The sequence below is a fragment of the Cohnella sp. genome (genome assembly GCF_041640265.1).
In the GTDB taxonomy this organism is placed as follows: Bacteria; Bacillota; Bacilli; order Paenibacillales; family Paenibacillaceae; genus Cohnella.
The window spans coordinates 1-57,671 of the sequence record NZ_JBEQAP010000032.1; the positions used below are offsets into that span (position 1 = coordinate 1).

Sequence of the window (57,671 nt, forward strand, 5' to 3'; positions counted from 1 at the left end):
CACATCGACTCCAATCCCCCTCTCGTCAACTCATACTGGACGATTCGCTCTCCCGCTCCTCTCGCAACGGGGGCCATCCATCCTTTCTCGCAAAGAGATCTCAATAACCTAACTGCTGTACGATGATTGATCTCAAAGTGATCCCCCACATCTTTAGGACGGGTTGGCCGAGCTAGGCTGGCAGCCAGACGGATCACTTCGTTCTCCTCAAAAACGGCCCGCTTTACTGGAGTTTGGCTCGTTTCATACTGGCTTAAAAGCATGCGCATAAGAGCGACGATAAGCCCAGGGTTGCCCTCCACATCGTCATATGCGATGGAAATGACACGAAAGCCAAATGCCTCGAGATAGAGCTCTCGCCTGCACTCCCCGCAAAACTTATTTCGATCCATTTCCTTAACGTGGCTGTTAAAGCCTTTAATTTCCCATAAAAGCGTGACTTTCCATCCAGGGATTTTATAGGCAAAATCCGCAAAGTAGGACTTCCCACGCCAATCCGTTACCTCGTATTCCGGATGAAGCCCTTCAAAATTCCCCTTTAACTCCCACCAAATATTTTGACAAAAGAGCTTTTCTCCATGACCGTGCCCCCTTTCCAAACGACCCTTGCGCTCTCCTGCCCGAAGATTTAGATGGCACCGAATAAATGCGGCATGCGCTTCTTCAAATCTCATTCCTATTCCTCCTCCGGATAAAAATGAAAAACGCCCCAACCCCCGTGTTTGTACGGTGGATCAGGACGTACTTCGTCTCTCTCGTATTCTACCATAAATGATTGTAACGCCAAAATCATCGGTTATGACTTATGGGACAGCCCTTCTGTGATTATTAAATGCACCCTTATAATTGATAAATCCCTTGTTCTATTCGCTGGATGCAATATTCTGCAAACTTGTAATAATCAAAGTCATGGTAACTTTCCCCCTTAGTAAGCCCGCTGTAAAACATTCCCCACGCAACCTCACGAACCATCGCCACGAATTTCATGTCCTGAAAAATGTGGAATGTCTCCTCCTCGAAATATCCGAAGTATAACTTCAACCACTCACGCTCATCTGTTTCACTGAACTGGTTTGTAAACGGAATGAGCGTCAATTCGAAAAACACATCTCCGACTCCCGACAACTCCCAATCAATGATTTGCAAGTGTTGACCTGTATAAATCATATTGCATAAAAAGGAATCATTGTGACAGAATTTGTTGTTATATTCTTTGTCATTACTCCGACTATGCGCGATTTTCTCTACTCGATGCAAAATTCGGTTTAATCCATCAGGATGCTTGACTTGAAACTGATCTGCGCCTTTCAAATATCCATAAATTAAATCGTAAGGAGTACATGTTCTACCTTGACCTTCCATACGATGTATTCGTTTGAGGCGATCCATAATCATTCCTTTGATATTACCGTCTTTCAGATCATCTTTCTCAAGCATTCGACCTTCAATAAATTCCGTGACTACGAATTGTTCCGGATGATTACTGGAAATCACTTTAGGAGCAAATCCTTCGCGGTTTGCCTTCCTCATCACTTCTACTTCAGAGCGGCGTGTCAGGTTCAAATACTCATTTTGCCTGCTATTGATGCGTAGAACGTATGTACCCTGTTTCGTTTGTACCTTATAGGTTTGGTTGCACAGCCCTCCTCTAAGATTTTCAAAACTTAAAAATTCATGGTTTAGTTCTGGTACTTCGCGAATTATTTCTTCAACTTTCATGCTCAATAGGATCCACCCCCACTTCGAATTTTCAGTTGGCAAAACTAGAATCACATGAGAGACAATTACAACTTTGGAGATGAAATAGAACCCAATAATGACGCTTTAATTTAAACGCTTACGTAAACGTTTACTTGCACAGTTTGATTATAAATATCTCCCGACATTAGAGTCAAGCTAAACAAAAATTATAACGAAATGCTATAGACGGATTTTGAAAATGTCTACAAATTATATTTTCGAGATATCTACTTGTTTGTTCTTTCGTTAAGTCGGAATGTAATCCATTGCTGAAGAAATAACACAAAAAACCTTTTTTAAAGCTTTGAAGAGCATCAACACTTTCAAGGGTCATTGTAAGATTAATGTTTGGTTATGCCAAATCGCACCGCTTTCTGGAGCCGTTCAAAAATAAGAGCATTTATTAAAGGCCTCATTATAGCTTCGTTATTGTTTATCGTACTCTTATTCGGATATATAGGCTTATTTCATGATCACTTATCATGTCACACTAACAGAAGGAAGATAACATCTTGATTTGGGAAAAAGGAATGGATTTACCTGCATGAAAACTGATAAATAAAGATTATTCGTCTCGTTCTTAACGCCTATCATAATTTTACAATTTATTTGCACTATATTGACACTAGGCATACATTTCATCTGTACAATAAAAATTAATAATATAGTTACATGACAGGCTGAGACCTTTGAGAGAACCTTGTTCATGTCAAAAAAAGTGGTGATCTATTTAGCTATTTCACTACTTATTTTTGATAGGATAAGGTTCTTTTGTTTTATTTATAAAGGCAAATAAGACCGATGGAGGTAACCTAATGAGTCAGAATCTCTTTAATCATCCAATAATAGCGGCAGTAAGAGAGATTGAGCATTTATCCTATGCCCTTCATTCATCAGTAGATACAGTGTTTATGATGTGTGGAGAATTATCTAACATTACCGACATTGTAGAAGACATTCATCGTTATAAAAAAAATGTTTTTCTCCATGTAGATTTAATTAAAGGGTTAGCTAATGACAAAGAATCCATTTCTTTTTTAGCAAATAAAGTTAACCCTGATGGAATTATTAGTACAAAAAATCACATTATTAAGGCGGCAAAACAATCTGGCTTATTAACTATTCAACACGTTTTTATGCTTGATACACAAGCTTTATCTGTAGGTATTCGTAACTCGCTAGCCAATCAGCCAGATGCTGTTGAGATGATGCCTGGGCTTATGCCAAAAGTAATTTCACAATTTAAAAAAGAAGTCGCTTTACCCTTAGTCGTTGGAGGACTTTTACAAGAAAAGCAAGAGATCTTTGTGGCATTAAACGCAGGCGCTGATGCTGTTGTTTCAGGAGCCCCGGCTCTTTGGAACTTAGACTTAAATGAAAAATGATGGAGAAAGGTAGAGAATTTCGCTTATGAAAATATCAAGGCAGCTAGATGGTTTTTTATTCGATTTGGATGGTTCCTTATATCTTGGTAACGAATTGTTGCCGGGGGCCTCTGAATTATTAGATTTTCTCGATCGAGAAGAGAAGAAAATTGCTTTTATTACTAATAATTCATCTATGAGTGAAGTGCAAATTGCTGACAAACTTTTAAATTTAGGTATTCATGCAGAGAGTAAACAAATTATCACACCTGCTAAATTTGCTGGCGAATATATCAAAGAAAAATATGGTTTATGCAGGATATTTGTCATTGGTTCAGATTTTTTAAAAGAAAAAATAAAGGGTTCCGGGCATGAGTTATGTTTTAACGTTGATTCTCCGTGTGATGTTGTTTTAATCGGCAGAGACCTTTCATTTGATTACCGTAAGCTTGAGGATGGAGCTCTTCTCATTCAGAAGGGAGCAAGGTTTATTACTTCTAATTTAGATGGGCACCATCCTATTGAAAATGGAATGAACGTACCTGAAACAGGGGCTCTTACTGCTTCCTTACAAAAAGTAGTGGGTATTCACCCGGAAGTGATCGGAAAACCATCTCCTTACCTATTTAATAAAGCCTTAGAAATCATAGATTGTCGAGCAGATGCTACAGCAATTATAGGAGATAATCCCGAAACAGATATCTTAGGCGGAAAAAGCCTTGGGTTATATACAATTTGGCTTAGATACAGTTCATTTTGGCTGCATCATGAAATAGAAGCAGATTTCATTTGTAAAAGTCTAACGGAATTACTCATACAGCTTAATCAGCTCTCTCAAATTGAAAGGAGTGATGAATATTTACAAAATGCATGTCAAGGGATGATCGAGGGGAATTAGTAAAAATAGGTAAACCATGTATGAGGCCTGAAAAATGACAATACCAATCCGACGAGGTGGAAATGAAATGATGGCACAAAAAACATTAACATTTAACAAGATTGTCTGGTTTAGTTTTGCATTAATTGCGTTATTAGTACTTCCAATAGTTAGTGGCTGTTCCAGTCAAAAAGAAGTGCAAGCTTCTACTCCAACAGCTTCAACCAGCGGGCAGAGTACAACGGAAAACACAACGGAAAGTGAAGATAAATGGCCTGACAAGCTGGTATTTACCCCTATCCCCTTAGAAGATCAAAGTGTATTAACGAAAAGATATGAGCCATTTGCAGAATATCTTAAAAGTGAATTAGGAATTCCTGTTGAAATTTTTCCAGCGACAAGTTATGCAGCTGCTGTAGAAGCTATGCGTAACGGCCATTCCGATCTTGGATACTTTGGACCTTTTGCGTATATCCATGCAGCTTCAAGAGCAGGTGCAGAAGCATTTGCCGGTGGAATTAAAGCTGGAGGAGAACCGGTTTATTACTCCTATTTCATTACGTTAAAGGATTCGGGTATTAATACGCTGGAGGACCTCAAAGGAAAATCATTTTTATGGGCCGATCCTACCTCTGCTTCCGGACATTTATTTCCGAAAGCGCATCTGGTAAACGAACTCGGTATACCTGTCGATAAAGTCGATGGCATGTTTGGCGAAGTCGCTTTCTCCGGCAATCATGAGGCATCCGTATTAGCGGTCCTAAACGGGGATGCAGATGCAGCGGCTGTATATGACATCACTTATAACATGGTGATCAACGAAAACAAAGATCATCCGAATATGGACAAACTTGTGATTTTCGAAAAGACTAATCCTATTCCATTGCCTCCGTTTACTGTACGAAAAGACTTGCCGGAAAGCTTAAAAGTGGCCATTAAAGACGCTTTTTACAATGTAGCTAATGTGCCTGAGTTAAAAGCGTATTTAGAAGACACGGGGCATGCAGGCGGTTATGTTGAAATTGCTGATGATGCTTATGAAGTGGTTCGCATGACAGCAGCAGGGCTTGAGATGGCGCCTGAAGATTTAGTGAAATAACAAAAATATATGTGAGTTTTCGCTGATCCCGGAAACTCACATATAACCCTGTCTTCCATTATGGATTAGGAGGAAAAGTTACAACATGGATGAACATCCGCATTTAGTTGTTAAACAACTCTATAAAACGTACAAAGACGGAACGAAAGCTTTACAAGATATTAATTTATCTTTTGCTAAAGGAGAGGTTGTATCGATCATCGGACCTAGCGGAGCTGGAAAAAGCACGTTGATTCGTTGTATCAACCGTTTGGTGGAGCCGACATCCGGAGCAATCGAGTTTGAAAATACAGACATTGTCAGGCTTCGAGGGAAAAAATTAAGAAATATTCGCAGAAAAATAGGCATGGTGTTTCAGAGCCACAATTTAATTAAGAGAATGCAAACCATCCAGAATGTCTTGCATGGTCGCTTGGGTTATATGGGAGATTTGCGCGGGTGTCTGGGTATGTTTGGAAAAAATGACGTGGAAATGGCTCTGAATATTTTGGATCGAGTCGGTTTGAAAGATCAGGCTTATAAAAGGGCTGACGAGCTGAGTGGCGGACAGCAGCAACGGGTGGGACTCGCCCGCGCAATCTGTCAAAAACCATCCATTATTATGGCCGATGAACCGATCGCCAGTCTGGATCCGGCAGCTTCTCGCTCTGTGATGGATTACTTGCGGAAGATATGCAAAGAAGATGGAATTACTGCCATAGTCAATCTGCATCAAGTCGATTTTGCCATAGAGTACTCGGATCGAATTGTTGGCGTGAAAGCCGGCCAAATCGTCTTTAATGGTCACCCAGGCGATCTGACAGAATCAGACACAAAAGTAATCTATCATTAACTGCAGAAGAGGGTGCTTTATGATGAATTCTTATCAGGAATCTTTAAGTACGCAGAAGAAAGATGCCATCAGCACTAAGAATTCAGCAGCGTCTTCTTACGAGGAATACCAACAGGGAAAGCGAACCAGGATAGCTAAAAAAATGACAATAGCTGCTTTTATTGGATTGATTGCAGTTTGGTCATGGATTGACACAGGTTTCTCCATCCTATCTATTTGGGGAGGCCTTAGCAATATTTTCTCTTTTGTATTCTTTGATATGTTCCCCCCAGACCTGACCGTCTTCAAAAAATTTCTAGGTCCCGCTCTAGATTCATTATATATGAGTATTGTCGGGGTGGTTATTGCGATGGTTTTCTCCATTGCTTTTGGCTTTATGGCAGCTACTACCACATCGATTCATCCGATTGCAGCACATGTATTTACAGCGATTATTAGCTTCCTTCGCTCGGTTCCGGCTCTCGTTTTAGGGATGTTTTTCGTAGTTACCTTCGGTATGGGGACGTTTGCCGGCGCACTTGCGCTCGGGATTTCCGGAATCGGGATATTAGGAAAAGCCTATAAGGAAAATCTGGAGGAAATTAATAGGGGACAAGTAGAGGCCCTGAAAGCCACAGGTGCTAGTTGGTTACAAATTGCCGGTCAGGCCATTTGGCCGCAATTTAAACCCGGCTTTGTGTCCTGGACCCTTTATAAAATGGATATTAACATTCGCGAAGCATCTATTCTAGGTATGATCGGTGCTGGCGGGATCGGATATGCTTTACAGTTTAGTGTGGACCTGTTTCGTTATCAACAAGCAGCCACGGCAATCCTATTGATCTTTATTCTGATTATTATCGTGGAATTTATTACATTAAAACTAAGGGAATATATTTTATGATAAAAAACTCGAAAAATGGGTTCGATCATTTTAAACGTCCGAATCCATTTTTTATAATCATAGTTCTTTTTATTTTCAGTTTCTCTCAGTTGAATATGAGTTGGGGAAAGCTGCTGGATTCTTTTGAGCGCGGGAAATATATGCTGAATCGAATGCTGCCGCCGCGTTTCGATGAACCTCTCAATTTGCTGGAAGCAGCCGTCGAGTCCCTTCAGGTCGCCGTGGTTGGGACGATCCTGGGAATTATTATGTCCACTGTTCTAGCTGTATTAGCGGCTAAAAATTTAACTCCACATCCTTTGATCAGCTACTCTATCAAAATGTTTGCAGCTTTTGTTCGGGCGGTACCGGCTTTGATTTGGGCCATCCTGTTTATCATTGCTGTGGGGTTCGGCCCTACACCAGGAATTCTGGCTCTAGCTGTTAACAGTATTGGAATGTTGGTGAAGGTATACGCGGAATCCATCGAAGAGATGGATATGGCTACAATTGAAGCGGTACGTTCAACCGGCGCTAGTCCGCTTCAAGTCATCTTTCAGGGAGTCTTTCCATCCATAATGAGTATTTTCATTACCTGGTCCATATTCCGCTTTGACATTAATGTTCGCTATGCTGCAGTACTTGGGGTTGTCGGAGCCGGCGGCATTGGTTGGGTATTGCTAAGCGCTGTAAAATCTTCTCGATTGGATGCAGCCTTAGGTGCTACATTTGTTATTTTTGCTTTGATTATTTCCATTGAATATATAACTAGATTTATTAAACGACAGTTAGAGAACATTTAATCATCAGCCAAGGCTGAAGCGAGGTACAGGCCGGATGTTAGTGGGGAAAGGATGTGACGGAGATTTTTTCGGTTTTGGCTGAGATGGAAGGACCACACGGCGCTGTCTTTCGGACTTCGATCCTTAAAAAATAAAAGGAGGAAGAATAAGATGAAAGCAATAAGGCTCGTTTTTGTGATGATGATTATGATGATGTTTTTCTATTTCCAGTACTCCAACCAGACACAGGCCAGCTCGTCAACGTTTAAAATTGCCATCCTGCCGGATACCCAAAACTATTCGGCAAGCTATCCTGATATCTATCGTGCACAAACTCAATGGATTGCCGACAACTGGCAGGCACAGAACATCAAGTTTGTAATTCACGAGGGAGACATTGTAAACAATAACAACACCACCCAGTGGGATGTTGCTCGGGATGCCATGCGAACTTTGGATGGCGTCGTTCCATACTCGGTTACACCCGGAAACCATGATATGGGTACCAACGGTTCAGCAGATACGCGGGATACCAATTTATTCAACACCTATTTTCCAAAAAGCAAATATTCCGGGACCGCGACTTTCGGAGGAGTTTATCCTGCGGAACCGAACAAGTATGACAATAACTATCATACTTTCAGCGCCGGGGGAACCAACTGGCTGGTGCTCTCTCTGGAATTTGGACCAAGAGATCCCGTACTGGATTGGGCTAACGAAGTCGTTGCATCTCATCCCAACCACCGGGTAATTGTGGTAACGCATGCCTATATGTTTTCCGATGAGACCCGCTATAATGCCGGTCATAGCTGGAATCCGCATAGTTACGGTGTAGCTTCGGAACCGGGAGGAGTCAATGACGGGGAAGAAATGTGGCAGAAGTTTGTCAAGCTGCATCCTAATATATCGATTGTAGTTAATGGACACGTTCTGAACGACGGTCAAGGTCGTCGTGTCACGGTTGGGGACCACGGAAACAAGGTCTACCAGATGCTGGCCAACTACCAGAACCAAACCAATGGAGGAAACGGTTATTTACGTCTGCTGGAAATCGATCCGGTTAACGGGACTATGAAAGGGACCAGCTATTCTCCTTATCTGAATCAATACAAAACCGACTGGCAAAACGACTTCCTGCATACAGATGTCGAACTTGGTACGCCGGCAGCTCCAACAAAACCGGTGCTGCTTGACAACTTCAATGACGGGAATCTGAACGGATGGACGATTGTGGATGAAGGAACGATTTCTGCCCCTTCCAGCTGGTCGGTAAGCAGCGGAAGGGCCGTACAGACCTCCAACATTTTCGGTCCGGATGTTCCCGCAGTTGATAACCGGAAAGGAACCTTCTCCTATTATAACAAAACATCTGCTATGAACTGGAATAATTACAGTGTCGAAGCCATTCTAAAATCCACGGATGACGACGGAGTCGGCCTCATGTTTTACTACAAGGACCCCAGTAACTATTACAAAGTGGATCTGGACAGCCAAAGGAATTTCCGCAAGCTGTTCAAAATGAAAAATGGAGTTGAAACCACCCTGGCTACTTCTACCGGAGCTTACACTGTCGGTTCGGATATGACACTGAAAGCCACGGTCAGGAATGGAAAGATTACCGTCACTCTCAACGGTGCAAGTCTGTTTGGCACGGTGACGGATAACGATCTTACCGGTGGAACTGTAGCCATGTACTGCTGGGGGAACCAAAATTGTTATTATGAAGATGTTCGTGTTCAACCTGCCGATGCTCTTATGTCGGACGACTTCAATGACGGCAATATTACCGGCTGGACGGTTGTAGACGAGGGAACGATTTCCGCACCTTCCAATTGGTCGGTGGTGAGAGGGGAAGTACAGCAGTCTTCCAATATCTACGGTCCGGACGTTTCCTCCACTAGCAATCGCAAAGGAACTTTTGCCTATTACAACAATAGCGGAGCTTTTTCCTGGACGAACTATTCGTTTGCCTCCGTACTTCGCTCCACCGACGACGACGGAATCGGCCTCCTGTTCCGCTACCAGAACCAGAACAACTACTATAAACTCGACCTGGACAAGCAGCGTAATTTCGTTAAGCTGTTCAAAGTCGTCAATGGCGTCGAAACCACTCTGAAAACAGCAACAGTACCGGGGTACACTCAGGGCGCCAATACCAACCTCGAAGTGAAAGTCATTGGCAACCAGATTCAGGTGTTCCAGGACAGCATCGATATCTTTGGCGGACCCATTACGGACAATTCCCTCGTGACTGGAACAGTAGCTTTGTATTGTTGGGGGAACCAGAATAGCTACTTCGACGATGTGTCGGTGGACCCTCTGTAAACAAACCCATACCGTCCCAAATCGAAAAGATGAGCAGCTCCTTGGATCGGCGCCAGCGCTTTGTTGCTGGCACCGATCCTCTATTTTGGCTGCGCAGCAGGGATTCCGCTTTTTCAATAACTTAAAGAAGAAATGGTGGTGTTTGTCATGCATGTACAGGGGTTCAGAAATCTATCCTTATCCTTATTGATCCTGATCGCTTTATCACTTTTAATAGCTCCCACTGCCTTCTCTCACGACATAAATATGGGTGGGTCAAAATGGTACCTTGGCAAGAACCACATTCAGTCCGCCATTGAGCTCGATTCCTCCCTGTTTACGCAAATCAGAGGGATCAAGGACGGGGGCTATGATCTTGATAGCCTTACCAATGTACAGCTTCGGGAATTGACAACCGGCATCATTCAACCCTACATCAACGAGAAGCTATCGGTTTTTGTCAATGACCAATCCTACCCAGTAAAGGTAGACAGATTAGAGAGAGACGGAGCATTATGGACAATATGGCTAGGGGTAAGCGACATTAGTTTTGATCAGCCATACAAGGTGGAGATAGATTACAGGCTTTTATTTGAAGAAACAAGCAATAACCATGTGAATATCGCCTTTTTCTATTTTTCCGATGCTAATGACGATTGGGTCTTTGATCATAATCAACCGGATTTACAGAACACATTCGAACCGGGCAATACCGTAAGGGAATTCTCCGTTGAATCCAAAACTTTATGGTCGAGCATATATACCTTCTTAGTACTTGGAATCAAACACATCCTGATCGGTTTTGACCACATCGCATTTCTGGTTGCTTTAATTGTCATTGGGTTGCCCTTCAAGGAAGTTATAAAGATCATCACTTCCTTCACCGTGGCGCACAGCATTACTTTGCTGCTTGCGGCAATGCAGGTTATCAGTCTAAACTCCAGGTTTATCGAAAGCGTGATTGCCCTTTCCATCTGCTATATCGCTCTTGAAAACATGTTGGCAAAACAGGTCAATTATCGGTGGCTGGCAGCATTCGTCTTCGGATTGATTCACGGATTCGGATTTGCCGGCGTTCTCCAGGAGTTCATCGCAGGAAAATCGAATCTTGTCCTCTCGGTTGTCTCGTTTAATGTCGGCGTGGAACTCGGACAGCTGATCATCTTTTTCATCCTGTTGCCCGTTCTGCACCTGCTCAGGAATAAATTCGAAACAAGAAGAATAACCGCTTACGCATCCATAGTCATCTTTATCCTTGGTTTGATCTGGCTTGTCGAGCGAGTATTCAACCTGCAAATGGTATCGTTCTGATCATGTCAGTGATAACAATTGAGATACCGGAGCAGAATACCTTAAGTCCTCTCATCATATGATTGTTTCCTATATTCACCTGGCGTCACCCCAACGACTCTCTTGAATACCCGATTAAATGAAAAATAATGAAGATACCCTACTTGTATCGAGATATCTTGAATGAGATCATCCGTAGTCTTCAATAGATGCTTGGCATGCACAATCCGTATGCGAGTCAAGTAATCAACGAAATTCTCGCTGAATTCATCCTTAAACAGCCGACTTAAATAGCTTTGATTGGTATTAAATTGATCACTAAGCAGCTGCAAGGATAAATCCGGATCATTAAAGTGTTGCTCGATATATACTTTCGTTTCATGTATTAACTCTTGACTGTTACGGCCGATCCGGAGCCTCTCCATCTGCTCGGTTGCCGAACCTAACAAAGCAATAAACAAAGATAGCTTAAAGAAAGCTAGTTCACCTCACTTGTGATACGGTTCATCGTATCACAAGTAACGCGAAATTTAAGGGCACCTAAACCAGCTTGTAGTTGCTCCGACTGATTGATTGCAAAGTTTTCTCTAAGGCAGATTCCAAAGGCGTTGCAGTCACACCAAACCGTTTAGTAAATTTGTTGCTTTCTACAATAAAATTTTCTTCAAATTGGTACAGCATTTTCTAACAGGAACTTGCAGCTCGACGATAAACTCCTCCGGCTTCATCATTTGTGCCATATCGACGATGTAATGCTCGATAGATGCACCGTTTTCGACGTATCCGTTTTCCTCGATCCACTGCAGAAGCTTACTGTAAATCCGCTTGCAAGAAACATCATTTGGAATCCCGCAATAGAGGGCGGTAATATAATCACCTTCAGGAATGATGCGCGTATTAACGGATTCCGGGCCTGCATGATCAAGGATGATACAGTATTCCATGTCGGATTCTATTTGATATTTTTCCCATCAAAGTGGTTTCCCCTCTATAAAGGCTTCAATTCCGCATACCCGAAATCAACACTGAACGCTTTGCAGTAAATGACAACAGTGCTGTATTCGGATAAGTCGATGTCTTCCGGCAGCTCGTAATTTTGATCCCCGATATTTCCTTTCAGCTTCGCAAGCTGTACACCGTCTGCAGCACTGCTTCCGGGTTTGGTCAGGTATACATATAAATCCGGTCCGTTGGTCACATCAAATTGTTCCAATCTCAAATAAGATAGATCGCCCGACTGAACCGTCTTCACCATCCCTGCCGCATGATGGGACTGATCCGCATCCCTGAATTCACCGGAATATGGCATCGCAACCGGTCGAGTCGTTTCTGTCTTTGACGAAGTACTTGCTTCCAGAAGCGTCTCACGTGCAGTACCGATCCCTGTCTCCGCTTGAATGGGCAGCTCTTCATTTACTATATGATCGAGAAAGAGCGGTGAAGCCAGCCGCCAAACAACGAATATAGAGACAATTGCTAATCCGGTGAACGCGTATCTCTTCCAGTGTTTCATGTTCAGAACACTCCCTTATTGTCATATCTATTTCTACGATAACCGTTCGACATTAGAAGTTTATAACATAAACATTAATTAAGTCTTACAGAATATTCAAAATCTAATTTAACCATAAAATGAATTTTCCCTCTTTCGTGGCTGCAGCAACAATGGATTGAGCTTCCTTTTCATTAGAAGTCGTAAGCACGGCGATATTGGTGTTTAATCTGCCGTTCAGATCGAAACTAGCGACAGTCCGGCTTCCTTCAGAAGTGCGTTTGACTATCATAAGTTCATTTTTACTCTGATTTGGAAGAATCAGTTCAGGCCTTTCGTCCTGATCCCAATCTGTAACAGCAAACATCTCCAGATTTCGGTTTCCGATATCATGGGTAGAGAAACTCTTGTCAGACGCTACAGATGTCAACCTTTTATTTTCTTTGTCCCAGCGAACATACTGCAATGTCCCCCCAATGTGCGGGGTCATCACTTCTGCCAGTTCTATATGACCATCAGGGCCGAAGGGAGCAATGGCCAGTGCATGGCGCCATCTGTGCCCTGCACCGATCGGCGATCCTTCAGCCAATAACTCGCCTGATTCACGAAACAAAGCCAGTCTTGCGCCTGTGTTGTCGTTGCTAAGGGTAAGAACAATCTCTCTTTCTCCGTCCAGATCCCAATCTGTCCAAAGAGGGCTTAGACTTTCAATGACATCAGGCGAACGGACCATCATCGATTGAATAACCTTCCTTTCATTCGCATCAATGATGACGAAACCTCCTGCTTCTGTAGCATCTCCCAATATGCCATGTTGGTACTGCTCCGTTGGGTTAGTCAGTACGAGCAATCTTTCTTTATCGTCCACCAATATACGTGTATCCGGCAGGGCATTCACGGACAATCTGGTTATTTCTCCTTCATTCCAGAAAACAACATCCCCGCTGCGTTCCACAAAAACCTGCAGATCATCCCGAATGGACAGAGGGGTTGTCCACCGCAAAGCTTCGCCTGGTGGGAACTCTCCTAATTTTATCTGTATCTTCGCAGGTTTGATAGAATGTGGAATGGATAGAGTGACCGGGGGAGTGTTTACTGTCTTTTCTTCCACTCGCCCGCTGCGCGAATGGACATGAAAACGCTGAATTTGTCCATCGTCTAGAACGACGACCCATTCCGAAAGGGTTTCTTCTTGTTCTTCCGGGCTGATTGCTTTTGTACCATATACATATATAGGAGTTCCTTTTAATTTAATTTCTATTGTCTTGCCAAGCACATTTGATAGCTATCTTGTGCTGATAGGGCAATAAAACAGTTGCTAAAACTAATTGCATTAGTTAATATAATACATAGGTTAGTTTATATTTATGTTGAAGGGAGCATCAACATGGAAAAGCACATAAGTACGGAAAAGAATATCAACATAGCAAATAAGGACAATCATGTCGTATCAAGATCCGCCGCGAATACGAATCGTATTCAATTTTCGGTCATGGCTTTAACTGTCGCTGGGATCCTGTTTGTCTTATATCCTACACTTCGCCCCTTCTCTGATGAGACATCTTTGTTGGGTGCTGCGGCGTTCGCTTCCACGAATTGGATCGTAGCACACGTTATGGCAATTCTAGCCTTCGTCTTATTGACGGCAGGACTGTTTGGGCTTTACATCTCACTCCAAGACACTTTTGTAGAACACCTAGCACTCCGCAGTCTTGTCTTTACTTGGCTGGGTGCAGGTCTGACACTACCGTTTTATGGAGCTGAAGTTTTCGGCCTGAATGCAATTGGCCTGGAAGCAATCAAGCAGCAAAGTGCCGACTTGATTAGCCTCGCTAATGATGTCCGTTTTGGGCCCGGTTTCTTCATGATCCTCTCAGGGCTTGTATTAATGGCCGTCGGTTCAATCCTGGCAGCCGTTGCAATTTGGAAATCTCGTATCATGCCAAAATGGAGCGGTATTCCTCTCGCTTTAGGGTTCCTGATGTACCTTCCGCAGTTTATGGGAACTCAACCAATCCGAGTCGCTCACGGGCTAGTGGTTGCTACTGGGTGTCTTTGGATAGCAGCTGGAGTATGGAGGCAAAGCAACAAAAAAAAACCACAACAACGAAAGGGTCCACTAACTCCGTTCTGATCCCAATCTGTCCAAAGAGTAGCTGAAGTTGTCCATTGTCTAGAGCTCTTTTACGATTTAGTCTATGTCGTTGCCGTTTCTATCGCGACGCATGTTCTCGCTGAAGCATGACGGTCGAATCTCTTGGGATGCCATTCTAAATTTCCATTAATTTCTGTTCTCCCATATTATTCATAAAGATTTCTGTTCCGTCCCCACTTCAAATTGCCGACCCCACTGCTCCAGAAAATCCATAAGCGGCTTCATCCCTTTCCCCAGATCGGTCAATTCGTATTCGACCTTCGGGGGAATCGCAGGATACTCCTGTCGCAACAAAATCCCAGCTTCCTCAAGCTCTCTAAGCTGTTCCGCAAGCACTTTATGTTGAATGCCACTAATCTCTTTCTTGATCTCTCCGTATCTCTTTTTCCCTTCCAAAAGACGACAGATAATGGTCATTTTCCACTTGCCAGAGATCGTATGGATAGACAATTCAATGGGACATTGAAACTGTCTTTGATTGATTCTGTACATACTCTGCATGATCTGCACGATCCCCTTCCTAACCATCCGGTTAGTAGTATACAAATAAGTGCGTACTTCTCTAACGAAACTATAACGATTATGATAGGGCATGTAAACCCAACCTGACCGGTCGAATGGGGAGCTGAACAAAGGAGAGAAAGATAATGCCAAATAAAACAATGAAAGCCGTTGGTTTTTATAAATATTTGCCGATTGACCATCCCGAGAGCCTATTAGACATCACACTGAATAAGCCGGTTGCTGTCGGTAGCGATCTTCTTGTCCGGGTAAAGGCCATATCGGTTAATCCGGTAGATGTCATCGTCCGAGCTCCGAAAGATACCGTCGAACATAAACCTAAGGTAATTGGATGGGACGTGGCCGGCGTTGTCGAGCAGACAGGTCCAGATTGCAAGATCTTCAAACCTGGCGACGAAGTATATTATGCGGGAAGTTATATAAGGGCTGGAGGTAATAGCGAATTTCATCTGGTGGATGAACGAATTGTTGGCAGGAAACCGGCTTCGCTTGATTATGCTGAAGCTGCAGCGCTTCCGTTAACGACAATCACCGCGTGGGAGGCTTTATTCGATCGTTTGGGCATCCCAACGGACACGGAGCGAAATCGCGGTAAATCGCTGCTCATCATCGGAGCGGCGGGAGGGGTTGGTTCCATTGCCATTCAGCTTGGTAAATGGGCAGGACTGACTGTAATCGGAACTGCGTCTCGTCCGGAGTCGTCCGAGTGGGTACTCAGGATGGGGGCCGATCATACGATCAATCATCGACAGCCATTAGTGCCGCAGCTGCAATCGATAGGTCATGAACATGTTCATTATATTTTCAACTTAAGCAGCACGGATGTTTATTGGAACCAGATGGTAGAGACCATTGCTCCACAAGGCAAAATATGCGGAATTGTGGATGCCACAGGCCCGGTAGATTTAACCCAGCTGAAGTTCAAGAGCGCGACGTTCGTCTGGGAGATGATGTTCACCCGGCCGATCTTCCAGACAGAGGACCAGATCGAACAGCACAAATTGCTGAATCGAGTGGCTGAGATGGTTGACGCCGGTATCTTACAGACGACACTTACCAAACGCTTGGAGCCAATCAATGCCATTACGATGCGAGGCGCTCATGCTATTGTTGAATCGGGTTCATCTATGGGCAAAGTCGTGGTAGAACATTTCTGAGTCATGAATACTTTCTTATATCTTAAAAGGGTTGAGCATATCCCGGCTCAACCCTTTTTTTACAACTGTCTAGGGAAGACGCCCATTTGCATCGATAAGCTCGGGTTCCCGCACCGGAATGAGTCGCTCATTCTCGCCTTTCACGACCTGCAGGCTTGTGACCGCGGGCAACGTTTCTGCGATAATGGCACCGCTTCGGAATACGAACCGCGGCGCCAGCCGCTGGCGGATCAGATCGCCGGCGTCCTCCGCGTCGAACAAGAGAAACGAGGCGGGGGCTCTATCCTTGAAGACGCCGCCATGGAAACCGTAAGCCTCGAGATTCATCGCCGCAGCCCCTCCCTCCGTGATCATCCCGAGCAGGCTTAGCATTTCGGCACGTCCACTCATATGGGCTAGATGGGCAGCCATGTGGGCGGCGTCTAGCGGATTGCCCGTACCGAGGGGATAGAACGGTGAACGAATATCGTCATGAGATAGCGCAACGTTGACCCCCGCGCGCTGAAATTCCTTGATACGCGTAATTCCTCTTCCCTTAGGGTAGCCGTCATAGCGACCTTGCATAACACTATTAATTAGCGGACATGCGACGATCGAGAGGCCGGATCGTTTGACCAGCCCAATGACTTTCTGGAAATAGGATTCGTTATAATAAGCAGCGGCGTTTGCATGCGCCGCCGTCGCCCGAGAGCCTATCCCCGTAGACAGCGCCATAGAGGCGCACACCTCCAGGTACTTGGAATTCTCGTCATCCGTTTCGTCGCAGAAAACATGAACATACACACCGAAGCGATCAGCAAGGTCGAACGCCTTGCGCAAGGACATCACCCCTTCCTCGCGGGTGTTCTCCAGATGCGGAACCGCGGACACTCCGTCCGCACCCATTCGCAGCGCTTCCTTCATCCGCTCCTCATTAGCTGGACAGCACATGATTCCGTCCTGGGGAAATGCCGTGACCTGAATTTCGATCTGCCCGCGATAGCGCTCTTTGATCTCCATGATGGCTTCCAGTGCCGTCAGCTTTGGATCCCCAATGTCGACCATCGAACGCAGATGAAGGACACCGTATCCGAGATAAAGGCGAATCGTGCGCTCCGCTCTAGCGATGACATCCTCCTTCGTGAGCGTCATTTTGCGTGATGACCAGATTTCGATCCCTTCCGCCAGCGTACCGCTCTCGTTCCAGACGGGATTACCTGCGGTCAGCGCCGTATCCAGATGGACGTGCGGCTCGACGAACGGAGGCACGAGCAGCCTGCCTTCCGCGTCGAGCGTCTCCGCGGCAGCCGCTCCGGTTAACTGACCCATTCCCGCAATACACCCATCCCGTATCCCAATATCGACACTTGCGCCGTCTCCTGTTAGGAGGACAACATTTCTCACAATCAAATCATAAAAGTTCATCATCTCATCCCCGCCATTCATTTGATGCCTTTTGTCGCTTCGGCGAATCGCGCCACGCGGGTACCCAGCCTGCCTGCCATTATCAGCTCGCGCTCGTCAGGAGTTCTCGAACTGTCCGGCCCCGCCAAGGTAGAGGGCCCGTAAGGAGAACCGCCGATAGCGTCCGCCGTCAAATATTCGGGATTCTGCGAGTAAGGAAGACCGACATAAATGAGACCGAAATGAAGCAGAGGTACAATCGAGGTCAATATCGTCGCCTCGTGTCCGGTATGGATCGAACCGGCGCTCGTCATGACTCCGGTCGGCTTGCCCTCCAATTCTCCGCTTGCGCACAGACTGCCTGACATGTCGAGGAACGACTTGACCTGCGCCGGCATCGAACCGTAATAGGTCGGGAAGCCCCAGACAATGCCGTCCGCCCAGCGCAGATCGTCATGGGATGCTTCCCTCACCTCCTTCTGCTCCATTTGGGACTTCTCATACTTCTCCCATCTTGCACCGACACGAAATTTGCCGGACAGTGAGTCTTCCCCGCTGTCTTGTCTGCGGCTCGGATGGTCGAGCATTGCCGTTACGTTGTCGGGGGAACGAAACTCCGGTATGCGCACAAGTCTCACCTCGTGCCCTTCGTCTTGGGCTCCCTTTGCAGCCGCTTCAGCCATCCGGTGGATATGTCCGTATGCGCTGAAATAGACGATTAAGACCTTCGCCATTCTCGCCCCTCCTATCTTTTGACATTACGACAGGAGCCGCGGCGCGAACGCGTACGGCCCCCTGTTCGATACCTATTTTCTTGCCGCGCTCCCTGCGCGGACAACTCTTTATTTTCCGGGAAGAAACTCGTTCGTGAACACATCGTCAAGCGGCTCGGTTTTCTTCAGAATGCCAATATCGACCAACTGCTTCTGCAGTCCTTCCCAGATGTCCTTGCTCATGTAACCGACTCCGTTTGTCTCCGCATCCCCGCCATAGATAAGCGGCTCCTGGGCTTTTGTGCCGAACGCCATCGCTTCCAGCTTCAGATCCGGGTTTTTTTCCTGCATTCCCTTATTGATTTCTTCGGAATTGTCCTTGTAGTAATCCCAACCTTGGATGGATGCTTCTACATAAGCTTTAACGATATCCGGATGGTTCTTGATGTAGTCTTCCGTGGTGAAAAGAATGTTTCCGTACTGCTTATAGCCAAGATCGTAATTGAGGAAATAATCGACTTCCACTCCCTCCTCCTGCATCGAGAACGGCTCGGAGGTTACATAGATTTGCGTAGCGGAGTCCGGATCGGCAACGAAATTGGCCAGAGACCCGGTATACTTCATCTCCTCCACCTTGTCCAGCTTAAAAGCCTTCTTGAGATATTCCCAGAATGCTACACCACTGCCTACGTATACCTTATGACCGTTCAACTCGGAGATGTCCTTGTATTTACCTTTATGATACATAATGCCTTGGGGGTTCTTCTGGAATGTCGCCGCGATTGCCACGAGCGGAATTCCGTTTTCCCGCGCGATCAAGATCTCGTCCGCCTGCCCCATTCCGAATTCGGCCTTACCGGAAGCTACGATCTGCGATGCGGAAACCCCCGGGCCGCCGGACTGGATTGTCATTTCAAGCCCCGCGTCCTTGTAGAAGCCCTTAGCGAGCGCTGCATACTGCCCGCCATGCTCCGGCTCCGCAAACCAGTTCGTCACCTGCGTGACTTTAGTCATCTTGACTTCCGCGGGCTCGCTGCTCGGCGATTCGCTGCTCGGCGATTCACTGCTCGGCGATACACTGCTCGGCGATACACTGCTCGGAGAAGAGGCTCCTCCATTCTTGTCTGTCCCGCAGGCCGACAGCGCCATGACAGCTAACACGAGTAGAGATAGTACTCCTAATCTGATCTTCTTGCCTCTAGAACCTTTTGCCAGCATGTTTCTTCCTCCCTTATCCTCTGAATATCTATTTATGCATCCGCTTGTTGCGCGGATAAGCATCAAGGAATTCAACCTCTCCGGGTTCGAAGCTCTAAAGCAGCGCTGATGATCCGAGACTTGCAGCCGCAGTGTTCGATAACGGGTCCATCCACTGCCGCTTCAACTCGGACGCATAAATCCAGCGCGTCTTGTTGTACACCCAGCGCGTGGCGGGAAGCTCCTGAAAGAGCTCCTCTCCCGATTCGGCGTCTAAGACGACGAATCCCGCCGGATTGCCGGCAGCAACACCGTATTCAGGAATACCGGCGATGGTCGCCGGGAGATGTGTCAGCATCCGCAGCACCGTAACGATATCCTCTTCACGAGCCAGATGTGCGGCATAAGCAGTCATAAGACCCATTTGAAGCATGTCTCCCCGACCGAACGGATGGAATGGATCCTGGATGTTGTCGGAGGCCGCCGCTACGGGGACCCCGGCTTTCATCAGCTCCTTGACCCGCGTCAGACCGCGTCTCACATTGCCCTGATCGCCGCGGCCCTGCAGGTACAGGTTGACGGCGGGGAGCGTGACGACTCCAATACCCGCCTCCGCCATCTTGGCAATCAGTCGATCCGCCTCCTGTTGAGCCATCGCGGATAGCGAGCACAGATGGCCCGCAGTCGCCCTTCCCGCATAGTTATGATTTAGGATTTGGTCGCAATAGAGATCGATCGTTTTAACATCGGGATCGTCGGATTCGTCGCTGTGAAGATCGATCGGCAGGTCAAACGACGTCGCGAGCTGTAACGCCCAGCGAATTCCCGCTTCCGGGTCGGGCGCCAGATGCGGCGCTCCGCCGATGCCATCGATGCCCATCCGCAGCGTCTCCTCGGCGAACTCAGTGAGCCCCAGCTGTTGGGCGGGATCGTAAAAATACATCGGAAAGTACTGGATGTCCACGAAATCCTTCACGATCTCCCTCGCCTCCAAAGCTGCCTCCACCGTTCGCAGTGCAACCTCGCGGTCAAGATGGAGGGGGACATCAAGATGACTGCGCAGCGTAAGGCTGCCGAAGGAAGCTGCCCGAAGCGCAGCCTTAACGATCCGTTCCCTGATCGATTCCTTGCTGAAGGTCGGGGAGATGGAACGGTAATTTTCGATCGCTTCCAGGAGAGTTCCCGAGCGATTGCGCACATGAGCGAGAGAATATGCTTTGTCCAGATGCATATGGACGTCTACGAATCCAGGCAGCAGAACCCGCCCCTGCAGATCGATCTCCCGGGCTGTCCGAAGCTCCTCGAAGTTTAGTTTGGAGATCGGCACATGCCGATCCGAGACAACGATCTCTTCCTGAGCCTCAACGGAAGACCACTTTCCGTCCTTGATTGTTAGCTTGAACAAACCACCGCCCTGCGCTAGGGGCAACCTTGCGTTGACGGCTTCCAGATCAGCCAGCATGGCCGACACCATCCTTTCGAGTTGTCGTCCTCTACCCTTCCGGCGAATTCATCTCGGATTCGTGCCAGGAGCTGAGCATCCACTTGGAGAATGCATTGACCAGCAGGAAAAAACAGATTCCGAGCAAAGACGCCGAAAAGCCGCAAGCGAACAAATAAGCGGTTCGTAGACGGGAGGCGGCTACGGTGATCGCATAGCCTAAGCCCCCCTGCCCGCCTCCGATGCCTGCGATGTATTCGCCCACGATGGCTCCGATAACGGCAAGCGTACAGGAAATTTTAAGTCCGGCGACGATGTAAGGCAGCGCAGACGGCAAGCGCAGACGGAACATGGATTGCAAAGGCGAGGCGTTGTAAAGATAGAACAGGTTCTTCATGTTGTGGTCGGTTGAGTTGAGCCCGATCAGTGTATTGGACAGCATAGGGAAGAAGCCGATCAGGAATGCGATGATGACGATCGCGTTGGTTCCGGCACCGAACCAGATGACGATGATCGGCGCGACGGCCACTATCGGTATGGTTTGCAATATAATGGCATAGGGGTAGACGCTTCTCTCGACAAGCTTGGAGCTCGCCAATAGGATCGCAAATCCGACTCCCAGTACGACGCTGAGCAGAAATCCAAGCACCGCTTCGGTAATCGTCGTATACACCGATACCCATAGATTACCGGCGTTCTCCGATGCAGCTCGAACGATATCGGTGGGCTTGGGCAGCAAATAAGGCTTCATGTCGGCCAGTCGGCAGAAAAGCTCCCATCCTCCAATGAATATCACGAACGCGGCGATTGGAGGCAGAACCGTTTTCAACCATGCCAGCATTGATTTGGACAATTTCCTCTCCGATGCCGCTTCCGTGTTTGCCTCCGATAGAGAATAAAGACCGGGGTCAGCGGTATTATTAACGATCTCTTCCCTCATCTCACATCACTCCTTTTCGTTTCCTGTTCAGCGGGAATTTGCAGCTTGCCCGGGTTTAACAAGGAACGCGGGTCGTTCGCTCGCTTGGCGGCAAGCATCACCTCCAATTGTCCGCGTCCGCCCATCTCGAGCATCCATGTGTGGGGATCGTTGATTCCGACGCCAATCGAACGGAAGAACGCAATGATCTCGTATAAGCGTTCGTGAGTCGTATAGCGGACGATAGGCAGCGCGGCGGGGATGATGATGCCCGCCGAACGCATGAATTCGAGGTGCAGCAGTACTTCGTCGCCAAACTCAGCCTTGATCTGACCGATTTGCCGGGGGAAATCGACCGGATGGAAGCCCGCCTGGAGATAAGTGAGCGTAGGATCTGTCTTTAGCGCCCATAAAGTGGTGTGGTTCCATGTGAAGTCGGATAAGCCTAAGGTTTTGCGGTATTGATCGGAGGGGATGACATAACCGATACGTCCGCCAACCGAGGAAGCATGAGCCGCAAGCGTATTCTCGGTGCCGTCCTCGGTCTCCAGAAAGCACGCGTTTGCCCCTGTCTCGAGCTGCTTCGCAAGCGGTTTGAAGAACGATGGAATCGGCCATTCGATGGGAGTGACCAGCCGCTTGCGGACGGAGTCGTCCGATGCCACCGCATGAGCGAAACGGTATGCCGCTTCAAAATCGTCGAATTGCACGACCGTCTGTCTCCAGGACACCTTCGTTGAGATCGGGATCTTCAGCTCCGTTACGATACCGTTGGTTCCGTAATTATGAATGTAAGCTTCCAGCTCCGGCCCGTTGACGACAAGCCTCCGGGGCGTCTCCTCTATCGTGTACACCACGGCTTCCAGCACGTTGCCGTCCCAGAGGTTTCCCCAGGTGATTGAACCGATGCCGCCGGATCCGCCGCAGACGAAACCGCCTACCGTTGCCTTCATGAACGTGCTCGGATAAATCCGGAGCTCTTTGCCTTGCTCACGCAGATGCTTCTCCAGCGCTCCCAAGCGAACGCCCGCCTGAACCCGGGCGTATTCGTCCGTCACCTCATGCACGGCATTCAGTCGGCTCAGGTCCAGCACAATGCCGCCTTCCAACGGTACGGCCTGACCGTAATTTCCAGTTCCCGATCCACGCGTCGTAATCGGAATTGCGTGGTGGTAAGCGAAGGCGAGAACCGAGGCGACCTGCTCCTCTGTCTCCGGAACAACGATTGCGTCGGCTCTCTTGTCCCGGAGCAGCGGCTCCAGCACGGGGGAATACCAGTAATAATCCTTCGACAGCTTATCAACTTGGTCGAAACCGAGGTGCAGCCTTTCTTCCCCGATTAAATCCGCCAATTCCTTAGTCCATACAACCGTCATCAGGCAACCCTCCTTTCCATTCCTGTTCTATGAGTCAGTGCTTCAGAGCATCCGATACGGAACGAACAATCTGCCCGAATTCCGGGGTAGTACGGAAAGATTCGTTGCGTGGAAAAGGAACCGGTACGTCAATTACAGCAGCTATCTTACCGGGTCTGGGGGTCATGACAGCAACACGGGTGGACAAGAAAACAGCTTCGAAAACATTATGCGTGACGAAAAGTATAGTCATTTCCTGGTCTTGGCTCCAGAGGTCGAGCAGTTCGAACTGAAGCGTCTGCCTCGTAATCTCGTCCAGCGCGCCGAACGGTTCGTCCATCAGGAGCAGCTTGGGCTTGGACACGAGCGCCCTGGCAATCGAGGCCCTCATCTTCATCCCCCCGGACAATTGTCTGGGCATGGACTTCATATAATCTTTAAGCCCCACCAACTCAAGCACGCGCTCTGCCTCCGACTGACGCTCCTTGCGGGATACGCCTCGAAGCGCCAACGGGAGGGCCACGTTGTCAATAACGGTACTCCAGGGCAGCAGCGTGTGGTCCTGGAAGACAAATGCCGTATCGCTCTGCTTGCGGGCTTGCTTGGGAGTGGTTCCCATGACCTCAAGCGTTCCTCCCGTTGGTCCGGACAGGCCGGTGATCATCTTAAAGATGGTTGACTTTCCGCAGCCGGACGGACCGACAAAGCAGAGAAATTCGCCTTCGTTAATAGAGAGATTCACGTCCTGAACGGCGACGGTTCCGTTCGGATACACTTTGGACAGCCGCCCCATTCGCACCCTTTCATTTCTACCTGCAGTTGCCTCCATAGGTTGTTACAACCCCTCTCCTTATTCCTTTAGAGATCCCATGTCGAATGCCGCAATTTCCAGCAGCGCTTCCGCCAGAAGCGGTCCCGCCTTCTTTAGCATCGCCTCTCCTCGTTCAGGATTCGCTTTCGTCGCGTCGCCGGCGATTCCGCTGCGGGAGATGTCTTTCATAACCCAAGCAAACGATTTGGAGCGGAAGGAGAATGAGGCCGACTGGGGAAACTTCGGCATCTCCCTTAGAGCCAGCTCGGGATGGACCCAATCCGGACAGACTGCCATTACGAGAGAGGTTTCCACGTCTCCTGCGTGAATGCCGCTCGCCTTCTCCTCGTCGTCGATGAATGAATCGCTGTAATGGACTGCACCCGGATCAAGGCGGTACACGACAAGTCCGGTTGAGAGACGGATCTCCCTCGACATCATGCCAAGCAGGTCGGCGTTGCCTCCGTGGGTGTTGAATAGCAGCAGTTTCTTAAACCCGCTTCTGGCGACAGATGCAGCGATGTCCTGCAGCACCATCATCAAAGTCTGGGCCGACAATGTGAACGTTCCAGGGAATTCCGCGTGCTCGGTACTTTTGCCGTAACTGATAGAGGGCATCAGCCAGATGGGGGCGTCCTCGGGAAGGTGCTCGAATGCTTCCGCCATCAACGCCTCTCCAAGCAGGGTATCCGTGTAGACAGGCATGTGAGGCCCATGCTGTTCGATTGCGCCCACCGGAAGAACAATCAACACTTCATCCTTCGCCATCGCTTCAATCTCCCGGGTCGTTAGCCGGGGCAGGAAGCGGCGATCAAAGGCGTTTCCATTATATCTGAACACCAAATCACTCACCTCACATTCAATTATTCAAATTTTGTTTATGTAACATAACATAACATTAAATGGCGAAACCACCCCATAACCACATTAATTTATGATATTCAAAGATGAATCCAGTATATTATGTTACTTAAAATTACATGAAAATAACATTCATATAGCATATATATCACATAAACGAAACATTGTATAGCTTTAATTCACATAAACGAAACTTTATACAGCTTGAATTCACATCAAATGAACATTGGCTTGTACGATTTCTTGCTGACAACGGAACGGAAGAAAGATATAATTGCTAAAAACTACCGGTAAAAATCCGGTCAGGCCGATTTCGGGAGGGTTCATCCTATGCTCATGGGAATAAGACAACATGAAATCATGAAGTTGCTTGAGCTTAAGCAGCAGATAACGATTATGGAACTGGCCGAGAAGTTCAACGTCTCGCAGATGACCATACGGCGCGACCTGGACCTGTTGCAGTCCGAAGGCAGAATTCAGCGGTCCCACGGCGGGGCTGTTAAGGTTAAAAGGTTCATGGGCTCCGATTACGATCAGCGGGCGAATGAGAACAAAGCTGAGAAGATTGCCATTGCGAGGGAAGCCGTGAACCATATCCAGGACGGGATGAGCATTATTCTGGATGCAGGGACGACGGTCGCGGCTATGGTGGATGAGTTGGAGAAGTTCAAAGGTCTGAAGATCATTACCCGTGATTTGCACACGGCACTGCTTCTCTCGAACGAACAGAGATTCGGCAGTTTCGACGTCTACTGTACAGGAGGCCGGCTAAGCAAGTGGGCTTACAGCCTGGACGGCATCTATGCAGAGAAGATGCTCGCTTCGCTAACGGTGGATGTTGCATTCCTTACTTGTGAAGCCATCTCTCATGCCAAGGGAGCCATGGCCTGGTCGCCCATGCTTGTAGGTGCCAGACAAACTGCCATGAACGCGGCGGACAAAAACGTTCTGCTTGTCGATTCGACCAAGTTCAGTTATAACTCGCTCGCGATCTTTGCCAGTCTTGATTCGTTTGACGAGATCATCACCGAGAATAGACTTGATGAAGACGAAGCCGATGTTTATAAGACCGCCGGCTATCCGATTCGCATCGTACCTGTCACGTAATCGGTGTTGCCCTAGGTCATGGTTAATTAAGAAAAACCCAGCAAATCCAGTACCTTCTGCTCAACTTGCCTATTTAAGCCCTGATAGGGAAAATTGTGTATATGTAAAGCCGGATTAAAGTTTAATTCAATGATTCCATAATTGCTGGGATTCGGCTCTGCATGAATGTCTTGAATCATTAGATCGGCTCCGCATATTTTGGCTCCAACCGCTTTTGTCGCCTTAACAGCAATGAGTTTATATGCTTCCAGCACCTCATCGCTGAAATCCAAACTGTCTCCGCCTGTGCTGATATTGGAATTTTCTCTTAAATAGACGGTCTCTCCCTTATTGGGAATATCGCTTAAGTCCCTGCCCTGCACCTGTAAAAACCCCTTTTCGATTTCTCCTAGCTTTATCTTCTCCAATGGAGTAACGTACCCGGTCCCTCTAAGCGGACTTTTGTTTTTCTCCTTCACCAGCAGTTCGATCGTATGAACGCCGTCCCCTGTTACATTCGCAGGAACTCTATGCAGAACGGCTGCTGTCTGATCACCTATAACGAGAAATCGATATTCCTTACCTGCTAAGAATTGCTCGACCATGATCGAACTATCATACTTGAATGCGTGTTCTATTGCGTTGTAATAATCCACTCTTGAATCAAGCGGCTTGAAGATAACCACCCCTTTTCCAAAGTTGGTGGACTTAGGTTTGATGACGATATTCTGACCTGCAAATTGATCATACTGCATAATCGCCTCTTCAATAGAAAGAAAAGTAGAGTCTGCCGGAACCTGGATACCGCGCTCTTTTAGAATCATCTTAGTTACTTTCTTATTCTCCATAATCAACGAGGAAACGTAAGTATCCGCAGAAGTTTTCGTTGCCTGCTTGATATATTCCACTTTGCTGTCTTTGGTCAGACGGATGAAGTTATCACCACGGTCCAAGATCTCCACTTCAATATTTCTTCTTAGTGCTTCTTTTATGAGAATTTGCGTTGAAAGCTCTAATCCATTTACATTTATATTTTGCATTTTTCATCCCCCCTGTTTCTTATTCGCCCGTGCCCGCCTCATGCCAAATTCCAAATAGCTTTCTTTGTACTTCATTGTTTCCTTGTGGATGCTTGCAGATGGAAGCAGCGATGGATCGAGCACATTCTTATATTGAAGCTCTACGCTGTTATGATACTTGTTGCTGCTATCGGATATATCCATGACGGAAGCAATTAATCTGAGCTTACAGAAGATTTCTTCCGCCCACTCCTGTAATCGTACTGGGTGCTTGTTATATGGATAGAGCTTAAGATTGGGCTTCCTGCCCGAAAGGGATACAAGATGATGGTTCCTGTTCATTAATTGATCTTCCGCTTCAGAAATCATACCGCTATCCTCCATGAGGCAGTAGAGCATGAACACTTGGAGGAAATACAGCTGATTCAAATCCATGCCCGTCTTGTGAAAAGGATTCAAATCGAGAATCCGTACCTCCACATACTTAACACCCCTTCTTTCCAACGCGTCCAATTGGGTTTCGCCTTTTTCCGTCACCTGCTTCAGACGAATGGATGAGTAAAACTCACTTTCTTTTTGCAGAACATTATCATTCAGAAGCTTGCGTATGCCCATTGTGTATTCCTGAAGGCTGTTAAAGATACGCATAGAATTACCTTGAGCGGTTCTTGAATATCCGAAGCGGCTGACCCGAAGCGAGACAGCATTCTTCTCATAACTTACGATCGGACTGCAGTTTTCTGGACAGCACCACGCTACGCGTTTTATTTCCTGGCACATAACCGAATAATAGGTAGAATCAATTGAAGGCGAAGCTCCGAACAGGTAGATCAATAGCCATCGGTTCCTCAGAAAATTTCTTGACATAGCAACATATAATTCATCCGTGAACACCTGTATGTTCTTACCTTCACTGAATTGTTTGTACAAGTAAGCAAGCATCCGATCTCCGAAGGAAAAATTATAATGAATGCCCGAAACCATCTGCATTTTTTTGCCGTAACGGAGCGATAGACCGGTTCGGTAAACCTCCTTCTCTATGCCTTCCTCGGAATCTCCGAATCTGGCGAGCGGAATACCTTCCTCGGCCGGTAGCTTTGGCGGCATGCTTAGAGGCCAAAGCAGCTCTTCTCCCAGCTCCGCTTCTGCATAAAGCTGTAAATGATTCAATTCTTCAAATGCTCCTTCTACAGATGCAAAGGGAGATGTAATCAGCTCCATCTGGCTTTCAGCAAAATCAACGGTGATATGGGGATTCATTAGTTTATGGCCAAATGCTGCAGGATGATCGGTCATAGCAAGTTCCCCCGATGGGGTGACTCTCTGGGATTCCTTCTCGAGTCCCCACTTTCCATCCAACAACAAACTGCTGCTTTCGCCGTTAAACAGGTCTAACCGCTTCGAAAAATCCCATTTCGTATGCATAACAGCTGCACTCCTTACATAATTTCTTTTATTAATTGCAAAATGCAACTATATGTTGAAATAAAATCGTCCGTTATTTCGGAGGAGGGCAGCATACATTGGATTGTAGCATCGCTTTATCAAGCAAACGTAACGCATTAATGACGGATTGTCGCTCAAATTCGCTCAATTGCGATAAAACCTGATTTAAATCGCTGTTTACTTGCTTATCAATCTCCATATTTAATCTCTCCCCTTCTTGCGTGAGGGTTAAGATTTGAATCCGATTATCTTGAGGGTCGGGCGTTTTCTTCACAAGATTACTCTCAACAAGCGTTTTCACTTGCCGACTGAACGTCGTAATATCAATGCCCAATGCATATGCGATTTCCTGCATGGACGGATTATGCTGGCGCTTAATTTCATGCATGATGTTGCTCTGCAATAGCGTGATGCTTGAATCACAGCAGCTCTCGCAGCAGTTCTCGCTCAAGTTACCATATCTGCGCATAAGCAATTGGAAGGTAGTTCTCAAATTCGCCGTCATCATCTTCCCCCCTCATGATGTGAGTATAGTTAATATGGTTGCGAATTGCAAGTATATTGTTTCTCCATGCTGGCTTCAAGTGCCGTCAGCTTTGGATTCCCAATGTCGACCACCCACTTTACGTTAAGCGATATTTAAAGGGCAATCAAGATCGAGTGTTGTTATGTGTATCCGCAATCCGTTCCGGGTGCGTGTAGATATTCAAGGAAGATCCCCGTATAAAACCTACGGTTGTAATCCCCAATTCATCAGCTAAATCTAAAGCTAACGTAGACGGGGCCGACTTCGACAACACAATGCCGACCCCGATTTTCGCTGCTTTCAGCAGAACTTCCGAAGAAATTCGACCGCTAAAAACAATCAGTTTGTCTGATGGTTTCACACGATTCTGAAGGCAATATCCGAATATTTTATCCAGCGCATTATGTCTGCCAATGTCTGTACGGGCAATGATCAAGCCCTCGGGAGTACACATCGCCGCATTATGAACCCCGCCGGAAACAAGAAAATCACGGGATTGCTCCTGCATTTCTTTCATTCGTGCAAAACATTGCTCGACCGTAATCTGTGTGCGGCTCATGACCGTCCGTGCGGTCCGGACGTCATTCTTAAAGTAAAACTGCCTGCTTTTACCGCAGCAAGACCCGATGAATCGTTTCGAATAATAGTCCTTGTTGATTGTTTTTTTATTTTTCAATACGACATAAGCATATCCGCGACTCTCGTCGATGGACAAGGACAGCACTTCATTCGCATATCGAATCAGGCCTTCCGATGCCAAAAATCCGTAAACCAGCTCCTCAAGGTGAGTAGGGGTGCAAACCATCGTGGCAAACTCTTCCCCATCTACAACAATAGTCAGCGGGTACTCCACGGCAATGTCATCATCGGTCTCGCTCCATTGATGATCGAGATAACGAATAACCTTATGCCGATTAAGAACGAAACCGTTTGTTGTCTCTTCGTCCCCCAACTAGTTCACATCCATTTCTAACTCTTCAATCCTTTTTTCCACGTATTGAACGTCTTTTCCGGCGTTATAACGATCGGCTTTCTCCACTTTTACCCCAACATTATAGTCGGGGATCTTGGAGAACTCCTCATAACGGCCTTTGGGAAGCAAGAAATTGCCCTCGGGGAAATAGACGCCTACATTCCCCTTCGCTATGTTTACAAGCTTAGCTCGACCTTGGAAGACGCCATAGCCGTTATAGACGACAATCCCTTCTCCTTCTTGAATGCTTAATGCTCTCGCATCCTCCGCATTCATCAGAACATCGTATCGCCCTGCACCATTAATGGGGTCGGTTTCCTTATAAATCATAGAGTTAAACTGCTTGCCGCGGCGTGTCGTCAGGTAGAATTCACCGGCTTTTTTGTCCAAGTCCGGGATGCTGACCGGAATCAGGTTCCCTCTTCCATCGGGCGTAGGACAAATTCCGTCTTCACACAGCCAGGCTCCACCCCATTGGAACACATCCCCTTGTTTCTTGAGATGTTGTATACCGTCATAATTCGGATTGGCAGCTGCAATCTCATCGCGAATCGCTTGCGCATCTTCAAAATCGACCAAATGAGCGGTTTCAGGCTTAATCCTCTTTGCTAAATCAGTGTATATTTTCCACTCTGCGCGCGCTTCTTCGATTGTATTCTTATTGCCTTCAATTTCAGGCGAGAAGTAAACCATTCGCTCGGTGGAGGTTGAAGTTCCGCCGCCCTCTTGTTCATACCGGGTCTTCGCCGGCAGAACAATAACCGCTTCTTGGGCGTCCACTAATGTGGATGTATTCAAAATAATATCCTGGTGAATGCGGATATCCAATTGAGAAAGCGCTCGTTCGACAAATGAAGGATCAGGCATCGTCTCAAGGAAATTGCCGCCGGATAAATAATATAACTTGACTTTACGCTCATGATGCTCCGGCAGCATGATGTTTTCCAGCGTAACCCCTACGACATCCCCTTGCCACTTCTCTAGTTCAAACCCCCAAAGCTTCTCCACTCGCTCCACATTTTCGCCATAGAAATCGCCCCCGGGAAGCACAAACGGATCCGCTCCCATTTCCCCGCTTCCCTGTACAGAAGAGTGGCCTCGGAATGGCATCAGACCTGCATGCTTGCGTCCCAAGTGACCTCGAAGAAGTGCAAGATTTGCGACTTGGGAAATATTGTCGGTAGCAAAAATATGCATGGTTAGTCCGAGAGACCAGGCGTAAACCGCGTTCGCGCTATTCGCAAGCAGTTCCGACAGCTCGGTTATCCGTTCCCTGGAAATACCGGAAGAAGCTATGATAGGGTCCCACGATTGCTTCTGTACATGATCCTTCAGCTCTTCATAGCCGTTAACATGATCCTTCACAAAGGAATGGTCGATCGCGGAACCGGGTTGTTGTTCCTCCATATCGAACCAATGCTTCATAATGCCGTGCATCAAGGCAATATCTCCGCCAATGTTTACCTGATAGAAGTCGTCAGCCAGCTTGGTTCCAAACAAGGCGGATTCGGCATTAGAAGGAATCCAATATTTCTCCATGGCCGGTTCCCGATAAGGATTGATGACAATAATTTTGGTCCCTTTTTTCTTTGCTTCCAACATATATTTCGTTGAAACAGGTGAGCTGTTAGAAGCTACGCTGCCCCAGAATAACAGGACATCCGTCCCGATCCAATCGAGATAATTAGAAGTCGATGCCCCTACCCCAATAGAGCGCTTTAAGGCCGTCTTGCTGGGAGAGTGACAAATTCGACTCGCATTGTCGATGTTATTCGCGCCAAGAAACCGGGCGACCTTCCCCGCCACATAATAAGACTCATTCGTAATTCCGCGGGAGGTTAAATAAAAGGCGACTTGTTTCGGATCCAGTTCTTTCATTTTGCCGGCAATGAGATTCAAGACCTCATCCCAAGAGATACGGGTAAAATTACGATCTCCTTTGCGGCGTATCATCGGATAGGGTATGCGGCCCAATTGTCGAAGCTGCGTGCTGTCATACTTTCGCAGTTCATCAATGTCCGCATGCAGAACCTCCGGTTTAATCGGACCCATCGTATTCAGTCTCAATACATTAAGCCTTGTTGTGCAGATGTGCGGCCCCGATAGCGTTTGGTCATAAATTCCCGACACACCCAGGGCGCAACCGTCGCATACGCCTTTAGTAATAATACGCGCGGCATAGCCCAGGTTATCCCGGTTATCCCAGGCAATTTGCATCGTGTCCCGAATATGCTTCGGCTTCAATTTACCGAGTCCGAACGGAATCGGACTTACCCATAGCTTTGGCGCAGGCATTAACGCTTTCTTCTGAGGGCCTGGATGTTTCGTTTTCCCCATCTTTGTCACCCTTCTCTACTACCTTTGCTGAAATTCTCCTCCAGATTTTTATCAAACACAAAGATCGACATCCCAAAGTCTTTATCGATATCGATATCCACATAGAGGTCGATAAGTTTAGCACCAAGAAGATCCTCCATCTCTTGAGGAGGATGCTTCTTGTACATTTGCTTTACCATTTCCGTCCGGGCAGCTCTTAACATTTGCTTGCCCTCTTCCGCAGTAGCAATAAACTTCTCGACCGGCGAAAGGTTTCCTTGCATTTCACAGATGGCCCAATTCTTGCAAAACGTAGTCCGAATATGGCTGGGTCCCTTTCCCATATGCCGTTTTCGAAAGGCCCGCACCAAATTGCTGAACTCAGCTTCGTAATTGTTCATTAGCAGATAGTCCTCTTTTATGTTGATCAATAGTTGCGTATATCCCTATTGTATTCATTTTTCAGCTCCTTAGGATACTCTAGCCGACTCAATGCCCGGTTGGGATGGAAGGGAGGACTGTTGTTTCAGTTTGCGAATATCTCTGCGGATGAGAATGGAAACGAACAGCGCAACGATAAACAATCCCGAGAAGAAAGACAGACTCGCGGCGTAACTTCCTGTCGTATCTTTAATCCAGGCGGCAAACATCGGCCCCGCCAGCCCAGCGGCCGCCCAAGCCGTCAGAATATAACCGTGGATCGCACCAAGCTGCTTCGTTCCGAACAGATCCCCGATATAGGCTGGAATAGAGGCAAACCCTCCGCCGTAGCAGGTGTAAACGATCATTAGCATCACTTGAAACAATAACGAGTTGGTTGTATGCGGCAGTATAGCAAAGAGAACGATTTGCAGAATGAAAAATGTCGTGTACGTATTCGGGCGACCAATATAATCAGACACGCTTGCCCAACCGATTCGTCCAAATCCGTTGAACAGACCAAGAATTCCGACAAGCGCCGCAGCTTCCACCGCGCTCATTCCAATGCTCTCCTGGGCCAACGGCTTCGCGGCGGAAAGAATGGCGATACCGCATGTTACATTAATAAAGAGCATGAGCCATAGATAGTAAAACCGGGAGGTTTTTACCGATTCGTTCGCAGTGAGCTGGGAAAGATCGACTGCCACTGTTCTTTTCCCCGCCTCAACCTTTTGCTTCAATCCCTCCGGCACCCAATCCGCAGGCGGCTTCTTAAGATAAAGTGAGGATAAGGTTATTATCGTCAAATACGCAGCGCCTAAAATATAAAACGTACGGGTTACGCCTACCGATGTGATTAAAGAGTCCATAATCGGGCTGCTTATGGCAGCTGCGAAACCAAATCCCATGATCGCCAAGCCTGTCGCCAGTCCGCGCCGATCCGGAAACCACTTGACAAGGGTGGATACGGGAGCGATGTAACCAACCCCCAGGCCGATTCCGCCGAATACCCCGTAGAAAAGATACAGCAAAGGCAACGACCCCAAATGTACCGCTAGTCCAGAACCCATAATTCCGGCTCCAAAAAATCCCGCAGCGACCAGTCCGGCCTTACGAGGCCCGTGTTTCTCCACGAAGTGGCCCAGAAATGCGGCGGACAATCCTAAAAACAAGATGGCTAGACTAAACGTAAATTGAACCTGACTTGCCTTCCATCCGAACTGTTTCATAAGCGGATTCGTAAAATTGCTCCAAGCATACACCGATCCAATTGAAATGTGGATTCCTACGGCTGAGGCTGCTATGAGCCACCGATTTTTCACCTTTTGCATAAAATGCCTCCTGATTCTTCTTCTATGCATAATAAAATAAACCGTCAGAATTCTCCCCGCAGCTATGCTAAGGGATGAATAATGACGGTTGTTTATACACAGGGTCGCTATGCTCAACCAACCTTCGGTACCGTAAAAGCTTGTCCGGCAACAGGAGCGCTGTTCCAGTTCAAGCCGCTTGTGAGAACGTCCACAATTCAGACAAATTTGACCTCTCTCAGAATAGCATGTAAACGCATTCTTGACAATACTTCAAACCTGTTCTCAGCCCTTTTATCGATAGAATGTATAGATTTATTACAATTGTCATGTACCGATCACCTTATTCATAAAAATAGAAAGATGACGCTCGTACGAATGGCAGTCTGCTTTGGGGGATGAGCATGAAAATAACGTCCGGAGGATTCGAAGTCGTTTATCACGGAAGAGTATTCGCCTACGGAATGAGCCCGATCGAAATCACGTTGTCCGAAGAGAACGATCCTTTAACGTTTGTTTTTTGCATTGAATATGAAGCGGAACGGGATGACTTCACGACTGACATTCGGCTTACCCGTTACAATGAGGTGCGCATCGCGTGCGTCAACTTCCCAAGAGGCAAACCGACCGGCAACCATGATATGATCCATCTCGGCGTTCTAAACAATCGCAAGTTGTCTCTACGTTACGAGGTAACCATAAACTTCGATATGACGGCTTGGGTCCTGACGTTTACTTTTTACGCGGGGGAAGGGGTCTTGGATCATGAATAAAATCGAAATCCAAGATCCTAAAGTCGCCAGCAAGATCATCGCGGCGAACGCGGAGAACGAGAAACGCAAAGCAGAGCTCGGCTTCCTCGGAAGATTCTTTGGCTCGGGGGACAACGTCCGCTTGTACATCGTAGGCACGATCGCGCTCGGAATTCTCCTCATCGCGCTAGTCTATACTTTGACACCTGAGAAGTACCGTTCAGCCGATTTCGGATTAAAAGAATTGTGGTCGCTGGTGCTCCCAGTCGAAATGACGATTATCGGATATTTGATCGGATCGCGATCTAAGGATACCGGCGGGTGAATCGCACACCTAATTAGGAATAAACTTTCTAAGTTCATAAAGAGTCGAAGCAAAAAGTTCCCACTATTGATGGTACTGTTCACCGCGCTGTCTGTAACGGCAAGTTTTATTGTGCGAACTGGGATTGCTTTAAGTTGAGAAAATATGGTATAAAATAAATAAACACTGTTCATCTATAGGAGTATTTTATGTTTGATGCACATGACAAAGAGAACGGCTCTCCCCGCAAAGTCCGCCGGCGGCGGCGAGGAGAGCAAAAGGAACAGCTTCGTCACCTCATTCTGCAAACAGCAAGCGAAATGTTCCTTGAATTGGGATACCATGATTTTTCTTTGCGGAAACTGGCCGAGCGAGTCGGTTGCTCTGCGGCAACCCTGTATTTATATTTCCGCGATAAGGACGACTTGTTGTTTACGGTCGTCGATACCGCCTTTAGCCTTTTTCGAATCCAGCTTGCCGAGGCTGCCAACAGCAGTGCAGATCCATGGGAGCGGCTGGGCAGTTTAGGCGAAGCTTATGTCCTCTTCGGATTGAACAATCCTGTTTACTATCGGTTGATGTTCATGTGGAGGATCGATTATTTAATCGAATCCCGGCAAGGGGAGCAAGCCCCGCGTGTTCAGGCGTTCCAAGTTTTGGTCGATGCCGTTCGCTATGCTCTTGATCAAGGAGCGATGCAACCGGGTGAGCCTGAAGTCTACAGCGATGTCCTATGGGCAACGATGCATGGAATTGTCGCGTTAGTGATCCAAATGCCCATGTTTGATGAAGAGCGGACGAGAAAACTGACCGAGCATGCGAAGAACATGATCTACAAGGCCTTTCATCGATTGGCCTAATTTTTTTACTTTTAAGTAAACGCCGTTCATTTAAAAGTCTATCATTTTTAACGGTCAGCCGGTCGCTTCCCTAACAGGTATTCCGTACTTGTTCCTCTGGTTTATTCCAACAATTATTGGAACTCCTCTCATCCGCATGACCGTAAACCGGTTCACCCGTTCCCGGAAGAAAGCTTAGCTGGAAAACTTGCCGTTATTTATGGTACGGTTCAGCATATCATCGCTAAGGCGAAACTCCTTACGTCGAGGTATTTTCCAAGTGGCATGGGGTAATCAAAGAAGAACGGGGCAACAGATTAGCCGGAATCCGTTGCCCCGTTTCCTGTTTGGATAACCAAGTTAAATGAACCCTATCAACATCCCGCCTGCAGCCCCAGCAATAACAACGACCCATGGCGGGAGTTTCCAGAAGACAAGCATAATAAACAGGATTGCCGCAAGCGCGAAATCGACAGGAGCCAAAATCGCAGTGGTCCACAACGGGTTATAGAGCGCGGCGAGCAGAATTCCCACTACCGCCGCATTGATGCCGATCAAAGCGCCCTGGACCTTCGGACTGGTACGTAAGGAATTCCAAAACGGAAGAGCTCCGATGATTAACAAGAATGCAGGCAGGAAAATAGCAGCGGTCGCGATCAAAGCCCCGGATATCCCATTTGCCATCGCCCCCAAGTATCCGGCAAAGGTGAATAATGGTCCGGGCACTGCTTGTGCTGCGCCGTATCCGGCGAGAAAGTCTTCGCTGCTGACCCATTCGGTGGGAACGACTTCCCTTTCGAGCAGGGGAAGCACGACATGGCCCCCACCGAATACAAGAGAACCTGCACGATAAAAGCTGTCGAATAACGGCAGCGGGGCGCCTGCGAAAAACGGTCGAAGCAGGGGCAGCGCGATCAATAGTCCAAAAAACAGAACGAGACAAAAGACGGCAAAACCGCGGCTTACAGGCACCTGCAGGTTGGGAGCATCCGGAACGGCCGTTTTTCGGTACATCCACAGTCCGATCATACCCGCTGCAATAATCAGCAAAACCTGACTGAATGCCGTCTGCCATAACAGTGTAACGGATGCCGCAATAATAGCTATCGTCGCCCGGTTCCGATCAGGCGTCAGCTTTTGTCCCATGCCGAGAATTGCATGAGCGACAATCGCAACAGCGACGATTTTGAGCCCATGAATCCATCCTGCTCCGCCAATATCAAAACCTTGCAGCAGAAAGGCGAATAAAACCAACGCAATGACAGAGGGCAACGTAAAGCCAAGCCACGCGACCAAACCGCCCAGCAGTCCTGCACGGATGACGCCAATGCCGATTCCGACCTGGCTGCTGGCTGGTCCGGGCAGAAACTGGCATAGCGCCACCAAATCGGCGTAACTGCGCTCATCCATCCATTTGCGCCGGCGTATGTATTCGTCGTGAAAATAAGCGAGGTGGGCGATCGGTCCCCCGAACGAAGTAAGTCCCAGCTTGGTCGAGACCCCCAATACTTCCAAAAGCGCCCGCAGTTTGCTTTTCGGCTGATTTTGAACAGCGGCTTGATTCGATTCCATCGGAAACGGTCACTCCTTATCCGTAGGTTTTGGTTGCGAGAATAAATGGGTTAGCGCTTCCGTTTGTGCAGGGTTCAAGTTCACGACGCGTCGAATGCTCTTCGCCTTTTGAACCGCCTCATTAACGGAATCGCAAATTCCGAGCGAGAGAAGTACGCCAGCAGCTACCGTGCCCGCTCTCCCCCTTCCCGCTCCGCAATGAAAGCCTACTGTATGACCTTTTTGATAAGCGTTAACGACTTCCTCAATGGCTTGTTGAATGACCTGTTCCTGACCGGATTCCAGCGAGTTGTCCTTTAACGGAACGTTCACCCATTGCACGTCGGCTTCCGGGTACGCACATTTCGTGGCTTCCGCGCGGAGATCGACAATGACATCGCATTTTTCGTCTTTCACCATCGCCTCCACATCGTCTGCGCCGCCAACAAAGATTCGATCTTCAAAAAGAGCCTGATACTTTTTTTCGTTGGTCATTATTATCTTCTCCTCTCTGAACATGGAATTTATAAATCAAGCTGGCTGTGGCGGTTAAAGAAAGTTTGATACCCGAGCTGCACGAACAAGATCACGGATAAAGAAACACTGCCGACAATACCCAGCATGATGGCAATCTGGTATTCCACCGCAACGAGTGGTGACGTTCCGGACAAGATTTGACCCGTCATCATCCCCGGCAAAAAAATAATACCCATGCCCACCATCGAATTGATTGTGGGTAGCAACGCAGCGTCAAAGGCCTTGTTAACAATATCCTGCGCCGCATGTTTCGGTGTTGCCCCCAGCATGAGCGCCGCTTCAACCTTGTCTTTTTGGGAGCGCATACCTTCAATCAAAGAATTCACGCCAAGAGCGATGCCTGTCATCGAATTGCCGATGATCATACCGGCAATCGGAATGACATATCGTGGGTCGTACCAAGGTGAGAGACGCAGAACTACGAAAATAAAACAGATGAGACTAAGCAGTATTCCGGAAGTCATGGAAAAGGCGATAATTCGCTTCATGCGACGGGACAGCTTAACTTTTGCCCTCTTGATGATGGTGCGGATGGCGAAAGCAAGCATGATAACCACAAGCAGCGACGTATAGAATGGATGAGAATGTTCAAACAAATACACCAGAATGTATCCGACGAGAATCAATTGCAACGTCATCCGCACGGTGGCAATGAATATCTCCTTCTCCCGCGGAATGCCTTTGATTCGGACGATTACAGTCAAAAGAAGAACAAACAGATAGGCCGCGGCTAGCTGCCAAAACAACATGTCAATCGTGCTGTCCACCTTTCACTCCCCCTTTGACCTGCGGAATTCCTTGTTTCATTTCTATGACGATATCCGAATATGTATCTGCAATGCTGCGGGAATGCGTAATCATGACAAGTGTTTTCCCGTTACCGCGAATGAATGCGACCAATCGTTGCATCACGGTGTTTGCTGTATCTTCATCCAGTCCAGACGTCGGTTCATCCAACAGCAACACCTTGGGGTTCATTAAAACAGCCCTTGCTAGCGCAAGCCGCTGCTTCTCCCCGCCCGAGAGGCTTTCCACATCTTGCAACAAATCTTTGTCCAAGCAAGCAACATGAAGGGCTTGCCGCAACGATTCACCGGTTGCCGACATCTTTCCCGCAAAGGACAGACCCATTTGCAAGTTGTCTTGCACGGTACCGCTAAACATGACAGGTGTCTGCGGCGCCATCACCACTTCTCGTCTCAATTCGATCGAATCTATATCGTCCATGGGAGATTGCTCGTACCAAATCTCCCCTTCATTGCAGCTGTCCATTTTGTTCAACAACCTCAGCAAGGTTGTCTTTCCGCTGCCGCTTTCCCCTACAATGCACGTAACCACATGAGCCGGAATATCCAATTCTGCGACGTGCAATATCCCTTTCGCTTTTACCCCTCTTAATCGAAACATCCGCGACGGCGCCTCTTTTCAGTCCTTGATTTCCTTAAATAACTCATAAGCCTTGTTACGCGCTTCAACAAGAACCTGCTTGCCTTTTTCGGTGGTCCGATAATATTTGCGGATTTTGCCTCCGACATTTCGATCCTCACGTTCCAATAGGCCGCTGATTTCCATCGTTCGCAGCAGCGGGTAAAGTGTTCCTGCGCTCATTTTATAGCCATGTTCTTTCAGTTCTTCAAGCATCCACGAACCGAATATCGCTTCTTGTGCAGCATGATACAGGATGTGAATCTGAATGAATCCCAAGAATAGTTTTCGATAGATTTGTTCCTCCATCACCGTAGCACACCACCATTGATTATCGATATCGGATATCGATATTATATTATCTTAATTAGCAAGCCAGTTCAATCAATTAATCCATTAGCGGTTACTTGTATAAATTTGATGGCAGTTATAAACAATACCACCGTTGAAGTAAAACATATCCGGGAGGTTCAATCCAATGCGTAAAATGACATTTCTCGCTGCCATTCTCTTTCTGATTTCCTGTCCTCTGGTTTTTGCCGCGCCTCACAACGGTTGGTCTCAAACCAATGTCCCTATTTTGGAGACAGGACAGCAATCATATGTAGATCTATTTTTCGGGAATCATTCTGATAACCACACCAGTTATCGAATTGACCGAAAGTGGGAATTAAAGGATTCAAAAGTAGAAGTGCTGAATCCTGCAGGAGAAATCATCGATATTACCAATCAGTTTTATTACATGGGCGAGTTGGAGGAAGTGGATCAAGAACGTATTGGAGTGAACAACTATTATACGGGTTCATTTCGAACGACGGCAAATGGCGCATACATTATCGCGGCAGAAGGTAATTTCACATATGGCGATCAAACGCAACCTACTTTGCGAAGCGCAAAGTCATTTGTCGGGGCCTCTAAAATTCCAACCTTCAAAGAAGCAAGGAAAATAACCGGATTCGATCGACATATAACCCCGGACCGGGCAGAGCTTGTTCCATTATTTAACCCTTCTGCTCTGAAGCCCGGGGAAAAAGTGACTGCCCAACTGCTACTAATGGGCAGACCGGTACCCGATATTGAAGTTGCCGTTATTCGCCGTAGCGATTCATCCGATCTGCTCATGCGCACAGACCGTGAGGGAAAAGTAACTTGGACAGCGGAAAAGCCGGATTACTACCTTGTTCGTGCTGAAATTGAAGCACAAAAACACAATTTGAACAATTACGATTATGAAGCGACCATGACATACATAGTTCAACATTGAATTTATTCTAATGTCCTCGGATAAAACAGTTGAGAGCGTCTCAATAACAAGCTTTCCATACATAACTTAATTATCTATGGATGTGCTGAAACACCTTTATATGGTGTGAGCCGAACATCGATGAATTATATATATGGGGCAACTTTCTACGCCCTGTGCGCGATTAAGGCCAAAAATTTCGCCTCACTTGTGATAAGGTTCACCATACCATCCATAAAGCGAAACTATTCCCAAAAACAAAAAGAAACCGTCTCTTGGTAAATGAATGAGTCATTTACGAAAGAAACGGTTGTCTTTAAATTACTTGATGACGACGTATTCCAAGTTAACTAGCTTGGCGTAGGTCACGATTTGGTCTGTCGTCAAGTTCAATGAAACAACGGTATGGTGGCCGCCGCCATTCTCGATCCAAGCTTTCACTCCATCCTGGAAGTTCGGTTTCACAGTCCATAAGACGCGAGCTACGGGAAGGTTCGGAGCCGGAGTCGTCGGCTCAAATGCGGAAACCTCGTTGATCAGCAATTTATAATGAGTGCCGAAATCCGCCATGGATACGACGACGCCTTCGCCGGCTTTGCCGTCGAATACGAGACGCGCCGGATCTTCACGACCGCCGATTCCGAGCGGCGAAACAATGATTTTCGGCTTGTTGCTTGCCAAGGACGGATCGACCTCCAGCATATGAGATTGCAGGATAGCTTCTTGACCGGGAGCCATCTCGTATGTGTAATCCTCCATAAAGCCCGTGTTTTGATTACGGCTCATCACTTTCATCAAGCGGTCGAGCGCGGCCGTCTTCCAGTCGCCCTCACCGGCAAAGCCGTAGCCCTGCGCCATCAGACATTGAACCGCTAGACCGGGAAGCTGTTTCATTCCATGTAAATCTTCGAAGTTCGTCGTGAAGGCGTTATAACCTTTCTCGTCCAAGAAACGTTTGAGGGCGATTTCATAGCTTGCTTGAATTCTGACGCTCGCTTCCCAAGCTTCCTTGCTGTTCGTGCCGTAATCGAATTCGTAGAGCTCCGCATACTGGGCCATCAGATCATCGATTTCCTGCTCCGTAACGGTATTCACGTATTGCACCAGATCGCCGATACCGTAGTAGTCCACGGTCCATCCGAATTGAATTTGAGCCTCGACCTTGTCGCCTTCCGTTACGCCAACATTGCGCATGTTGTCGCCGAATCGAGCGACTTTGATATTGAAGCTTTCGTTATAAGCAACTGCAACGTCCATCCAATCCGCAATCTGCTGCTGCACTTCCGCACGTTCCCAGTAGCCTACGACGATTTTGTTTTGTTTTTTCAAACGGGCATTGATGAAGCCGTATTCGCGGTCGCCGTGAGCGGCTTGATTCAGGTTCATGAAGTCCATGTCGATCGTTGCCCAAGGAATGCTTTCATTGAACTGGGTTGCCAAGTGAAGCAGAGGCTTCTGCAGCATTTTCGTACCGCGAATCCACATTTTCGCAGGCGAGAACGTATGCATCCACGTGATGACACCCGCCACTTCGTCGCGATAGTTGACCTCTTTCATGACGCTTGTAATTTTATCCGCAGTGATAGCCAGGTCCTGCAAGACAAGCGGATAAGGGAGCACACCGCTTTTATTTAATGCATCAGTCATCGTCTGCGCGTGAGCTTTTACTTCAGCCAGCGCTTCTTCCCCGTACAGATGCTGCGAACCTACGACAAACCAAAACTGTTTAGCTGCTGTTACTGACAACTTAATCATCCTCTTTTCTGTATTTAATAATAGGTAAGGCTATTACTTCTGCCCGTAGTAGGCATCTTTCCCATGCTTCCGAAGATAGTGCTTATCCAGGATGCCTTGAGGCAGTTCTTTGGCAAAATGGTTCAATTGCCGCGCGTACAAATTCATTTTGCAAACTTCCTCCAGCACGACGCTGTTCACGACCGCCGATTTCACGTCTTTCCCCCAAGTGAAAGGCGCATGCCCCTGGAGCAGGACGGCCGGGATCGCCATAACATCCAATCCGCGCTTCTCGAACGTTTCGATAATAACGTGACCCGTCTCCGCTTCGTATCCGCGGTCAACCTCCTCTTGGTTCAAGAACCGCGCGCAAGGCACGGCGCCATAGAAGGTGTCCGCATGCGTCGTTCCCATGACAGGTACATCCAGTCCCGCTTGCGCCCAGATGGTTGCCCAGGTCGAGTGGGTATGCACGATGCCGCCGATTTGCGGATATTGCTTATACAATACGGCGTGAGTCGCGGTATCAGAGGAAGGTCTCAGGTCCCCCTCGACCACCTTACCGTCGAAATCCACAACTACCATGTCGCTTGGCTTCATCTTTTCATAGCTGACTCCGCTCGGCTTGATCACGAACAGGCCGCTTTCCCGGTCGACGGCGCTTGCATTGCCCCAAGTGAATTTCACGAGGCCGTGCTTCGGCAAATCCAGATTTGCTTGATATACCTCTTCTTTCAGTTGCTCTAACAACGTTAGTCCCTCCTGTTCTCTAGCAGATGGTCTACAGCCGCCTGTTCAATGGCAAGCCCTGCTTGGTATCGTTTAATGAATACTTGGAATCCTTCGACATCCGCTTTATCCGGAGCAATCTCCTGTCCTTCAACATCTTTAAAGACTTTCTGCTCAAGGAAGTCCTCAAGGCTCTCTTCTTGACCCTTGTTGGTCATGTAAGAAGCCAGAAGCGCCATGCCCCATGCCCCGCCTTCGCCGGCCGTCGACATGACCGAGATCGGTACGTTCAGCGCAGCGGCTAAAGCCTTTTGTCCAACGACAGGGGTTTTGAAAAGGCCGCCATGAGCCAAGATGCTGTCAATGGCCACCTGTTCGTTTTCAGTCAGAATGTCCATTCCGAGCCTCAATGCTCCGAAAGCAGTGAATAAGTGCGTTCGCATGAAATTAGCCAGATTAAAGTTGCTTTCAGGCGAGCGAACGAACAACGGCCTGCCTTTGTCGATTCCCGTAATATTTTCGCCCGAGAGATAACCGTAGCTAAGCAAACCGCCGCCATCCGGGTCGGCTTCCAATGCTTTATTCAAAAGCACGCTGAACAATTTACCGGAATCTACGCCATATCCCATGGCTTCGGAGAATTCACGGAACAATCCCATCCAAGCATTAAGATCGCTGGAGCAGTTGTTGGCATGAACCATGCCGACCGGACTGCCGTTGGGCGTCGTGACCATATCGATCTCCGGGTAAACCTTGGATAATGCTTTCTCCAATACAATCATCGCAAAAACGGAAGTGCCCACGGAGATGTTGCCCGTACGTTTCCTGATGCTATTCGTCGCAACCATGCCTGTTCCGGCATCGCCTTCCGGAGGACATAGCGGAATGCCGGGCTGCAGATCGCCAGCCGGGTCCACAATGGCGGCTCCCGCCGCAGTTAGTTCGCCAGCTTGCTCGCCGGAGAGATACACTTTAGGAAGAAGACCCTCAAGCTTCCATGGATAGCCTTTGGCCGCGATTAATTCATCGAATTGCTTGACCATCGTTGGATGGTAATTATGGCTTGACTCATCTATAGGGAAGATACCGGAAGCATCTCCGATGCCGATCACTTTATTGCCGGTCAGCAGCCAGTGGATATACCCGGCTAACGTCGTTACAAAATCAATGCGCGGCACATGCTCTTCTTGGTTTAATATCGCTTGGTACAAGTGGGCAATACTCCAGCGCTCGGGGATATTAAACTGGAACAAGTCCGTTAGTTCCCTTGCTGCCGTGCCGGTTGTTGCATTGCGCCAAGTCCGAAACGGCACTAGCAGCTCACCCGTGCTATCGAATGCCATATAGCCGTGCATCATAGCGGAAAACCCGATCGAACCCACGGTCTGGAGGGTAACTCCGTAATTCCGTTCCACTTCCTGCTTCATTTCACGATAAGCGGTTTGGAGGCCTGTAATAATATCCTCCTGGTTGTACGTCCAATATCCGTCTTTCAACAGATTTTCCCACTCAAAGCTTCCCGATGCGATGGTCTCGAAACGACTATCGATCAGCACCGCTTTGATCCGCGTAGATCCGAATTCGATACCTAGCGAAGTTTTTCCCTTGGTTATCGCTTCTTTCAAGTCCACATGATTCATGATCACATATATCCCCTCTCTGTTCATGGTTTGCACAGAAATTCGGTTCCTATACTAGCTGCTTCCGATCGAATCGGCCTCTTGATGAGACAACCAGAAGGTTTCGACCGAAAGAAGGCGGTTTCACTTACCGACAGCAATAGTATATTTTCTGTACGTACATTTGTCAATATAGTCTGATAGTTATACCGACATAAGTCAATGTACCTTCTTCATTCGTCTGATCATGGTGTTTTCCTATGGACAAACATCGAATTTGTACGGTTGGAATTGAAAATAATGCTATTTTATTTGCATTTCATGCAATCCATGCTAAAATGTGTACGTACAACTTTTTCGAACAACGATGAAAGAAGTGGATTACATGAAGCCAAAGTACCAGCTCATTATTGAAGATATTAAAAGTCATATCCTCTCTGGAACGTACAAAGCAGGCGAGAAAATCCCTTCGGAGTCCGCCTTGCAGGAGAGCTATAACGTTAGCCGGCAGACGGTTCGAAAAGCCATTCTGGAGTTATCGAACGAGGGGTTTCTGCGAAGCGAGAGGGGATCCGGCACATACGTCAGCAGCCAATACCGGTCCAGAACGGGTACCAAGGCCATGAATAAAACGATCGGAGTCATCACGACCTATATCTCGGATTACATCTTCCCCTCCATTATCCGCGGCATTGAAAGCCGATTAAATGAAGATAACTATTCCTTGCTGTTAGCCAGTACTAATAATGATATCTCGCAGGAAAAAAAGGCGTTGGAAATGATGCTGTCCTACGGCGTGGATGGACTGATTATAGAGCCTACCAGAAGCAATGTATTTAACCCCAATATCGCCTACTACTTGTCTTTTAAGGAGCAGGAGGTTCCATTCGCAATGATCAATGCCTATTATGAAGAATTGGAAGTCCCTTTCTTCTGTCTGGATGACGTGCAGTCCAGCTATCTCGCAACCCGGGAGCTAATTGCCAAAGGACATACCCAGATCGGCATTATCGCGAAAATGGATGATTTGCAAGGGAAGTTTAGAATGAAGGGATTTATCAAAGCTCTTGGGGAAGCCAAACTACGTTTCCAGCACGAGCATGTGCTTTCTTTCGATACGGAGACGAAGCCGGACCTGTCCGCTAACTTGGAAGTGTATCTGAACGATAATCGGGATGAATTGACTGCGCTTGTGTGTTACAACGACGAGGTAGGCTTGGAAGTCGTACATGTCTGCAGGAAACTGGGGATTTCGATTCCGGACGAGCTATCCATTATTGGCCAGGACAATTCATATTTCGCCAAGAACGCGAATATCCAACTAACGACGCTGACGCACCCCCAAGAACAAATGGGACGCGACGCAGCGGACTGGGTCATTAAGAATTTGCAAGGCAAAAAGGACTTGCCCATCAACACCTACTACCAGCCCGTTTTAATTGAGGGTGAAACCGTGAAAGCGATTGAAGTGGAATAGTAATTTTGCGTCTCCTCTATGAGTCTCTAACGGCAAGTTTGTCGGCCAATCGTCGTATTTCATCGCTTAACCTTCGATTCACGGGATACACTTCTTCTATGAAGTTTAAAATGCGAAGTGCTGATTCGGGAACATGATCATATCCCTGTATCATGTCTCCTATGATTTCCGCAAAACGAGGGTATCTTTTTTCCAGCCGCCTCTCATTTCCGAAAGGATCGGGAAAGTAATCCACCTCTTGCTCCAGCAGGTGAAGCACGGATAAAATGTTGTCCACGGCATAACTTTGAACGAACCTCGTCGCGGATAGACGCTCTCCCCTGGCATAACGGCCGAGTCCCACATATAGATTTGTTAAAGCTTCGTTCAAAGGAAAGTCCAGGGAGTCCTTTTTTATGCTGGGTATCGGGTTGGAAGGTTTTGCGATTCCCGTATTCCGGAACAAGGGATCCTTCCAAACGACCCGGCCTTCCGTATAGGAACCGTTCGCCAGCTCCCATTCTTCGAATACCGCATATTCTCCGTAAATACCGTCTTCGAACAGAATTTTATAGCCGACATCCGAATTCATAAAAGAATAGGCTAGCGGGTAAACTTCTTCGAGCCAATCCAAGCGGTCGATATATCTGTTTTTCTGCCCGGGCTTCACAATCACAAAGAAATCCAAATCCGAATACTCATCCATCCGTTCTGTCTCGATCCCAACGGAACCAACCCCTAACAATAATAAAGCTCCGCCTTTGCGTTCGAGCGACTTGCCGATTTCGTTGAGCCGCTGAAGCAGCAAATCTGTTCTCAACATATGAGTCCTCCTTCGAGTTTTGGAATGCAAAAAGGGTCCAACCCACTTCTCAGCGAGGTTGAACCCGAAGGTTACATTGCCTTTATTTTCTTACTGTAAAATTACTATGTTTTCTTGTTACTGTCAATCTTAAGATACTTAAACTCGCATAAAGTTAAGTAATTGCCTGCTTGATTCTTTTATTGGCAAGGATTATGTACATGGCACGGAAACTGTTCAAGCTCGGAGAGCTCGTGGTTTGGTAAAACCGCAATTCCAGAAAGCCGTTTAACCGGCCATCCCCTTCAACCGGTCTCCCATCACCTGCATCATGCTCCGGAGCACCTCTATATTCTGGAAACATAGCGAGAACACCTGATCTTTATGTAGCTGAAACAAAACGGTCGGTGCAGTCGCCGTGCAGTCGGCCGATCGCGGGCCGCTATCGATGATCGCCATTTCTCCGAAACAGTCTCCTTCGCCTAGGAAGGCGAGCGTTACGTCATCCCGATGGATGCGGACAGTTCCCTCGATGATCCCGTACAGCGCATCTCCGTAATCGCCGACCCGGCAAACAACTTCTCCTGCATCGTACTCCACTTCATCCACCATCTGCGCCAGCAGAACGATATCGGCTTCGGCCAGATGCGCGAAGAGATCGATTTTCTGCAAGACGAGCACGCGGCGAAGAAGCGAATCCGGACGGTCGATCCCGTCAATCGAGGAAGCAGCAGCCGCAACCTCAGCGGCTGCTGCTTCATTGCGTAAATTCTCTTGCGCATGATCACTTTCGTAAGCTTCTGACGCTTTTTGCTCGGACAACACCGATCTCAGCCTGCGGGACAGCAGCTTCATCATCTCAATTGCAATTGATGAACGGTCGAACATCACCTCGTAGAAGTCATCCGAATCGAGCCTCCACAACAGGCTGTCCTCCTCCGCCATTGAATCTGCCGAACGCTCCCTTCGAATGAGCACCCCGGACTGTCCGAACGATTCCCCTGCCTTTCGCTCACCTAATTTAACCCCGTCCCGGTAAATCCCGACCGAGCCGCTCCGTATCAAGTAGAGGGAGTTTCCGGGATCGTTCCCTTTGAATATATACTCTCCACGCTTAGCGCTTGCCTGCGTCAGCTTCATGGCCATATCGGAAAGCTCCCGGCTCGTCAGCCCTTGGAACAACGTGAAGTTGCGCAACAGACGGATGCGATCCATATGTTCCTTCAACTCATCGGACTCGTCCGGATTAACGGCATACCGGATCACTTGGTGCAGCCATAAGTCGTCTTGCCGGTTCAACCAAGACAGCTGCTCCTTCAGTTGGGTTACCGATCTGGCGGCGTTCATAACCACGTTCTTCGCTTCCATTACTTTCGCCAATTCTATTCGTATCGGCCCATGCGTCAATTGATCCATCACTTCCATGGCATTGGCTTGTTGGCGCCCGTCCCCTTCCGTCCAATTCGCATACACTGACCGAATCGTTGCGGAGTCGTGAATGAGAGCAAGCAATTGAAAAATGCGCCACATGACCACCGATCTAAACTGTCCGCCGACTTCGGCCACTTCTCCGTAGCGTTCCACAGCCGATAGCCCTGTCAGATGTTCGGTCAGCTTCCAATAAAATTCTATGTCTTGCATGATGAGTCTTTCGATGAACGATGTCTGCTTTTCAGATATCTTGACGCTCCGGAGCATGCGGCTCAGCGCCTCCAGCAGCTTGTTCCTCATCTCATAACCGGATGAAGGATATAAATCAAGCAGCTTGTCGAACGCCGACGTCGTCGCGATTCGCTCGAACACTTTCGGCAAGTGTACAGGCGATGGCTCCCGGCTGAAGAAAGGTTCGAGGAGAGGAATCAGCTTCTTCTCATCATACCCCGCGAGTGCTTCAATCGCATCCTTGCGAGTGCCTCCGTGTTGAAGCATCGGCACGAGGTACCCGACTAGCTCAGGCACCTGGAGAACTCCAGCGGATCGAAGCGCTCGCCTGCGCACTCGGGGAGATTGATCCAGCAGCAACGGGATCAACGGCTTGTAAAATTGTTTCATACCTATACTTCCGAAAAGCGCCGCAACGGCAGCTCTCTCTTCATCGTCGGTACTTTCCAAGAGCTTCTTCAATACGCCGACGGCCCGGAACATGCCTTCAATCCCATAATACTTGATAAGCCCTGCTATCGCACCGGATTTGACCTCCATATCCGTCTCTTCCAAATAGTCCGTAATCCGCTCCAAATAATCTTCCTTGGCATATGCAGCCAGTGCCAGAAGTGCTTGTGACTTCACCCGGCTGTCCGATGCAGCGAGCAGAGCTGACAGCTCCGTCTCCAGGCCTTCCAGATGCCTATTCTCTATGTGCATAAGCGCCTCGATGACAACTTCGTGGGATGCATGCCGAAGGAGATACGGAATATGCGGAGCGAGATCGAAGCGATCCATCCCTCGAAGAACTCGGAATGCGTAGAGAACTTGCTGTTTGTCGGGACTTCTGAGCGCCCCTATCAGCAGCTGTACGCTCGCTGGGTCTATTAAATCAAGCTCGGCGTCTTCGAACTTAGCGCCGTTCGTTTGCAAGGCGGCTAAGAGCGTTTGCAAATAAGCGCCTTTCACCTTGATCGCTGCAGCAATGCATAATATAAGCAGACCGATAATGACATAGCTGAACTCCCTCGCCTCCAATAAGGGAGAAAGCATAATGAGGCAGACCGCAGCCAACCCTTTGGCGCCATTACGAACAATGCCGTCCAGAAAGCTCTTCGCCTTGTTTCGCCACTGCGGAGGAATCGGAAACATAATAAGCTGGTTGACTGAAGAGTTAATCGTATCCCCGACGACTTTATCGCTCCCTTTGACAAGGACCGACATGGCCAATACCGGAAACAGCAGCACGCCAAAGCTTCCGGTCAGCAATACGAACGGAAAAATGAGGATCGCAGTCATAACACCGAACCGGGTAAGCAGCTTGCCGGCGACAAACACCTGCACCGCTAAAGCCAACAATCCCGCCAACCCGTAGAAGCTGCCCATGAAACCCGCCAATTCGTCGTTATCCAGCTCGCCTTTCAATATCACCTTGAATTGATAGTCGACAAATGTAAGCGCCAGAATCAGCGCCGCCGACATAATCGCCACATACTTGAGATGGGGCACGGAATGGAACAAGCCTTCCTTTTCCTTCTCCAGCCGCTTCTTTGCTTTTGCGGTCGAGGTCGCCTGCGTAGTCTTGGACGTTGTGGCAAACACATTCGCCGGATTTCCGCTCAACCTGACCAGCGTGAACACCGCCGCCAAAGCAAGCAACTGAAGTGCCGCATAGAAAAAAATCAGATTCGCCGTCCCGGTCCAAGGGACAATCAGCTTAAGCCCGAACCCGCTTATAATACCGCCGACGATACCGCCGCTGCCGACAAGACCGATCGTACGCTTGACCTTCCGCTGATCGAGTATGGAAGTGGCAAATTGCCAAAAACAAACGATCATCAGGAAGTTAAACACATCGTACATTACATAGATGACGGGAAGCACCCATATCTGTCCCATGCCTACGCCGATCCTCGAAATGACGACGAGCAAGGTAAGCGATGGAATGAGCCAGAAGATGAAACGGTCGATGCGTAAGCGGAAACCGAACTTCTGAAAAATGATCCCTACAAGGATAAGCGCCGCAGACTGTGGCAAGTACATTTTGGCCAACAACGACGAGTCGAACTGCGATAGAAATAGCGCATCCGCCGCCGTGCGTCCCACTGTCGAAGCTGACGAGACAAACAATAAATAGACGAACAATACAAACACTTTGCGGTACTCTTCTTTATCTTCCGAAAAGCTTGCAAAGGCCGCGTCCAGCGCTTTTCCTGAAAAGAGTTTCATCTTGCGTCAACGCCCCTATTCCACCGTACTGATTTCTAATCAATTATTATTCCATACTCGACGGCGTTCACCTTTTTCTGACAAGAAATTTATTCTTCAAGCATGTGAAAACCCGACCTTGTGCGGTCGGGTTCTGCATGGTGAACGAGCCATGGTATGGAAAATCCACAATTCGCTGTCGTGTGATGAAATCTGCTTTAATCCACTCATTCTACTAGACCCTATATTTTCTGCCAATTCTGACAATGGAGTGGTTTCTTTAATAGAACTTCTCTTTTATTAAAAATTACACAATAGTAACTGTTGCAATATCCTTTCCCGCCCATAGATTAAAACTATAACCTGTTACGAGTAATTGCCATGGTGCTTCGTCAACAATAAAAGCTACATCTGCATATGTATCCCATGTGCCCTCAATGTATTTTGTTATCCTTACTAATACTGTCCACGTGTCTCCATAGAATTTTTTATCCTTTATTCCCCCAAAGTTCGCAACTATGTCTCGAAGCCATTCATTATCTGCATAGCGACTAGGGTCTTTATTCCATTTAATAAGTGCTTTAACCGATTTTCTATCCACATTAATTGCCCCTTTTAGTAATGAACTCCATGTTTCAAAATAGCTGTACAATCTGTATGTTAATCATGCCTCCGCAGAAAAAAAACGCCTTACTTATGATACGGTTCACCCCGGTTAATCTTAAACGCCCGATACACCTGCTCTAGCAGAATAACCCGCATCAGCTGATGCGGGTAGGTCATGCGGCCGAAGCTCAGCTTCTTGTCCGCCCGAGACAAGACGGCGCTCGACAAGCCGAGCGAGCCGCCAATGACAAAGGCGATGGACCCGCCGCCGTAGACGGCCTGCTTGTCCATCAAAGCGGCGAGCTGCTCGCTTGTCCAGGTCTCGCCCTCAATGGCGAGAGCCACGACAAACGCGTCAGCCTTCAGCGCCGCCAAAATGCGCTCGCCCTCGCGCGCTTTTACTTGCTCTTCCTCCGCCGGGCTCATAGAGTCCGGCGTCTTCTCATCCGCCAGCTCGCGAATGTCGAGCCTGGCATACCCGCTCAATCGCTTCGAATACTCCTCGATTGCGCCCACCCAATACTTCTCTTTCAGCTTGCCGACGCAGACCAACTGAACCTGCATTAGATATTTCCCCCGCCTACGATATTCTGCACGCGGCCCACTTGACCATCCTGCAGCCGCACTTTGATCCCATGAGGATGCTGGGGGGAATTCGTCAGCAAATCCTTCACGATTCCGCGCGTTCTCTTTCCTGTTCTCTGATCCTGTTTCAGCACAATATCGACTTCAAGCCCGGGCTTGATTTCACTTCGAATGGTTCCGTTTCCTGCCATAATCCATTTCATCTCCTGCTTCATCTTCTTATGTTGCCTTTATCGTACCACAACACACCCGCAACCAAAAACCCGGCTAACCCTCAAGAGAGAGTTAGCCGGGCATATTTCCACCCAAACAAGAAGTAACGATTAAAGATAACGATTAATTAGAAGCCGGGGATGCCGGATTAGCAGAAGAATTAGCAGCATTGGCAGTAACATTCGAGTTCCCACCCGCATTTACATTATCAGCAGCAGCAACCCCAGTCCCGCCAACCTTGCCCTTCTTAGCCCCAGAAGCCACAAGCGCAACCAGGAAAACCCCCGTAATCCCCCATAACACATCCACGTTCCTATTCCCCGACTCAAGCCCGCCGAAATACATAACCTCCCGAAGTCCCGCCGAGACGAACTTCAGTGGAGTCCAAGAATACAGCCAATCCTGTGTCGCCTGCGACAGAAATTCAGGTGCGATGTTCAGCACCGGCATCGAGAAGAACATGAGCAGTACGAGGATTCCCATTGACAGAAGACCAATCCAATTCATTAAGGATGACTGAAGCAGGAAGAAAGTCGAACCAGCCAGCCAGAGGAACAACCAAGTATCTACAGCATGGGCCAGCTCCATTCCGTACCATGACGATGCCATCCATACCAGGAACCCAGATACAGCCATGATTACCGCCAGACCAATAACAGTCTGACTAAGGATAACACTCCATCTACGAGCTCCCTTAGCAATCGCCTGCTGCGAAATCATAAACAACAACAACCCCGTTACCAAGCTCCCGATCCACAAAATTTGTGTAAGCATGCCCGGAGCATTACCGCTCGCATTATTGGCTCCAACTGAATGAACCGTCTCCTCTGCCACGTTAATCGGCGTCAACAAGGCTTTCGCCGCACCAACCGAAATCTGTTCCGATTGCTGTCCAATCTGACCAAGCAGCTGTGAAGACAGCTCCAGACTGACACCCTTCATCGCAGCTCCAAGAATTTGCTTCACGGCAGACGAAGCCTGCGTATTCATTCCCTCATTCGTGATAATCTTCACGGTGGCCGGCTTAGGAGAAGGACTCGCCAGCGATAACATCCCGCTGCTAAGATCTGCTGGAAGCACCAACGCTCCGTAGTATTCCTGATTATCCAAACCCGTTCTCACTTCTGCTTCTGAACCCACGACCTGCCATACAAAAGGAACCTGAGTATTGCCAACTAACTTCTCCCGAATCATTTCACCCACAGCAAGAGAACCTCCGGTCGGCAGCTCCGCCTGCTCATCTAATACAACAATAGCAACCGGCAAATCCTTAGGCTTCGCACCGAGGATGGACCCCATCATTGCAGCACCGAAAACAATCAATGCGACAAACACGGCAATAATTCCAATCCACAGCTTCTTTTGTTTCATAAGAACCATTTTACTTCACTCCATCTCTAATTTTAATTAACAGTATGTTGATTAATGACCACAATGTTAATTATAATGAGAGCAAGAGAGAATACAATAATCAGCTCTAACTCGTTCTGTTCACTAATCAACACAGCAGCAGCCAACCGTTCACTATCGCATAAAAAATTTACAAAAAGAGGTGCTCGAATGCCGGAAAAAATGGATCGGAGACAAGCACGAACAAAGCAGCTGCTGCGCAAAGCGCTCATGTCCCTTATAGAGGAGAAAAGAATCGAAGGGATTACCGTTACGGACATCGCAACTCGTGCGGATATAAATAGAGGAACCTTCTACCTCCATTATCGGGACGTGGCTGATATGTTGGAGCAAATGAAGGATGAGGCTTTCGAGCAAATTCGGAGTAACATCCAGCAGCTAGACCCTAAGGAGTTAATGGAATATGCCGACAAAAACGAGCCCTATCCGAAAATAGTAGGAATTTTCGAGCAGTTTGCGCAGCAGGCTGAATTTTTCAAGGTTATGTTCGGACCCCATGGCGATCTCTCTTATATCCTGCGGTATAAGGAGTTGATGAAGACCCACATCTATAACAGGCTTTCTTACTGGGCCCCCCAAGAGGAGAATAGGCTTGTGCCGTTAGATTACCTTATTGCATATATGGCTGCCGCCAACCTTGGGGTGCTGCTGCATTGGCTTGAATCCGGAATGAAGCAATCGCCTCAGGAGCTCGGAATTATGATGACACGCCTCGTTAATCATGGTCCGATCGCATCATCAGGCTTAAGGGGTCAAACTTCAAGGAGATCATAGTAATCCTTTAGTCCTAACAAAATTGGGCTAAACAACTTTCAACTATTTTCCGATAGGCTTATTATATAATCATCATCTTGGCCTTTGGCTTCAAGAGGGAGAGACTAAATGCCTATTCAATCAGGTGCAGCTACTAATCAGCAGTATACTACCCCCGTCAGAATCTGGATTATCCTCGGTGCTATAACTCTCATAATTGGTGTCTTCATTATATGGCAAACGAATTCTTATCAAAAAAAGCTATTGGATGAAATTTATCGCAATGCTTCCATTGAACTTTCAGCGAATGCATCTGCTCTCACAACGGCCATAGAAAGCCGTCTCCTGCTCTCGAGCGGTCTTCGGGCTTTTGTGTCTACTGAGGTCTCTGAACACCACACATTGAGCCAGCCCCAATTCGAAGCTTTCGCTTCTAACTTCATGCAGAAGATTAATGGCGTTCGGAACCTTTCGGTTTATCCGAAAGGGATTGCCACATATGTTTACCCTCTTAAGGGCAATGAAGCAATAGTTGGGCTAAACCTTCTAACGCATCCAGACTCTAAGATTCGCCTTAATGCCGAGCGTACAATGCTCACAAGCAGCGTAACCATTCTGGGTCCCTTCGAGCTATCGCAGGGTGGCCTTGGTATACTATCTAGACAATCGATCTTCGATGGCAATAGCTTCTGGGGTTTTGTTTCCGTCGTTCTTGATGTTCCCTCGATCTTGCAGGAAGCTGATCTCAACAAAATGTCCAAAGGAATCGACCTCGCCATTAAAGCGAATGACCAAGTCATTATGGGTGATCCTAAGCTTTTCGACAATCCAAAGCTGATGGACGTAGTAGCGTTGCCGGAAGGTTCTTGGGTATTGTCCGCTCTACCCAAACAAGTTAAGCTGGATTCAGTTCATTCGAAATTAAGCGTTATACAAATCATCAGCGCCATTTCTCTACTCCTCCTGATTTATTTCCTATACATACAATTGACTCAGAAAGCCAAGCTCCAAGCCTTGGTGAATGACCGGACATTGAATTTAGAAATCGCCAATAGACAGCTAGAAGCTACTTATACGGAGCTCGCATCAACCGAAGAAGTGTTGCGGGGACAGTATGAGTTACTCGAAAATAAAGAGCAGACCGTTCGGCACATGGCTTACCATGATTCAGTCACGGGTTTGTATAATAGAACTTTTTTTAATGAGCAGCTAGAAAAAATGATTTCAAAAGGCGGACAAGCATCGCATCAAGTTGCCGTTCTATTCCTGGATCTTGATCATTTCAAAATGATCAACGATACGATCGGACATTATTACGGGGATGTTCTGCTTAACGAGGTGGGCCGAAGACTGCTCTGGACACTGAGAAACGGCGAGATCATCTCTCGAATTGGCGGGGATGAGTTTACGATTATCCTGCCGGAAGTTACCGATATTGACCATGTTCGGCAAATAGCACAAGAGGTGAATGGCTTATTCCAGCAACCCTTTTTACTAAAGGACTCGGAGCACTTCGTGACGACCAGCATCGGAATTGCGCTATTCCCCGATCATGCCCATGATGCTTCTACTCTGATCATGAATGCGGACATGGCCATGTACCGTGCCAAGGAGGAGGGAAAGAACCAATTTCGGTTCTATGACAGTTCCTTGAATCCAGATGCCGAAGCCACAATGGAAATCAAGAACAGCCTTACCCGCGCGCTGGATCGCGGAGAATTCCTCATTCATTATCAACCTCAAGTCCAAGTGACAACCGAGAAAATTATTGGGGTAGAAGCACTGATCCGTTGGAACCACCCAAAACGAGGGATGGTCCCCCCTTGCAGCTTTATTCCGATCGCCGAAGATACGGGACTAATCGTACCGATCGGGGATTGGGTTCTGCGAATGGCTTGCGCACAGGCCAAAGCCTGGCAAAATGCAGGGCTTCCCCCGATTCGTATAGCCGTGAATCTCTCGGCGAGACAGTTCATGCAGAAGAACATGACGGAGCGCATTAAACAAATCCTTGCGGAGACGGAGCTTGACCCGAAATACTTGGAGCTTGAGATCACCGAGAATATTGCGATGAAGGACGACAAGCTGTCCACGCTCCATGAATTAAGGCATATGGGGATTACGATTTCTATCGATGACTTCGGCACTCAATATTCCTCGCTTAGCTATTTGAAGCGGCTGCCTGTAAACAAAGTGAAGATCGACCGCTCTTTCATGCATGGAATATCCATAGACCAAAAAGATGAAGCCATCATACTCGCCATGCTCCTTATCGCTCAACGTCTTGACTTGACGGTGATTGCGGAAGGTGTTGAAACGAATGAGCAATTGCAATTCCTGCAGAATCATCTTTGTGACGAAATTCAGGGATTCCTATTCTTCAAGCCTCAGCCCGCCGAGTCGGTTGAAAAGCTGCTCTTGAAGCAAGCAGCCGCGGAATGAAAATTAATCTTCTATATAAGTTGAACTAATGAATCACAGATGTTATTTGAATGCTCTGCCGTAACGTGCTTAGCAATGGCACGCTATCCGCGTCAGCCCAAGCGTTTCCTCCATAGCAGAGCGGCCCTATTTTCGCGCTTGCGAAGGAGTCATCCCCTTATATTGCTTATACAGCTTCGTAAAATAGTTCGGATTATCGCAGCCGACCAAGGCTGCGATTTCGGTGACTGTGTCGTTGCTTTCACGGAGCAGCCGATCCGCCTCATTCATGCGGCAGACGTTGACGTATTCGACAAAGGTGCGGCCCGTCAGTTTTTTGAACAGCTTGCAGAAGTGGTAAGGGTTAAGGCTGACCTGCTTGGCGGCTTGTTCAACGGTTATTTTTTCACAAAAATTCGATTCGATGCGCTGAATAAGCGTCTTAAAGCGATCGCGATTGACCAAATACGGCTTGCCGGATGCCTGCTGCTCCATGAAGGTACGGGAGAGCAGCGTAAACAACGCATACAGTTTTGACTTCACGACGAGCTGATAAGCGGGAGGCTTAGCGGCCAGCTCGGCAATGGC

55 protein-coding genes (1 of these 55 running past the window's edge) are annotated in these 57,671 nt (G+C 47.7%); 18 read left to right on the forward strand and 37 right to left on the reverse strand.

The window, feature by feature from the left end:
* A partial coding sequence (locus ACESLK_RS19850) for a hypothetical protein (RefSeq protein ID WP_373231439.1) occupies nucleotides 1–674 on the reverse strand: 674 nt, incomplete at its 3' end.
* Between the two features lie 166 nt (nucleotides 675–840).
* Nucleotides 841–1,719, reverse strand: a complete 879-nt coding sequence (locus ACESLK_RS19855; RefSeq protein WP_373231499.1) for a phosphotransferase — start codon at nucleotides 1,717–1,719, stop codon at nucleotides 841–843.
* Nucleotides 1,720–2,555: 836 nt separating this feature from the next.
* On the opposite strand from ACESLK_RS19855, the gene ACESLK_RS19860 reads away from it, so the two are divergent.
* The 8 genes from ACESLK_RS19860 to ACESLK_RS19895 all read left to right on the forward strand — a co-directional run bounded on the left by ACESLK_RS19860 (nucleotide 2,556) and on the right by ACESLK_RS19895 (nucleotide 11,171).
* A complete protein-coding gene (locus ACESLK_RS19860; protein ID WP_373231440.1) occupies nucleotides 2,556–3,125 on the forward strand; it encodes a glycerol-3-phosphate responsive antiterminator in 570 nt (189 codons plus the stop codon).
* 25 nt (nucleotides 3,126–3,150) lie between these two features.
* A complete protein-coding gene (locus ACESLK_RS19865; protein WP_373231441.1) occupies nucleotides 3,151–4,002 on the forward strand; it encodes an HAD-IIA family hydrolase in 852 nt (283 codons plus the stop codon).
* Between the two features lie 67 nt (nucleotides 4,003–4,069).
* Nucleotides 4,070–5,080 carry a phosphate/phosphite/phosphonate ABC transporter substrate-binding protein gene (locus ACESLK_RS19870; RefSeq protein ID WP_373231442.1) on the forward strand — a complete coding sequence of 337 codons (1,011 nt, stop codon included), beginning with the start codon at nucleotides 4,070–4,072 and terminating at the stop codon, nucleotides 5,078–5,080.
* A gap of 85 nt (nucleotides 5,081–5,165) precedes the next feature.
* On the forward strand, nucleotides 5,166–5,912 hold the full coding sequence (phnC, locus tag ACESLK_RS19875) for a phosphonate ABC transporter ATP-binding protein (protein WP_373231443.1): 747 nt from the start codon (nucleotides 5,166–5,168) through the stop codon (nucleotides 5,910–5,912).
* A gap of 19 nt (nucleotides 5,913–5,931) precedes the next feature.
* Complete coding sequence (phnE, locus tag ACESLK_RS19880; protein WP_373231444.1) at nucleotides 5,932–6,795, forward strand: phosphonate ABC transporter, permease protein PhnE; 864 nt, start codon at nucleotides 5,932–5,934, stop codon at nucleotides 6,793–6,795.
* Entirely contained in the window at nucleotides 6,792–7,577 is a 786-nt protein-coding gene (phnE, locus tag ACESLK_RS19885; protein ID WP_373231445.1) for a phosphonate ABC transporter, permease protein PhnE, read from the forward strand. Before phnE (ACESLK_RS19880) ends, phnE (ACESLK_RS19885) begins: the two co-directional genes overlap by 4 nt.
* A gap of 150 nt (nucleotides 7,578–7,727) precedes the next feature.
* Nucleotides 7,728–9,881 carry a metallophosphoesterase gene (locus ACESLK_RS19890; protein ID WP_373231446.1) on the forward strand — a complete coding sequence of 718 codons (2,154 nt, stop codon included), beginning with the start codon at nucleotides 7,728–7,730 and terminating at the stop codon, nucleotides 9,879–9,881.
* A gap of 246 nt (nucleotides 9,882–10,127) precedes the next feature.
* A complete protein-coding gene (locus tag ACESLK_RS19895; protein ID WP_373231447.1) occupies nucleotides 10,128–11,171 on the forward strand; it encodes a HupE/UreJ family protein in 1,044 nt (347 codons plus the stop codon).
* Nucleotides 11,172–11,212: 41 nt separating this feature from the next.
* On the opposite strand, the gene ACESLK_RS19900 is transcribed toward ACESLK_RS19895, so the two are convergent.
* The 4 genes from ACESLK_RS19900 to ACESLK_RS19915 all read right to left on the reverse strand — a co-directional run bounded on the left by ACESLK_RS19900 (nucleotide 11,213) and on the right by ACESLK_RS19915 (nucleotide 13,918).
* A complete protein-coding gene (locus tag ACESLK_RS19900) occupies nucleotides 11,213–11,611 on the reverse strand; it encodes a helix-turn-helix transcriptional regulator (RefSeq protein ID WP_373231448.1) in 399 nt (132 codons plus the stop codon).
* Nucleotides 11,612–11,797: 186 nt separating this feature from the next.
* Nucleotides 11,798–12,094 carry a GyrI-like domain-containing protein gene (locus ACESLK_RS19905; protein WP_373231449.1) on the reverse strand — a complete coding sequence of 99 codons (297 nt, stop codon included), beginning with the start codon at nucleotides 12,092–12,094 and terminating at the stop codon, nucleotides 11,798–11,800.
* Between the two features lie 44 nt (nucleotides 12,095–12,138).
* Nucleotides 12,139–12,663, reverse strand: a complete 525-nt coding sequence (locus ACESLK_RS19910; protein WP_373231450.1) for a DM13 domain-containing protein — start codon at nucleotides 12,661–12,663, stop codon at nucleotides 12,139–12,141.
* Nucleotides 12,664–12,766: 103 nt separating this feature from the next.
* Nucleotides 12,767–13,918: a hypothetical protein gene (locus ACESLK_RS19915; RefSeq protein WP_373231451.1), complete on the reverse strand. Its 1,152-nt coding sequence runs from the start codon at nucleotides 13,916–13,918 to the stop codon at nucleotides 12,767–12,769.
* A 111-nt stretch (nucleotides 13,919–14,029) separates the two neighbouring features.
* Between ACESLK_RS19915 and ACESLK_RS19920 the strand changes: the two genes are divergently transcribed.
* The gene (locus tag ACESLK_RS19920) at nucleotides 14,030–14,776 is read left to right on the forward strand and encodes a hypothetical protein (protein WP_373231452.1); all 747 of its coding nucleotides are present in this window, start codon (nucleotides 14,030–14,032) and stop codon (nucleotides 14,774–14,776) included.
* Between the two features lie 171 nt (nucleotides 14,777–14,947).
* Here the strand turns inward: ACESLK_RS19920 and ACESLK_RS19925 are convergent, their stop codons facing one another.
* On the reverse strand, nucleotides 14,948–15,391 hold the full coding sequence (locus ACESLK_RS19925) for a winged helix-turn-helix transcriptional regulator (RefSeq protein ID WP_373231453.1): 444 nt from the start codon (nucleotides 15,389–15,391) through the stop codon (nucleotides 14,948–14,950).
* A 53-nt stretch (nucleotides 15,392–15,444) separates the two neighbouring features.
* Here ACESLK_RS19925 and ACESLK_RS19930 point away from each other — a divergent pair, with 53 nt between their 5' ends.
* Nucleotides 15,445–16,476, forward strand: coding sequence for a zinc-binding alcohol dehydrogenase family protein (locus ACESLK_RS19930; RefSeq protein ID WP_373231454.1), 1,032 nt, complete (start codon nucleotides 15,445–15,447; stop codon nucleotides 16,474–16,476).
* 69 nt (nucleotides 16,477–16,545) lie between these two features.
* On the opposite strand, the gene ACESLK_RS19935 is transcribed toward ACESLK_RS19930, so the two are convergent.
* From ACESLK_RS19935 to ACESLK_RS19970, 8 genes are all read right to left on the reverse strand, one after another.
* Nucleotides 16,546–17,901 carry an amidohydrolase family protein gene (locus ACESLK_RS19935; RefSeq protein ID WP_373231455.1) on the reverse strand — a complete coding sequence of 452 codons (1,356 nt, stop codon included), beginning with the start codon at nucleotides 17,899–17,901 and terminating at the stop codon, nucleotides 16,546–16,548.
* Entirely contained in the window at nucleotides 17,898–18,593 is a 696-nt protein-coding gene (locus ACESLK_RS19940) for an NAD(P)H-dependent oxidoreductase (protein ID WP_373231456.1), read from the reverse strand. Before ACESLK_RS19940 ends, ACESLK_RS19935 begins: the two co-directional genes overlap by 4 nt.
* Before the next feature lie 108 nt (nucleotides 18,594–18,701).
* Entirely contained in the window at nucleotides 18,702–19,790 is a 1,089-nt protein-coding gene (locus ACESLK_RS19945; RefSeq protein WP_373231457.1) for an ABC transporter substrate-binding protein, read from the reverse strand.
* 94 nt (nucleotides 19,791–19,884) lie between these two features.
* Nucleotides 19,885–21,198 carry an amidohydrolase family protein gene (locus tag ACESLK_RS19950; RefSeq protein WP_373231458.1) on the reverse strand — a complete coding sequence of 438 codons (1,314 nt, stop codon included), beginning with the start codon at nucleotides 21,196–21,198 and terminating at the stop codon, nucleotides 19,885–19,887.
* A gap of 64 nt (nucleotides 21,199–21,262) precedes the next feature.
* Entirely contained in the window at nucleotides 21,263–22,150 is an 888-nt protein-coding gene (locus ACESLK_RS19955; RefSeq protein ID WP_373231459.1) for an ABC transporter permease, read from the reverse strand.
* A complete protein-coding gene (locus tag ACESLK_RS19960) occupies nucleotides 22,147–23,505 on the reverse strand; it encodes an FAD-binding oxidoreductase (protein WP_373231460.1) in 1,359 nt (452 codons plus the stop codon). The genes ACESLK_RS19955 and ACESLK_RS19960 overlap by 4 nt, the downstream gene beginning before the upstream one ends.
* Nucleotides 23,506–23,539: 34 nt before the next feature.
* Nucleotides 23,540–24,313, reverse strand: coding sequence for an ABC transporter ATP-binding protein (locus ACESLK_RS19965; protein ID WP_373231461.1), 774 nt, complete (start codon nucleotides 24,311–24,313; stop codon nucleotides 23,540–23,542).
* Between the two features lie 21 nt (nucleotides 24,314–24,334).
* Nucleotides 24,335–25,135 carry a creatininase family protein gene (locus tag ACESLK_RS19970; RefSeq protein ID WP_373231462.1) on the reverse strand — a complete coding sequence of 267 codons (801 nt, stop codon included), beginning with the start codon at nucleotides 25,133–25,135 and terminating at the stop codon, nucleotides 24,335–24,337.
* Between the two features lie 351 nt (nucleotides 25,136–25,486).
* Between ACESLK_RS19970 and ACESLK_RS19975 the strand changes: the two genes are divergently transcribed.
* The gene (locus ACESLK_RS19975) at nucleotides 25,487–26,263 is read left to right on the forward strand and encodes a DeoR/GlpR family DNA-binding transcription regulator (RefSeq protein ID WP_373231463.1); all 777 of its coding nucleotides are present in this window, start codon (nucleotides 25,487–25,489) and stop codon (nucleotides 26,261–26,263) included.
* A 26-nt stretch (nucleotides 26,264–26,289) separates the two neighbouring features.
* Here ACESLK_RS19975 and gshAB read toward each other — a convergent pair whose 3' ends face one another.
* The 7 genes from gshAB to ACESLK_RS20010 form a co-directional block, all read right to left on the reverse strand.
* Nucleotides 26,290–27,282: a bifunctional glutamate--cysteine ligase GshA/glutathione synthetase GshB gene (gene gshAB / locus ACESLK_RS19980; protein WP_373231464.1), complete on the reverse strand. Its 993-nt coding sequence runs from the start codon at nucleotides 27,280–27,282 to the stop codon at nucleotides 26,290–26,292.
* Between the two features lie 3 nt (nucleotides 27,283–27,285).
* Nucleotides 27,286–28,686 carry a hypothetical protein gene (locus tag ACESLK_RS19985; RefSeq protein WP_373231465.1) on the reverse strand — a complete coding sequence of 467 codons (1,401 nt, stop codon included), beginning with the start codon at nucleotides 28,684–28,686 and terminating at the stop codon, nucleotides 27,286–27,288.
* Between the two features lie 73 nt (nucleotides 28,687–28,759).
* A complete protein-coding gene (locus tag ACESLK_RS19990; protein WP_373231466.1) occupies nucleotides 28,760–29,215 on the reverse strand; it encodes a MarR family winged helix-turn-helix transcriptional regulator in 456 nt (151 codons plus the stop codon).
* A gap of 142 nt (nucleotides 29,216–29,357) precedes the next feature.
* Entirely contained in the window at nucleotides 29,358–30,185 is an 828-nt protein-coding gene (gene fdhD / locus ACESLK_RS19995) for a formate dehydrogenase accessory sulfurtransferase FdhD (RefSeq protein ID WP_373231467.1), read from the reverse strand.
* On the reverse strand, nucleotides 30,186–32,543 hold the full coding sequence (locus ACESLK_RS20000) for an FdhF/YdeP family oxidoreductase (protein WP_373231468.1): 2,358 nt from the start codon (nucleotides 32,541–32,543) through the stop codon (nucleotides 30,186–30,188).
* Nucleotides 32,544–32,548: 5 nt separating this feature from the next.
* A complete protein-coding gene (locus tag ACESLK_RS20005) occupies nucleotides 32,549–32,923 on the reverse strand; it encodes a Na-translocating system protein MpsC family protein (RefSeq protein WP_373231469.1) in 375 nt (124 codons plus the stop codon).
* A 69-nt stretch (nucleotides 32,924–32,992) separates the two neighbouring features.
* On the reverse strand, nucleotides 32,993–34,273 hold the full coding sequence (locus ACESLK_RS20010; protein WP_373231470.1) for an L-lactate MFS transporter: 1,281 nt from the start codon (nucleotides 34,271–34,273) through the stop codon (nucleotides 32,993–32,995).
* Between the two features lie 383 nt (nucleotides 34,274–34,656).
* On the opposite strand from ACESLK_RS20010, the gene ACESLK_RS20015 reads away from it, so the two are divergent.
* From ACESLK_RS20015 to ACESLK_RS20025, 3 genes are all read left to right on the forward strand, one after another.
* On the forward strand, nucleotides 34,657–35,025 hold the full coding sequence (locus tag ACESLK_RS20015) for a DUF6864 domain-containing function (protein ID WP_373231471.1): 369 nt from the start codon (nucleotides 34,657–34,659) through the stop codon (nucleotides 35,023–35,025).
* Nucleotides 35,018–35,329 carry a hypothetical protein gene (locus tag ACESLK_RS20020; RefSeq protein ID WP_373231472.1) on the forward strand — a complete coding sequence of 104 codons (312 nt, stop codon included), beginning with the start codon at nucleotides 35,018–35,020 and terminating at the stop codon, nucleotides 35,327–35,329. The genes ACESLK_RS20015 and ACESLK_RS20020 overlap by 8 nt, the downstream gene beginning before the upstream one ends.
* A 188-nt stretch (nucleotides 35,330–35,517) precedes the next feature.
* Nucleotides 35,518–36,168, forward strand: a complete 651-nt coding sequence (locus ACESLK_RS20025; protein ID WP_373231473.1) for a TetR/AcrR family transcriptional regulator — start codon at nucleotides 35,518–35,520, stop codon at nucleotides 36,166–36,168.
* A 339-nt stretch (nucleotides 36,169–36,507) separates the two neighbouring features.
* On the opposite strand, the gene ACESLK_RS20030 is transcribed toward ACESLK_RS20025, so the two are convergent.
* From ACESLK_RS20030 to ACESLK_RS20050, 5 genes are read right to left on the reverse strand one after another with little or no spacing between them, the layout of a single operon-like run.
* The gene (locus ACESLK_RS20030) at nucleotides 36,508–37,719 is read right to left on the reverse strand and encodes a chromate transporter (protein WP_373231474.1); all 1,212 of its coding nucleotides are present in this window, start codon (nucleotides 37,717–37,719) and stop codon (nucleotides 36,508–36,510) included.
* 9 nt (nucleotides 37,720–37,728) lie between these two features.
* Nucleotides 37,729–38,193, reverse strand: a complete 465-nt coding sequence (locus ACESLK_RS20035) for a protein-tyrosine phosphatase family protein (RefSeq protein ID WP_373231475.1) — start codon at nucleotides 38,191–38,193, stop codon at nucleotides 37,729–37,731.
* Nucleotides 38,194–38,222: 29 nt separating this feature from the next.
* On the reverse strand, nucleotides 38,223–39,002 hold the full coding sequence (locus ACESLK_RS20040) for an ABC transporter permease (protein WP_373231476.1): 780 nt from the start codon (nucleotides 39,000–39,002) through the stop codon (nucleotides 38,223–38,225).
* Nucleotides 38,986–39,642, reverse strand: coding sequence for an ABC transporter ATP-binding protein (locus ACESLK_RS20045; protein WP_373231478.1), 657 nt, complete (start codon nucleotides 39,640–39,642; stop codon nucleotides 38,986–38,988). Before ACESLK_RS20045 ends, ACESLK_RS20040 begins: the two co-directional genes overlap by 17 nt.
* An 18-nt stretch (nucleotides 39,643–39,660) precedes the next feature.
* Nucleotides 39,661–39,969 carry a PadR family transcriptional regulator gene (locus ACESLK_RS20050; RefSeq protein WP_373231500.1) on the reverse strand — a complete coding sequence of 103 codons (309 nt, stop codon included), beginning with the start codon at nucleotides 39,967–39,969 and terminating at the stop codon, nucleotides 39,661–39,663.
* A 169-nt stretch (nucleotides 39,970–40,138) separates the two neighbouring features.
* On the opposite strand from ACESLK_RS20050, the gene ACESLK_RS20055 reads away from it, so the two are divergent.
* On the forward strand, nucleotides 40,139–40,924 hold the full coding sequence (locus ACESLK_RS20055; RefSeq protein ID WP_373231479.1) for a DUF4198 domain-containing protein: 786 nt from the start codon (nucleotides 40,139–40,141) through the stop codon (nucleotides 40,922–40,924).
* A gap of 300 nt (nucleotides 40,925–41,224) precedes the next feature.
* Here the strand turns inward: ACESLK_RS20055 and araA are convergent, their stop codons facing one another.
* The 3 genes from araA to ACESLK_RS20070 are packed head-to-tail and all read right to left on the reverse strand — an operon-like array spanning nucleotide 41,225 to nucleotide 45,006.
* Entirely contained in the window at nucleotides 41,225–42,649 is a 1,425-nt protein-coding gene (araA, locus tag ACESLK_RS20060; protein ID WP_373231480.1) for an L-arabinose isomerase, read from the reverse strand.
* Between the two features lie 42 nt (nucleotides 42,650–42,691).
* Nucleotides 42,692–43,387, reverse strand: a complete 696-nt coding sequence (locus ACESLK_RS20065; protein WP_373231481.1) for an L-ribulose-5-phosphate 4-epimerase — start codon at nucleotides 43,385–43,387, stop codon at nucleotides 42,692–42,694.
* 2 nt (nucleotides 43,388–43,389) lie between these two features.
* Nucleotides 43,390–45,006: a xylulokinase gene (locus ACESLK_RS20070; RefSeq protein WP_373231482.1), complete on the reverse strand. Its 1,617-nt coding sequence runs from the start codon at nucleotides 45,004–45,006 to the stop codon at nucleotides 43,390–43,392.
* 364 nt (nucleotides 45,007–45,370) lie between these two features.
* Here ACESLK_RS20070 and ACESLK_RS20075 point away from each other — a divergent pair, with 364 nt between their 5' ends.
* Entirely contained in the window at nucleotides 45,371–46,462 is a 1,092-nt protein-coding gene (locus tag ACESLK_RS20075) for a GntR family transcriptional regulator (RefSeq protein WP_373231501.1), read from the forward strand.
* 16 nt (nucleotides 46,463–46,478) lie between these two features.
* Here ACESLK_RS20075 and ACESLK_RS20080 read toward each other — a convergent pair whose 3' ends face one another.
* The 6 genes from ACESLK_RS20080 to ACESLK_RS20105 all read right to left on the reverse strand — a co-directional run bounded on the left by ACESLK_RS20080 (nucleotide 46,479) and on the right by ACESLK_RS20105 (nucleotide 53,879).
* On the reverse strand, nucleotides 46,479–47,264 hold the full coding sequence (locus ACESLK_RS20080) for a hypothetical protein (protein ID WP_373231483.1): 786 nt from the start codon (nucleotides 47,262–47,264) through the stop codon (nucleotides 46,479–46,481).
* A gap of 267 nt (nucleotides 47,265–47,531) precedes the next feature.
* Nucleotides 47,532–51,116, reverse strand: a complete 3,585-nt coding sequence (locus ACESLK_RS20085; RefSeq protein WP_373231484.1) for a cyclic nucleotide-binding domain-containing protein — start codon at nucleotides 51,114–51,116, stop codon at nucleotides 47,532–47,534.
* A 286-nt stretch (nucleotides 51,117–51,402) separates the two neighbouring features.
* A complete protein-coding gene (locus ACESLK_RS20090; RefSeq protein WP_373231485.1) occupies nucleotides 51,403–51,696 on the reverse strand; it encodes a hypothetical protein in 294 nt (97 codons plus the stop codon).
* An 89-nt stretch (nucleotides 51,697–51,785) separates the two neighbouring features.
* A complete protein-coding gene (rlmH, locus tag ACESLK_RS20095) occupies nucleotides 51,786–52,265 on the reverse strand; it encodes a 23S rRNA (pseudouridine(1915)-N(3))-methyltransferase RlmH (RefSeq protein ID WP_373231486.1) in 480 nt (159 codons plus the stop codon).
* Nucleotides 52,265–52,477, reverse strand: coding sequence for a YwbE family protein (locus ACESLK_RS20100; protein ID WP_373231487.1), 213 nt, complete (start codon nucleotides 52,475–52,477; stop codon nucleotides 52,265–52,267). The genes rlmH and ACESLK_RS20100 overlap by 1 nt, the downstream gene beginning before the upstream one ends.
* A gap of 145 nt (nucleotides 52,478–52,622) precedes the next feature.
* The gene (locus tag ACESLK_RS20105; RefSeq protein ID WP_373231488.1) at nucleotides 52,623–53,879 is read right to left on the reverse strand and encodes a YhgE/Pip domain-containing protein; all 1,257 of its coding nucleotides are present in this window, start codon (nucleotides 53,877–53,879) and stop codon (nucleotides 52,623–52,625) included.
* Between the two features lie 180 nt (nucleotides 53,880–54,059).
* Here ACESLK_RS20105 and ACESLK_RS20110 point away from each other — a divergent pair, with 180 nt between their 5' ends.
* Complete coding sequence (locus ACESLK_RS20110; protein ID WP_373231489.1) at nucleotides 54,060–54,683, forward strand: TetR/AcrR family transcriptional regulator; 624 nt, start codon at nucleotides 54,060–54,062, stop codon at nucleotides 54,681–54,683.
* A gap of 108 nt (nucleotides 54,684–54,791) precedes the next feature.
* The gene (locus ACESLK_RS20115) at nucleotides 54,792–57,104 is read left to right on the forward strand and encodes a bifunctional diguanylate cyclase/phosphodiesterase (protein ID WP_373231490.1); all 2,313 of its coding nucleotides are present in this window, start codon (nucleotides 54,792–54,794) and stop codon (nucleotides 57,102–57,104) included.
* A gap of 126 nt (nucleotides 57,105–57,230) precedes the next feature.
* Here the strand turns inward: ACESLK_RS20115 and ACESLK_RS20120 are convergent, their stop codons facing one another.
* On the reverse strand, nucleotides 57,231–57,671 hold the 3' portion of the coding sequence (locus ACESLK_RS20120; RefSeq protein WP_373231491.1) for a helix-turn-helix transcriptional regulator. The gene runs 435 nt beyond the window's last position; the window shows 441 of its 876 coding nt (coding positions 436–876); the start codon falls outside the window, past its right edge; it ends in the stop codon at nucleotides 57,231–57,233.

Bases quoted from the DNA above. Each gene is read 5' to 3' on its own strand.
- ACESLK_RS19860 (WP_373231440.1), top strand. From the start codon at position 2,556: ATGAGTCAGAATCTCTTTAATCATCCAATAATAGCGGCAGTAAGAGAG.
- ACESLK_RS19905 (WP_373231449.1), bottom strand. From the start codon at position 12,094: ATGGAATACTGTATCATCCTTGATCATGCAGGCCCGGAATCCGTTAAT.
- ACESLK_RS20025 (WP_373231473.1), top strand. From the start codon at position 35,518: ATGTTTGATGCACATGACAAAGAGAACGGCTCTCCCCGCAAAGTCCGC.
- ACESLK_RS20035 (WP_373231475.1), bottom strand. From the start codon at position 38,193: ATGACCAACGAAAAAAAGTATCAGGCTCTTTTTGAAGATCGAATCTTT.
- gshAB (WP_373231464.1), bottom strand. From the start codon at position 27,282: ATGCAAAATATAAATGTAAATGGATTAGAGCTTTCAACGCAAATTCTC.
- ACESLK_RS20010 (WP_373231470.1), bottom strand. From the start codon at position 34,273: ATGCAAAAGGTGAAAAATCGGTGGCTCATAGCAGCCTCAGCCGTAGGA.
- rlmH (WP_373231486.1), bottom strand. From the start codon at position 52,265: ATGCAGGTTCAGTTGGTCTGCGTCGGCAAGCTGAAAGAGAAGTATTGG.
- ACESLK_RS19965 (WP_373231461.1), bottom strand. From the start codon at position 24,313: ATGGAGGCAACTGCAGGTAGAAATGAAAGGGTGCGAATGGGGCGGCTG.
- ACESLK_RS20085 (WP_373231484.1), bottom strand. From the start codon at position 51,116: ATGAAACTCTTTTCAGGAAAAGCGCTGGACGCGGCCTTTGCAAGCTTT.
- ACESLK_RS19935 (WP_373231455.1), bottom strand. From the start codon at position 17,901: ATGAATGGCGGGGATGAGATGATGAACTTTTATGATTTGATTGTGAGA.
- ACESLK_RS20100 (WP_373231487.1), bottom strand. From the start codon at position 52,477: ATGGCAGGAAACGGAACCATTCGAAGTGAAATCAAGCCCGGGCTTGAA.
- ACESLK_RS20080 (WP_373231483.1), bottom strand. From the start codon at position 47,264: ATGTTGAGAACAGATTTGCTGCTTCAGCGGCTCAACGAAATCGGCAAG.
- ACESLK_RS20055 (WP_373231479.1), top strand. From the start codon at position 40,139: ATGCGTAAAATGACATTTCTCGCTGCCATTCTCTTTCTGATTTCCTGT.
- ACESLK_RS20110 (WP_373231489.1), top strand. From the start codon at position 54,060: ATGCCGGAAAAAATGGATCGGAGACAAGCACGAACAAAGCAGCTGCTG.
- ACESLK_RS19855 (WP_373231499.1), bottom strand. From the start codon at position 1,719: ATGAAAGTTGAAGAAATAATTCGCGAAGTACCAGAACTAAACCATGAA.
- ACESLK_RS19930 (WP_373231454.1), top strand. From the start codon at position 15,445: ATGCCAAATAAAACAATGAAAGCCGTTGGTTTTTATAAATATTTGCCG.
- ACESLK_RS19940 (WP_373231456.1), bottom strand. From the start codon at position 18,593: ATGGCGAAGGTCTTAATCGTCTATTTCAGCGCATACGGACATATCCAC.
- ACESLK_RS19890 (WP_373231446.1), top strand. From the start codon at position 7,728: ATGAAAGCAATAAGGCTCGTTTTTGTGATGATGATTATGATGATGTTT.
- ACESLK_RS19920 (WP_373231452.1), top strand. From the start codon at position 14,030: ATGGAAAAGCACATAAGTACGGAAAAGAATATCAACATAGCAAATAAG.
- ACESLK_RS19960 (WP_373231460.1), bottom strand. From the start codon at position 23,505: ATGACGGTTGTATGGACTAAGGAATTGGCGGATTTAATCGGGGAAGAA.
- ACESLK_RS19910 (WP_373231450.1), bottom strand. From the start codon at position 12,663: ATGAAACACTGGAAGAGATACGCGTTCACCGGATTAGCAATTGTCTCT.
- ACESLK_RS19925 (WP_373231453.1), bottom strand. From the start codon at position 15,391: ATGCCCTATCATAATCGTTATAGTTTCGTTAGAGAAGTACGCACTTAT.
- ACESLK_RS20115 (WP_373231490.1), top strand. From the start codon at position 54,792: ATGCCTATTCAATCAGGTGCAGCTACTAATCAGCAGTATACTACCCCC.
- ACESLK_RS20045 (WP_373231478.1), bottom strand. From the start codon at position 39,642: ATGTTTCGATTAAGAGGGGTAAAAGCGAAAGGGATATTGCACGTCGCA.
- ACESLK_RS19975 (WP_373231463.1), top strand. From the start codon at position 25,487: ATGCTCATGGGAATAAGACAACATGAAATCATGAAGTTGCTTGAGCTT.
- ACESLK_RS20015 (WP_373231471.1), top strand. From the start codon at position 34,657: ATGAAAATAACGTCCGGAGGATTCGAAGTCGTTTATCACGGAAGAGTA.
- ACESLK_RS19955 (WP_373231459.1), bottom strand. From the start codon at position 22,150: ATGAGGGAAGAGATCGTTAATAATACCGCTGACCCCGGTCTTTATTCT.
- ACESLK_RS19895 (WP_373231447.1), top strand. From the start codon at position 10,128: ATGGGTGGGTCAAAATGGTACCTTGGCAAGAACCACATTCAGTCCGCC.
- ACESLK_RS20005 (WP_373231469.1), bottom strand. From the start codon at position 32,923: ATGAACAATTACGAAGCTGAGTTCAGCAATTTGGTGCGGGCCTTTCGA.
- ACESLK_RS19990 (WP_373231466.1), bottom strand. From the start codon at position 29,215: ATGATGACGGCGAATTTGAGAACTACCTTCCAATTGCTTATGCGCAGA.
- ACESLK_RS19865 (WP_373231441.1), top strand. From the start codon at position 3,151: ATGAAAATATCAAGGCAGCTAGATGGTTTTTTATTCGATTTGGATGGT.
- ACESLK_RS20070 (WP_373231482.1), bottom strand. From the start codon at position 45,006: ATGAATCATGTGGACTTGAAAGAAGCGATAACCAAGGGAAAAACTTCG.
- ACESLK_RS20020 (WP_373231472.1), top strand. From the start codon at position 35,018: ATGAATAAAATCGAAATCCAAGATCCTAAAGTCGCCAGCAAGATCATC.
- phnE (WP_373231444.1), top strand. From the start codon at position 5,932: ATGATGAATTCTTATCAGGAATCTTTAAGTACGCAGAAGAAAGATGCC.
- ACESLK_RS20000 (WP_373231468.1), bottom strand. From the start codon at position 32,543: ATGGGGAAAACGAAACATCCAGGCCCTCAGAAGAAAGCGTTAATGCCT.
- ACESLK_RS20050 (WP_373231500.1), bottom strand. From the start codon at position 39,969: ATGGAGGAACAAATCTATCGAAAACTATTCTTGGGATTCATTCAGATT.
- ACESLK_RS19945 (WP_373231457.1), bottom strand. From the start codon at position 19,790: ATGCTGGCAAAAGGTTCTAGAGGCAAGAAGATCAGATTAGGAGTACTA.
- ACESLK_RS20105 (WP_373231488.1), bottom strand. From the start codon at position 53,879: ATGGTTCTTATGAAACAAAAGAAGCTGTGGATTGGAATTATTGCCGTG.
- ACESLK_RS19985 (WP_373231465.1), bottom strand. From the start codon at position 28,686: ATGCATACGAAATGGGATTTTTCGAAGCGGTTAGACCTGTTTAACGGC.
- ACESLK_RS20030 (WP_373231474.1), bottom strand. From the start codon at position 37,719: ATGGAATCGAATCAAGCCGCTGTTCAAAATCAGCCGAAAAGCAAACTG.
- ACESLK_RS20075 (WP_373231501.1), top strand. From the start codon at position 45,371: ATGAAGCCAAAGTACCAGCTCATTATTGAAGATATTAAAAGTCATATC.
- phnC (WP_373231443.1), top strand. From the start codon at position 5,166: ATGGATGAACATCCGCATTTAGTTGTTAAACAACTCTATAAAACGTAC.
- ACESLK_RS19870 (WP_373231442.1), top strand. From the start codon at position 4,070: ATGATGGCACAAAAAACATTAACATTTAACAAGATTGTCTGGTTTAGT.
- phnE (WP_373231445.1), top strand. From the start codon at position 6,792: ATGATAAAAAACTCGAAAAATGGGTTCGATCATTTTAAACGTCCGAAT.